The organism is Corynebacterium sp. 51B (genome assembly GCF_008930785.1).
Lineage (GTDB): Bacteria > Actinomycetota > Actinomycetes > Mycobacteriales > Mycobacteriaceae > Corynebacterium > Corynebacterium megadyptis.
In genome coordinates this window covers 1-55,405 of sequence record NZ_PQMK01000003.1, presented here as the reverse complement: position 1 = coordinate 55,405, position 55,405 = coordinate 1, and the positions used below count along the sequence as shown (strand labels likewise).

The following is a 55,405-nucleotide window of genomic DNA, read 5'->3' as shown; positions in this document are numbered from 1 at the left end:
CTCCCAGGCTGCGCAGCCACACCGGGGTGAGCTGCGCGGCATAGAGCGGGAAGAGATAGTGCCGGGCATCGTCCATGAGCCGGTGGATGGTCCACGCCCGCCAGCCGCCCACCGAGCGCACCGGCACCACCCCGGGTGTTAAGCCGAGCTGGAGGGCGCGCACCAGCACCCAGATCTCCACGGTCAGGACGCCAAAGGCCACGAGGGCGCCCAGCGGGGCGGCGGCGAGGGCCACCAGCACAGTGGAGACAGAGCTAGGCGCGAGCTGGGTGGTGGCTGCCACCACGGTCGCACCAGCGGCCAGGGCCAGGATGGGCACGAGCCCCAGCAGCAGGGAGGTGAGATAGTACACCGGCACCCAGCGGGCATTGCGCGGCGGCGGCGAATCCGGGAAGTCATCCTTCGGCTTGCCCACCTTGCGGGCCGGCGAGCCCGCCCAGCGGGACCACTTCTTCACCTTCTTATCCCCAGTCACGCACGAGCCCGGCTCCACCTGGGCGCCTTCGGCGATGCGGCTGCCCGGCAGCAGCACCGAGCGGGCCCCCACCCGGGCATAGGCGTCGATGCGCACTGGGCCCACGTGCAGGGTATCGCCATCGAGCCAATAGCCGGAGAGCTCCACCTCCGGCTCCACACAGCAAAAATCGCCGAGGCGCAGCAGCCCCGTGACGGGGGCGGGGGTGTGCAGGTTCACGCCCTTGCCCACGCGGGCGCCCAGCATGCGGGCGAAGCTCACCGTGAACGCCGCCGAGGAGATCGACCGGGCGCCACAGACATCCGCTACTCGTTCTGCCGCCCAGATGCGCAGGTGCACACTCCCGCCGCGCGGATAGTCCCCGGCCGTGATGCCGCGGGTGAGCAGCCGAATGATGCCGGCCGCCAGCGGCAGCCGCCCCAGCGGGGTGAGAAAGACCAGCGCGCACAGCAGCGATAGCTGCCAGGGCACCGGCACCGCCCAGTCCACCAGCGGCATCCCGCTCGGCAGGGAGAGAAGAGTATTGATAATGAAGAGCCAGCTCACCCACTGGGCGGCCCGCAGCGCCATCACCGGGATCTGAATGAGCTCCTGGGCTAGGCGGCTGCGGCGAGACACCGGGGCGCAGGCGCGCCGGGAGCTGGTGTCCTCCGGCACCGGGGTGCCGAGGCTGTCGAGATAATCGGCGAGCGCCCCGAGGCGCGGCCGGTCATAGAGATCCCGCACAGACATGGTGGGGATGCGTTCACGGATCCGACCCACCAGGGTGGCGGCGGCAAGCGAGGTGCCGCCGAGGGAGAAGAAGTCCGCCTGCGGGCCGTCCACGGCCACGCCGAGCACGTCTACCCACACGGTGGCGAGCCAGCGCTCGGTTTCGCTCATGCCCTCGCTACGCACGGTGGCGCTCGGCAGCGGCCAGGGCAGGGCGCGCTTGTCTACCTTGCCGGCGGTGGTGACGGGCAGCTCCTCCATCACATGCATTCTGGGCACCAGCGCGGCGGGCATGAGCTCGGCGAGCCGTTGCTGCGCCCGCGCCATATCGAATCCGGTGGCCGGGTCGTCGAGGGAGACATAGCCCACCAGCACGGAATCGCCGCCACCGGTTTTTTGCACCACCACCGTGGAGGAGCGCACATTCTCCACGCTGGATAGCCCCGCATCCACTTCGCCGAGTTCGATGCGGCGGCCGCCAATTTTTACCTGATCGTCTATGCGGCCCACGAAATAGAGGCCGTCTTCTTCTAGGCGCACGTGATCGCCGGAGGCATAGCCCCGCTCCCAGCCGAGGGCGGGCAGCGGGGCGTATTTTTCGGCGTCCTTGTCCGGGTCGAGATACCGGGCCAGCCCCACGCCGCCGATGATGAGCTCGCCCACCTCGCCCACAGCCACCGGCTCGCCCGCGCTATCGACCACCGCCAGATCCCAGCCATCCAGCGGCAGCCCGATACTCACGGGCCGGCCGGGCTGGAGCTGGGTGCCGCAGGCCACCACCGTCGCTTCGGTGGGGCCATAGGTATTCCACATTTCGCGCTGCGGGGTGGCGAGCCGCTCGATGAGCTCCTGGGAGCAGGCCTCGCCGCCGACGATGAGCAGGCGCACATTATCTAAAGCCTCATCCGGCCACAGCCCGGCGAGGGTCGGCACGGTGGAGACCACAGTGATACCGCGGCGAATCAGCCACGGCCCGAGGTCCATTCCGGAACGCACCAGCGAGCGCGGGGCCGGCACGAGGCACGCGCCGTGCCCGAAGGCCAGCCACATTTCCTCGCAGGAGGCGTCGAAGGCCACCGAGAGCCCGGCGAGCACGCGATCCTCGGGGCCGAGCGGGCCGCCTGGGGAGTCCACGAGGAACCAGCGCCCCTCGGCGTCCACGAAGGCGGCGGCGCTGCGATGCGTCACGGCCACCCCCTTCGGGGTGCCGGTGGAGCCGGAGGTAAAAATAATCCAGGCATCATCGTCCACGGTGGGCGGGCCGGGCGGATAGGCCTGTGGCAGCGGCGCGACGAGTCGCGGGCCGGCGGCGTCGATAAGCGCATCGATATGCGCCTCGCCAAAGACCAGCGCGGCGCGCTCGGCGGGATCATCGGCATCCACCGGCACATAGGCCGCGCCGGCCAGTAGCGTGCCCAGAATGGCCACATAGAGCTGGGCGCTTCCCGACGCTATCTGGATGCCCACCCTGGCGCCGCGGCCAATACCGAGAGCCTGTAGCTGCTCGGCGGTGGCGCGCACCTCGGTCATGAGCTCGGCATAGGTGAGCACGGTGCCGTCGTCGATAGCGGCGGCGTGCGGATGGGTGGCGGCGGTGGCGCTGAGGATATCAATAAGTGTGCGCGCCTCGGGGGCGCGCACACGGGCACTATATTGGGGCAGCAGCACGCCGATTAGTCCTCGTCGAAGGCCTCGGTGGCCATGATGGCCTTGGCCAGCTTGCGGAGGTGCTTGAGCTGCTTATTCGTGGATTCGTCCAAGGCATGATCCTCGGCCGCAGCCATAATCTCGGCGAGGTGATCGCGGGCCTTGGTGCCCTTCTTGGTGGTGGTGACGATCTGGCGGCGGCGATCCTGCTTATCGCGCTCGCGCTTCACCCACTTCTTTTCTTCGAGGGCGTCGATGAGCCGCACCATATCGGAGGCGTCCATGGAGAGGATGTCGCAGAGCTTGGACTGGCTGGAGGCGCTCGACGTGGCGAGACAGCACAATACCCAGTACTCCCGCAGGTTGGTGTTTTCTTCCTGCAGCGCGGCCTCGACCTCGTCGCGGATGCGTCTGCGGAGCCGTTCTAATTGAAAGGAGGGGGATTCAAGCAACATCTGGGGGAGATCAGGATGTATGGCCATAGCCACAAGTGTAGCCAACCGAACCTAAAAAAGAGCGCATAGCAGCAAAAAGGAGCCGGCCCACCCCCTTCGATCTCCACTTCGAAGGGAGGAACCGACTCCTCATACCTGATCCTAGACAGATCACATCTGTCATACAAGAATGCTCTACTTGCCGTAGCGCTCCACGGAGTCCTGCAGGATCTTCTCGGCCTCGGCCTTGGTGCCCCAGCCGGAGCCTTGAACTTCCTTATTGGGCTCGAGATCCTTGTAGTGCACGAAGAAGTGCTCGATCTCATCGCGCAGGGACTGCGGCACATCCTCGATATCTTGGATGTCGTCCCAGCGGACATCGTCGATCACGCAGAGCAGCTTGTCATCGCCGCCGGCCTCATCGGTCATCTTGAATACGCCGACGGGGCGGGCTTCTACGATCACGCCGGGGAATACGGGCTCGGGCAGGATCACTAGCGCGTCCATGGGGTCGCCATCCTCGCCCAGGGTGTGGTCAATGAACCCATAGTCCAAGGGGTAGGCCATCGGGGTGAACAGGTAGCGGTCCAGGTACACCTTGCCGGACTCGTGGTCCACCTCGTACTTATTGCGGGAGCCCTTGGGAATCTCGATGGTTACTTCAACAGACATGGTGTGAGCTGCAGCCCCTTTCGGCTGGGAAACGTTCGGGTTGTTCATACTGCGACCCTCTGGAGGGTCTGCTCCTATCGTAGCGTGGCCTATAATCGCTCGGGTACGTGCGGCGCAGAAGAGTTCGCATAGGAGTTAAAGGGAAGAGATGTCTGCGAAGGCGAAGAGTTCTAAGACGTGGTGGGTCACCTCTATCGTTGTGGCCGGTGCCGCGGTCGGCTCCATCGCTGGGGTGGGCATCGATGCCTATGTGACCGAGCGTGGTCTCAGCCACCCCGAGGTGGTGAGCGCCCACGCCGTGACCGGTAGCTTCAGCCCCGCCGAGCCGAGCGCCGAGGTAGACAATGGGCAGCTGGGCGCCCAGGTGGCCGAGCTGGCCAGCGATTCGCGCCTGGGTTCTTTCGCCGGGGTGCTCATCGATACCACCACGGGCGAGCAGGTGTGGTCGCTCAACCCCGATGAACAGATGCGCCCGGCCTCCGCCACCAAGCTGCTCACCGCCGCGGCCGCGCTCATCGCGCTGGGCGAGGACGATCGGCTCACCACCACCGTCCACGACGCCGACGAGGGCACCGTGGTGCTCAAGGCCGCGGGCGATGTGATGCTCAATGACGCCATGCTCGACCAACTCGCCGCGCAGCTCTCCGGGGTTCCGGTGGAGGCCGTGGCCATGGACATCTCCGTGTGGCCGGAGGAGGAGTTCAGTTCGAAGTGGAATAAGAGCGATATTGGCGGCGGCTATATCGCGCCCATGCAGCCGATGATGCTCAATGGCGCCCGCATGGGTGCCGACTCTGGCGATGTGCCGCGCTCCACCACCTCGGCGGAGGATGTGGCCCACGCCCTGGCGGAGAAGCTGGGAGTGGAGTTTATCGGCACCGCGGAGGCCACCGGCCCGACCTTGGCGAGCGTCACCTCCGAGCCGCTGACGGTGCGCCTGCACACCATGATGGTGCATTCGGACAATGTGATGGCCGAAGCCTTTGGCCGGGAGGTGGCGGTGCACACCGGCTATCCCGCTACCCAGGATGGCTCCCGAGACGCCACTCTGGCGGTGCTGGCGGAGCACGGTATCGACACCAGCGGCATGGACATGGTGGACAATTCCGGCTTGTCCCAGCAGAACGCCATCTCCACGGCCGCCTTCGCCCGGGTACTCAGCGCCGTGACCAGCGACCCCGTGCTGCGGCCATTGCTGGATACTTTGCCGGTGGCCGGCGGCGAGGGAAGTCTCAGTTCCCGTTTCAGCGGCAGCCCCGGCGAGGGCTGGGTGCGCGCCAAGACGGGCACGCTCACCGATACCGCGGCGCTCGCGGGGCTGATCCCCGCCGAGAATGGCCATAGCTATGCTTTCGCGTTCATCTGCAATGACGCCTCCATCCTGCCGGCGCGCGCCGCGATGGATGAGATTGCCTCCTCGATCCGTTCCTTCTAGCCCATGCCCACCCACATCGGCGAGATTCCCCTGCCGCGGCGCAGCCCGCACTTTCTTGCTTGTCGACGCCACGTCCGCGCCTTCACCACCCCCGTGGCGGCCATTGGTCTCTCGGGCGGGCCGGACTCGCTTGCCCTGGTGGCGGCCGCCATCGCCGAGGGGGTGCAGGTGCGTGCGATCTGCGTGGACCATCAGCTACAGCCCGGCTCCCGCGAGGTAGCGGAACGCGCCGCAGCCACCGCCCGCCGCATGGGCGCGAGTGCCGTGGTGGTACCCGTGACGGTGGATGCCCGTTCCGGTGGGATGGAGGCGGCGGCTCGGCGGGCCCGCTATGCCGCCCTGCAGCAGCACGCGGATTCCTGGCCGCTGTGGGTGGCCCACACCCTCGACGATCAGGCCGAGACGCTGCTGCTGTCTGCGCTGCGCGGCCGGGTGACGGGCATGGCGGCGCGGGATCGCCACGTACAGCGGCCTTTTCTTGGCCTGCGCCGCGCGGATACCGAGGGAGCCTGCGCGGAGCTGGGCTTATCCCCGTGGCAGGATCCGCAGAATGCGGATACGGGGCTGCGTCGAGTAGCGATCCGCTCTGCGGTCTTGCCGCTTTTGTCCGAGATCAGCGGCGCGGATGTGGCGCCTGCCCTCGCCCAGGCCGCCGCCACCGTGCGCGAGGATGCGGACTTTCTTTCCACCCAGGTGCCCGAGATCGACGCCGAGGGGGTGAGCGTGGCGCTGGCTGCCGAGCCGCGGCCGCTGCGGGTGCGGGCCATTATTGCATTCTTGCGCCAACACGACGCAGCCGTGTCAGCGGCGATCATTGACGCCGTCGATGCGCTCTTGGTGGATTGGCATGGCCAAGGTGGGGTAGCGGTGGGGAAAACATCGGAGGGGCTACGATTGGTCGTGCGCCGAAAAAGTGGCACACTCGTCATGGACGAATCCCCCTAATTAGCAGCTAGGAACCATCATGGAATCTGCCAAGGACATCGCCGTTCCCGCGGGCAAGTATCACGACGACATCGAAGACGTGATCATCGACGAAAACACCCTGCACGCACGCATCCGCGAGCTCGCCGACACGGTGAGCAAGGAGTATGCCGACATTGAGGATGACCTCGTGCTGGTGTGCGTGCTCAAGGGCGCGGTGTATTTCATCACCGATTTCTCCCGCGAGCTCTCCATTCCCGCGCAGATGGAGTTCATGGCGGTCTCCTCCTATGGCAACTCTGTGTCCTCCTCCGGCGTGGTGCGCATCCTCAAGGATCTGGACCGCGATATCGCCGGTAAGCACGTGCTCATCGTGGAGGACATCATCGACTCCGGTCTCACCCTCTCGTGGTTGATGAAGAACCTCAGCAACCGCCAGCCCGCCTCCCTCAAGGTGGTCACGCTCTTGCGCAAGCCGGAAGCTGTGTCCGCCAAGGTGGAGCTTCTCGACGTTGGCTTTGACATCATCAATGCGTTCGTTGTTGGCTATGGCCTCGACTATGCCGAGCGCTATCGCGATCTGCCGTATATCGGTTTGCTCAAAGAACGCGTGTATAAGGACTAAACTCAAAGACCTCATATGAAGAACAAAAAGATCCTCAATATCGGGCTCATCGCGGCTGTTGTGCTGGTGGGGCTGTTCCTCATCGTGCAGCTCACGGACGATACCCGCTCCTACCGCGAGGTAGACACCTCGGTGGCGCTCACCCAGCTCACTGACAAGAACGCCAAAGAGGTGCGTATCGATGACCGCGAACAGCGGGTACTCATCGAGCTGAAAGAACCCATCTCCGTGGACAAAACCGAGGGCGTGGAGAAGGTCCAAACCCAGTACCCGGCCCGCACCGCCCCGGAGATCTTCGACCGCGTCACCCAGGCCGATCCGGAGAAATTCACCACCAAGGTCACGCGGGATTCCTTCATCGGCTCGATGCTGACGATGATGCTGCCTCTGCTGCTCATCTTCGCCCTCATCATGTTCTTCTTCAGCCGCATGCAGGGTGGCGGCATGGGCCCCTTCGGTTTCGGTGGCTCCAAGGCCAAGGAACTCACCAAGGACATGCCCACCAACACCTTCGAGGATGTGGCCGGCGCGGATGAGGCTGTGGATGAGCTCCACGAAATCAAGGATTTTCTGCAGGATCCCAGTATCTACGAGAAGCTGGGGGCAAAGATTCCCCGCGGCGTGCTGCTGTACGGCCCTCCCGGTACCGGTAAAACCCTGCTGGCTCGCGCCGTCGCCGGCGAGGCTGGGGTTCCTTTCTACTCCATCTCGGGCTCCGACTTCGTGGAGATGTTCGTGGGCGTGGGCGCCTCGCGCGTTCGTGACCTGTTCAAGCAGGCCAAGGAGAATAGCCCCTGCATCATCTTCGTCGATGAGATCGACGCCGTCGGCCGCCAGCGCGGCGCCGGCATGGGCGGCGGCCACGATGAGCGTGAGCAGACCCTCAACCAGTTGTTGGTGGAGATGGACGGCTTCGGCGACCGCCAAGGCGTAATCCTCATGGCCGCCACCAACCGCCCCGATATCTTGGACCCGGCACTGCTGCGTCCGGGGCGCTTCGACCGCCAGATCCCGGTGACCAATCCAGACTTGAAGGGCCGCGAGAAGATTCTCGAGGTCCACGCCAAGGGCAAGCCCTTCGCCGCCGATGCCGATCTCAAGGCGCTGGCCAAGCGCACCGCCGGCATGTCCGGCGCGGACCTGGCCAATGTGCTCAACGAGGCCGCCCTACTCACCGCGCGTGTGGGCGGCAGCGTGATCACCGCCGATGCGCTCGAGGAGGCCACCGATCGCGTGATCGGCGGCCCGCGACGCTCCTCCAAGGTGATCTCCGAGCAGGAGAAGAAGGTCACCGCCTATCACGAGGGCGGCCACACTCTCTCCGCGTGGGCGCTGAAGGATATTGAGCGCGTGTACAAGGTGACCATCCTGGCTCGCGGCCGCACCGGCGGTCATGCCATGACGGCCCAAGAAGACGATAAGGGCATGTACAACCGCAAGGAGCTATTCGCCCGGCTCGTCTTTGCCATGGGTGGGCGCTCCGCCGAGGAACTCGTCTTTGGTGCCCCCACCACGGGCGCGTCCTCCGATATTGAGCAGGCCACCAAGATCGCCCGGGCCATGGTGACCGAGTACGGTATGTCCCCCGAGCTTGGCCTCGTGAAATACGGGGAGGAACAGGGCGATCCCTTCGCCGGCATGGGCCGCGGCGGCTCGATCGAATACTCCGAGAAGGTGGCCGCCACCATCGACGACGAGGTGCGCTATCTGCTGCGCAAGGCGCACGAGACGAGCTACCGCATTCTGCGCGAGCACCGCGATACCCTCGATGCCCTGGCCTATAAGCTGCTGCAGAAGGAAACCCTGCGCCGCCCCGATCTGGAGGCCTTGTTCACCGATATCGAGCCTCGCGGCGTGGAAGAGGTCTTCCCCTCCGAGGACATCGACTTCCCGGCTCAGCTCGACCGCGAACCGGTCAAGACCCCCGTGGAGGAGGCCATCGAGCGCGGTGAGGAACCGCCGCGGCCCTTCTCTCTGCTCGAGGCATCGAAGGCAGCGAGGGCGCGTCGTGAAGCGGAGATGGCCAAGCGCCAGCAGGAGCTGTCTCCCGTCGCCCCCGAACAGGGCCCGTGGACTCCGAAATCCGGCTCCACCCCCAACTACGGCACCCCGCCGCCGAAGGGCTGGACCGTGCCGGGCTGGCCGCAGCAACAGCAGCCGCAGCAGCAGCCGCAGCCAGAGCAGCAGCCGGACCCGCAGAAGCAGCACCCGGGCGTGGAAAACTACGGCGAGAACACCGAGGTTATCGGCTTCCGTCTGCCGGAGCGGGAGCGCCCCGACGAGGACGAGCACTATAACGGCAGCCACCGGGCGCAGGAGTAAGAAGCGATGAGCGAGCACGAGTTTGACGCCGACCGCATTGAGCGTGCGGTGCGCGAGATCCTGATCGCTATCGGTGAAGACCCAGACCGTGAGGGCCTCGCCGCCACCCCAGGCCGGGTGGCGCGCGCCTATGAGGAGATCTTCGCCGGGCTGCGCGAGGATCCCGCCGACGTGCTAAACACCACCTTCGATGAGGGGCACCGCGAGCTGGTGCTGGTGCGCGATATTCCTATCTATTCGGTGTGCGAGCATCACCTCGTGCCCTTCTATGGGCGCGCCCATATCGGCTATATCCCGGGCAGCAATGGCACCGTCACCGGCCTATCCAAGTTGGCTCGGCTGGTGGATCTTTATGCCAAGCGCCCGCAGGTGCAGGAGCGGCTGACCACCCAGGTGGCCGATGCCCTCGTGCAGAAGCTGGGCGCGCACTCGGTGATCGTGGTGATCGAGTGCGAGCACATGTGCATGGGGATGCGCGGTATCCGTAAGCCCGGTGCCATGACCACTACCTCGGCGGTGCGTGGTGGTTTCCAACGCTCCGCTGCCTCGCGTGCCGAAGTCCTCAGCCTGATCCGCGGATGCTAGGAATACTGTCATGACCACCCTCGCTTCCCTTCGTCATCCGCACCGTGCCACGGTGATGGGCATCGTGAACGTCACCGAGGATTCCTTCTCGGATGGCGGCAAGTATCTCGACCCCGAGGTGGCGGTGCAGCACGCCCGCCGGCTCGTGGCCGAGGGCGCGGACATCATCGACGTCGGCGGGGAATCCACCCGCCCCGGCGCCACGCGGGTGGATCCCGTGCTGGAACGTGAGCGGGTGGTGCCGGTGATCGCGGCCCTGCACGCTGCGGGGATTAAGATCTCCGTGGATACTATGCGCGCCAGCGTGGCCGCGGCCGCCGCAGCGGCAGGGGTGGATTTGATCAATGATGTCTCCGGCGGTCTCGCCGATCCGGAGATGCGCGCCGTGATGGCCGAGACGAACCTGCCGGTGTGCCTGATGCACTGGAAGGCCGCGACCTTCGGCAATGCCTCCGGCGCCGCGCATACCCCGGGCAGCGTGGTGGAGGATGTGCGCCGCGCGCTCGCCGAGCTCACCACCGCCGCCATCGACGCCGGGGTGCGGCCGGAGAATATCACCGTGGATCCGGGGCTGGGCTTCGCGAAAACCGCCTTGGATAACTGGCAGCTGTTGCACAACCTGGATGTGTTTACCTCCGGTGAGTTCCCGGTGCTGGTGGGGGCGTCCCGGAAGCGCTTCCTCACGGCTATTCGCGTGGGGCGCGGTCTCGATTCCGCGCCGGATCCGGCCACGGCCGCCGTCACAGCGATCGCCGCGCAGCAGGGCGCGTGGTGTATTCGCGTGCACGATGTGGCGGTATCCCGCGATGCCGTGGATGTGGCCCAGCTGTGGAATCACCCCGGCGATGTGGAGGAGAGCTAGTGGCTGATCGCATTGAACTTACCGGCTTGGAGGCCACCGGTTATCACGGGGTCTTCGACTTCGAGAAGCGCGAGGGCCAGCGCTTCATTGCGGATATCACGTGTTGGTTGAACTTTCCCCGCGAGGATAATCTCGCCGGCACCGTGCACTATGGCGAGCTCGCCGAGCTGGCCCACGCCGTGCTCACCGGCCCGCCCGCCGATCTCATCGAGACGGTGGCCTCCACTATTGCCGAGCGCGCCATGGAGACCTTCCCGCAGTTGCATGCCATCGAGGTGCGCATCCACAAACCCGAGGCCCCCATCGAGCTGCCCTTCCGCGATGTGGCCGTGGTGGCTCGTCGCTCCCGGAGGACGTAGGTGGCTATGCGCGCGGTGATATCGATCGGCTCTAACACGGGCGCTTCCCGACAGCATCTGGCCAGCGTCCTCCACGAGTTCGATGAGGAGCTGGTGGCCTGCTCCTCTCTCTACGCCACCCCGCCCTGGGGTGTGGAGGATCAGCCGGACTTCCTCAATGCCGTGCTCATCGTGGACACCGATTCCTCCCCGCGGGAGTTGCTCGCCCGTGGCCAGGCCCTTGAAACCCGCGCCGAGCGGGTGCGTCTGCGCCGGTGGGGCCCGCGCACCTTGGACGTAGACATCGTGGACATCGACGGCTTCAGCAGCACGGATCCCGTACTGACGGTCCCGCACCCTTATGCCCATCAGCGCGGCTTTGTGCTCATTCCATGGCACGAGATCGCTCCCGACGCCGTCCTCGGTGGTAGCTCCGTGAGCGCGCTTATCGACGCTCTCCCGGCCGCCGACCGCGCCGCCATTACTCCGATCGATAAGGTGATCGCATGAAACGCACCCGCATTTCTTTGCTGCTGGCTGCCGGCGGCTTCACCGCGCTCGCTGGGGCGATCCTGACTTGGGGCCGTTATGGCTCCTTGGTGACCGTCTCGGCGACGGCCTCGGTGACGCTCTGGGCGATGGCGCTGATCTGCGTGGTCTTGGGCAGAAGGGTGCGCGAGAACGTCGATCACAGCAATATCGGCATGGACCGCTCCCAGCTCAACCCCACCACCGCGGCGCTGTGGCTGGTGGTGGCGAAGGCCTCGGCGTGGACCGGCGCGATTGTGGGCGGCTGGTATGTGGGCATGGCCACGTTCGTGGTTCCCAAGGCCGCCACGCTCACCGCCGCCCAGAATGATCTGCCCGGGGTCGTGACCTCCGCCGCGGCGGGCGTGGCTTTGGCCGCCGCCGGAATATATCTCGAGCGTGGATGCAGCGTGCCGCCCTCAGCAGATGGAGAACCCGCCTGACGTGCCGCGCGGGCTCAGCCCACGAGAAGGTAGTTTTAGGTAGATTAAGGACTCATGAGCTCCCCCACCCCTCCTGAAGAACAGCAGCACGCCGAACAAAGTGACAAAGGCCAGATCGCGCTGATCGTGTTGGTGGTGCTGGCACTTGCCGCCAGTTTGCTCATGTTGTTCATGAACAATGACGCGATGATGAAGCTCGCCGTGCTCGCCGCCCTCTGGGCCGCGGTGCTGGGCTTTTTCCTTGTGTTCCGCTATCGCAACCAGGTTGAGGAGGCGACTGCGGCGCTGAACGTGCAGCGGGATCTTTATGAGGAGAAGTTGGAGCGCGAGCGCGCCGATCACCGCGCCGAGCAGCTGGAGATCGAACAGGATTATCTCGAGGCCCTCCGCGAGGAGCGCGAGGAGAACATCGCCATTATGCGGGAGCAGCTCGATATCGTGCGCGAGCAGCTGGAGCGGCTAACTGGTCAGGTCTACTACGAGCCGACCACGCTCAGCGCCGCCGCCGAGCGCATTCACGAGATCGAGGAGGCTTCCAGTATCCGCTGGGATCCGCAGCCGGAGCAGCCCCGCAGCTCTTCGCCCTTTGATGCGGAGACCACCGTGTTCGATCGCGTCGAGGAGACCCCGGAGCCCGAGCCTGCACCGGAACCGGAACCGGAACCGGAGCCGGAGCCCGAGCCGCTGTGGGAGCCCGAACCAGAACCGGAACCCAAACCTGAGCCCGCACCGGAGCCTGAGCCCGTGTGGGCCCCTGCCCCCGAGCCGGAGCCGGAGCCCTCGCACCATGGCCGCCGCCGCGCCGATGAGCGCAGCGGGTCGGTGTCTGTGGCTGATCTGCTGAAGAATTTCAAAAAATAATGGCTTTTGAACCTGGTGCAGCACGGGTGATCGATTCCCCCGAGATGCTGCGCACCTTCGCTTCCGCTATGCGTAAAACGGGCCGCCCCGTCGTGCTCGTGCCGCTGAGTGAGTCTTGGGCGCCACAGCATGTGGCCTTGGTGCGTGCCGCGCGCACGGTGCCGCGTGCCGTTGTGGTGGTAGTGGGGGACTGCCCCGAAGAGCATGCCCGCGAGCTGGGCGTGGATGCCCTCGCCGCCGAGCTGGCCCCGCCGGCGCTGAGCGTGCGCCTCGATGCCCCGAGTCTTGAGCCGCTGGAAGCCCGCCTGTCTGCGATGCTTCGCCTGCTGGTGCTGGTGAATCCGCATCAGGTGGTGCTCAGCGAACGCGATTTTGAGTTCATGCTGCTCACCCAACGCCTGATCTCCGAGTATGGTTTCGCCACCGCGGTGCGCGGGGTGCCGCCGACTCGTTCCGCTGCGGGTGTGGCTCTGCAGCCCGCCCTGGCCGAGCTGTCTGCGGAGCAGGTTGATCGGGCCACGGTGCTGTCTGCGGCCCTGCTGGCTGCCACGCACCGCGCCGAGGAGGGCGCCGCAGCGGTGCTCGCCACCGCCCGCGAGATTCTCTCGGGGATGGACGCGGAGTATGTGGAGCTGCGCGATGCCCGCACCTTCGGCCCAGCCCCCGAGCGCGGCGAGGCCCGCCTGCTCGTGGCCGCCACTATTGACGGGGTGCGGCTCATCGATAATGTCGGCGTGCCCGTCGGCATCGGGTTCAAGAACCTCAGCGAGGACTAAACACGGAAAAATCGGTGTAAAATATATAAGGGTATATTCACCTTCCTCTTTCTAGGAGTTACCCATGGATTCCTCCACCGTCGCCCTTGGCGTGCTGAGCGATCTTCCCATCGCCCGCGAAGCCACCACCTCCCGCGTCCTCGTCAATAACGAGCACCTGCGCACTGTCGTCTTCAGCTTCGACGCCGGCCAGGTCCTCACCGAGCACGCCTCTCCCCGCGCCGTCGTCGTGCAGCTTCTCGACGGCCGCCTGAGCTTCACCGTTGCCGGCGAGAAGCACGAGATGCACCCCGGCGACGTGATCTATCTCGCCCCCAATGAGCGCCACGCCCTCGAGGCCCTCGAACCCTCCCATATGAGCCTCGTGATGGTGGATGTCAATGCCGCGTAAAGGGCCCGCCGAAAAATACCTGCAAGGGCACTGGCTGCTGGCCAGCATGGGCAAGCGCGTGCTGCGCCCCGGAGGTATCGAGCTGACCACCCGCCTCATCGAGGCCGCGCAGCCCACCTCCTCTGACCGCATTGTGGAGCTCGGGCCCGGAGTGGGGCGCACCGCCGAGATACTGCTGGCGGCACATCCTCGCAGTTACCGCGGCGTGGACCCTAATCCCGAGGGCAGCGCCCAGCTGGCCGAGGTGCTGCGCGGCCACCCCGAGGCCGAGCAGGTGGTGGCAGATGCCCGCTCCCACGAGCTGCCCGATGGCTCCGCCGATCTGGTGGTGGGGGAGGCCATGCTCACCATGCTCAGCACCGAGGATAAAAAGGCAGTCATGGAGCGAACCTATCGTCTCCTTGCCCCCGGTGGCCGCTATGCGATCCACGAGCTCGCCGTCTCGGGCGACAATGCCACCGAGGTGTCGCGGGAGATTTCGCGCAGCATCAAGGTGGGTGCGCGCCCACTACCGGCTGAGGAATGGCAGCAGCTGCTGGAGGAGGCCGGCTTCGAGGTAGTTGCTACCGACACCAGCCCCATGCGGCTCTTGGAGCCCTCCCGCATCATCGCCGATGAAGGACTTGGTGGGGCGCTACGCTTCTTCTACCGCGTCCTCCGTAACCCCACTGCGCGGCGCCGTATTATGCAGATGCGCTCGGTATTTCGACGACACCGTGAGCAGCTCTCGGCGGTGGCTTTCGTGGCACGCAAAGGCTGCTAGGCTAAGCATTTGTGACGCAAGCGAATTCTCATCCTGTTGTGGTCGTCGATTTCGGCGCCCAGTATGCACAGTTAATCGCGCGCCGCGTGCGCGAGGCGAATATTTATTCCGAGGTGGTGCCCCACACAGCCACGGCTGAAGAGATCAAGGCCAAGAACCCGGCCGCATTGATTCTCTCCGGTGGGCCCTCCTCGGTGTACGCCGAAGGAGCACCGCGGCTCGATTCCGACATCTTTGAGCTCGGCCTGCCGATCTTCGGCATCTGCTATGGCTTCCAGTACATGACCGCCAGCCTGGGCGGCACCGTGGCAGCCACTGGCGCCCGCGAGTATGGCCGCACCGACCTCACCGCCACCGAGGGCGTGCTTCACGCCGGGCTCGAACCCACCCACAAGGTGTGGATGAGCCACGGCGATGCCGTGACCGAGGCCCCTGCGGGTTTCGCCGTCACCGCCACCACCGCCGGTGCGCCGGTTGCCGCATTTGAGAACGTCGACAAGCGCATGGCCGGCGTGCAATATCACCCCGAGGTGATGCACTCGCCGCATGGCCAGGAAGTGCTCGAACGCTTCCTCACGGAGATCGCCGGGCTGGAGCAGAACTGGACCGCCGAGAACATCGCCACCGAGCTCATCGACGCCGTCCGCGAGCAAGTGGGCGAGCAGGGCCGCGCGATTTGCGGCCTCTCCGGAGGCGTGGACTCCGCCGTCGCCGCCGCGCTCGTGCAGCGCGCCATTGGCGATCGCCTCACCTGCGTGTTCGTGGACCACGGGCTCTTGCGCGCTGGGGAGCGTGAGCAGGTGGAGCAGGACTTCGTGGCTGCTACCGGCGCCAAGCTGGTGACTGCGCACGAGGCCGATGCCTTCCTGGGCAAGCTCAAGGGGCTCACCGATCCGGAGGATAAGCGCAAGGCCATCGGCCACGAGTTCATCCGTTCTTTCGAGCGCGCCGTCGCCGGTGTGCTGGAGGATGCCCCCGAGGGCGCCAGCGTGGACTTCCTCGTGCAGGGCACCCTGTACCCGGATGTGGTGGAGTCTGGCGGAGGTTCCGGCACCGCCAATATTAAGAGCCACCACAACGTGGGCGGTTTGCCTGATGACGTGGAGTTCCAGCTCGTCGAGCCGCTGCGCCTGCTGTTCAAGGACGAGGTGCGCGCGGTGGGCCGCGAGCTGGGCCTGCCCGAGGAGATCGTGGGCCGCCAGCCCTTCCCCGGACCCGGCTTGGGCATCCGCATTATCGGTGAGGTCACCGAGGATCGCCTCGAGACTCTCCGCAAGGCGGATCTCATTGCCCGCACCGAGCTCACCGCAGCCGGTCTTGACGCTGAGATCTGGCAGTGCCCCGTGGTGCTGCTGGCCGATGTTCGCTCGGTGGGCGTGCAGGGCGATGGCCGCACCTATGGCCACCCGATCGTGTTGCGACCGGTCAGCTCCGAGGACGCTATGACCGCGGACTGGACCCGCCTGCCCTTTGATGTGCTGGAGAAGATCTCCACCCGCATCACCAACGAGGTGGAGGACGTCAACCGCGTGGTCTTGGACGTCACCTCCAAGCCCCCAGGAACTATCGAGTGGGAGTAACGGGCTCATCGTCCTTCGGGACGATCACGCCTGTGCTCAGCGCCACGAGCCGCTTCCTTCCGCAGTGAAGGGGGCGGTTTTCGTGTTCTCTATTCAGTTTTTAGGGTGTGTCAGGCATTAGAAGGGGGCGGGTTCGTTCCGGTCGAAGGGAACGGTGCCGGTGGCGGCCATGACGCGCTCATTCTTGTCGCGCTTGGCCTTTTTGCGATTCGTCATTCGGTCGTCCAGGCTGACGCGGCGCATCTTGGCGGAGACGCCCTCTGCGACGGAGCAGGAGATCTCGCCACTCTTGGAGCGCCAGGTGGTGGTGCCCTGCGGATCGACCGTGACGGTGTATTCGCCGAGGGTCTTCATGTTGTGGTGGCGCTTGCACAGCGGCTGCAGGTTCCATGTGGCCGTCATGTCACCCTCCTGCCATTCGGCGATGTGGTCGATCTCGCAGCGATTCGCGGGGACGGCACAGCCGGGGTGGTTGCAGCACCCATAGCGGGCGATGACTTCATGCCGCTGCGCCTCGGTGGGCTGGTAGCCGGGTTTCTCCGAATCGGAGAGCAGCTGGAGGTGTGTGATCCAGTTGAGGATCTCCTCCGTGGCGAGATCCCCCAGCCAGCCGGTGGTGGGGGTCCAGGCGCCCTTGTTGAACCAATCCCCGTAGACGTGCATGACCACGTCGAGGTCGATGGTGTTGAGGATGAGCCCGAGCAGCCCATCGGCGCGGGTGCGCCCCTGCGTCGCCGCCTTAGTGATGGCTTCGGCGACGAGGGTGCCGCGATGGGCATCCAGGTTGGCGGTGATGGTCACTGTGTTGCTCAGCGGGTTGTGGTTGATGTCTACCCACTCGCGCTCCTCTCGCTGGGGGTCAGGCTCATCTGTTTCTGCGGCCGGCGGGTCGATCATGCGCAGTATCTCCGCGATGCGCGAGCTCAGCCAGTAGGGGCCTTTGAGGGCCTGGTGGTCGACGCGGGGGAGTATCCGGTCCAGAAAGCGCACCTCGAATTCGGCGATGAACTCATCCTCTATGGCCTCGACTCCGTAGGTAAAGGCCCACAGATGGGCGTCGTTGAATACTGGCCGGGAGTTGAGAAAGGCGGCGACTAAGGGGAATCGTCTTAGCGTCCGCGCGAGGTCGAGGTGTTTGAGAATATAGCCGTCGGTGCAGCTAAAGCGTTTCGCCATGTGGGAGCAGAAGGCGTCGTAGTGCTCCTCATCGGCTTCGTACTGTCGCAGTAAATGCAGGGCTAAGCGGATGCGGCGAGCATTCTCGGCCAGGGGGTCGAACTCGCTCAGCCCCAGTTCGGTGCTCAGCGGGGAATCAGCCTCCCAGTGGCGTTCGTGGCAGAAGCGCCGGGACCCATCGGCCATCCGTTGTCTCACTGAGCTATAGCCAAAGATGCTTCGGTAGTGCTGATCGTCGGGGAGGGGAAACGCTGTGGGATCTATCATGTGCTGTCCTTGTGTCGGGTGGTGGTTTTGGTGGCCTTAGTATGTCATCCACACTGGACACTTCATTGCACTTATTCGAACACGCGTTCTAGTCAAAAAACGGAAAACAACGCCCTAAAACAGGGCGCACACAGCACAAACGCACACACCACCCTATTCGAACAGTAACCGCTATTGTGCACACTTTCCGTCGCTGCCCAACACCGGCCGCTGCGGCTCGAAAGGGGAGAGGAATTCCTGATCCGCGGCGTCGGGAAGCGGGTGTCACATCACGCTCAGATCCATTCCCACGGCAGTCGCGGCAGCAAGCTTGTCGACGCTACCCTGCACAATCTCATAGTGCAGGGCAGAAAAGCGGGTGGGAGGTGTAGCTGTCGCGCTGGGCGGCCGGCAGCTGCTGAATACTGAGGGCGGAGTCCACGAGGCTGGCGCGCGCTCCGATTAGCGCAGCACCTTACATACAGCCTCGACCTGGTCGGGAAGCCGTGCATGGTGCACCGCAGGTAGTTCGATCACGCGCCCGAGCCGCGAGGAATACTCCGGCACGGTTGTGTCACGAGTGCTGATTATGGACACCACCTCTACCCCAGAGGGGATCACGGGCGAGAAGGGCTGCATGATGTCCACGAAGCTGCGTCCGAGGAGGCGGGCGATGATGGCTTGGCTCCACCGCGGCTGCGGCGGCACTCCGCGCCAGCAGGCCCCGAGGCCAATGATTTGGCCAATGCGTCCCCGCAGCTCGGGGCAATCGGCGGCGAGGAGCCCCACCAGCCCGCCGAGGGAATGCCCGATGATGTCGAGCTGCGAGTGGGCGTCGATAAGCGTGCTGCGCACCTCGTCGACGCACTCCATGAGCGATGTGGTGCCACGGCGACCATACTCGGGGACGATCACGCGGCGGCCGCGGGCATCGAGCGCGGCGGCGAGGTCGGCGAAGTTGCCGGGCGAGCTGAGCGTGCCGTGCAGAAGCACCACGGGACGGCCCGTGCTGTGCAGCTCAGGGAGGCGCCCGCGCCGCGGAATCAGATGTCGAAGCATGCCTCAAGCATGTGCTCTCACCCCCGCTGCGGGCAAATGAAATGGGAATGTCCTGTGGAGGGGTTAAGCTGAGTGGGCCTAGAATCCACGCTTTATATAGGGAGCAAAAACTAATGGCTCGTGTAGTTGTGAACGTGATGCCCAAGACGGAAATTCTCGACCCCCAAGGACAGGCCGTGGTGCGCGCACTCGGGCGCCTCGGTGTTGAGGGAGTGAAGGATGTGCGTCAGGGCAAGCGCTTCGTGCTAGACGTTGAAGACACCGTGACCCCTGAAGATCTGGAAAAGGTGGCTGAAAAGCTGCTGGCCAACACCGTGATCGAGGACTTCGAGGTCCTCGGCGTTGAGGTGGTGTAAGTGAGCGCGAAGATTGGTGTCATTACTTTTCCTGGCACGCTCGATGATGTCGATGCGGCCCGCGCGGTGCGTCTTGCCGGCGCTGAGGCCGTGAGCCTGTGGCATAAGGATGCGGACCTGCGCGGCGTGGATGCCGTGGTTGTGCCCGGCGGATTTTCCTATGGCGACTATCTCCGCTCTGGGGCGATTTCCGCGCTGGCGCCGGTGATGGAATCCGTGATCGAGGCGGCCACAAAGGGCATGCCCGTGCTGGGAATCTGTAACGGTTTCCAGATTCTTACAGAAGCAGGTCTGCTTCCTGGTGCACTCACTAGGAACCAGGGCCTGCATTTTCATTGTGTCGATACCTACCTTGAGGTAGCGAACGCCGATACGGCCTGGACCTCCACGCTGCGCGAGGGGCAGAAGATCCTCATCCCCGCAAAGCACGGTGAGGGCCGCTTCCAGGCCAGCGCGGAAACCATCGCGCAGCTGGAAGATACCGGCCGCGTGGTGTTCCGCTACACCGATAATTTCAACGGATCCATGAACCGCATTGCGGGAGTGTGCTCGGAGAATGGTCGCGTGGTGGGCTTGATGCCGCACCCAGAGCACGCCGTGGAAGAACTCACCGGCCCCTCGCTCGACGGGCTGGAGCTGTTCCTTTCCGCTATCGGACGAGTCGCTGCCTAGGAATAAGGGGAAGTACTACTCATGACGTTCAATGACACAGTGGCCGCCGCCACCAAGGATCCCCACGCCCCGCAGCCTTATGCGGAACTTGGCCTGAAGGATGACGAGTACCAGCGCATCACCGAGATCTTGGGCCGCCGGCCCACCGACGCCGAGCTGGCGATGTACTCGGTGATGTGGTCCGAGCACTGCTCCTATAAGTCCTCCAAGGTGCATCTGCGCTACTTCGGCGAGACCACCACCGAGGATATGGCCTCCAAAATTCTCGCTGGTATCGGTGAGAACGCCGGCGTGGTGGACATCGGCGATGGCAATGCCGTGACCTTCCGCGTGGAATCCCACAACCACCCTTCCTATGTGGAGCCGCACCAGGGCGCCGCTACCGGCGTGGGCGGTATTGTCCGCGACATTATGGCCATGGGCGCCCGCCCGATCGCCGTGATGGATCAGCTTCGTTTCGGCCCCGCCGATGCTCCGGACACCCAGCGCGTCCTGCCCGGCGTGGTGGATGGTATCTCCCACTACGGCAACTGCTTGGGCCTGCCCAACATTGGCGGCGAGACCGTATTTGATCCCTCCTATGCTGGCAATCCCCTGGTGAATGCGCTGTGCGTGGGCACCCTCAAGGTGGATGACCTCAAGCTTGCCTTCGCCTCCGGCAAGGGCAATAAGGTGATGCTCTTCGGCTCCCGCACCGGCCTCGACGGCATCGGCGGCGTCTCCGTGCTGGCCTCCGACACCTTCGAAGAGGGCGCCGAGCGCAAGCTCCCTGCGGTGCAGGTGGGCGACCCCTTCGCAGAAAAGGTGCTCATCGAGTGCTGCCTCGATCTCTACAAGGCGGGCGTGGTCGTGGGCATCCAGGATCTCGGTGGCGCCGGCCTCGCCTGCGCGACCTCCGAACTGGCCGCCTCCGGCGACGGCGGCATGACCATCAACCTCGATGCCGTGCCGCTGCGCGCCGAGAACATGACGGCCGCGGAGATCCTGTCCTCCGAGTCGCAGGAGCGCATGTGCGCCGTGGTCCGCCCCGAGGACGTGGAGCGTTTCCGCGCCATCTGCGAGCACTGGGATGTCACCTGCGCCGAGATCGGCGAGGTCTCCGACGGCGAGCATCTCGTGATCGAGCACCGCGGCGAGGTCGAGGTGGACGCCCCGGCGCACACCATCGCCAATGAGGGGCCCGTGTACGAGCGCCCCTTCGCCCGCCCAGACTGGCAGGATGAGCTGCAGCAGCAGCGGGAGATTCCGCAGGCCGATAACGCCGCCGTGGCCCGCGAGGTGTGGCTGCGCATGGTCGGCTCCCCGGCGCTGTGCTCCCGCGCCTTCATCACCGAGCAATATGACCGCTATGTGCGCGGCAATACCGTCCAAGCCCGCAACGCCAACTCCGGTGTGCTGCGCATCGACGAGGAAACCGGCCGCGGCGTGGCCGTCTCCGCCGACGCCTCGGGTCGGTACACCAAGCTCGATCCGAATACCGGCGCTCGGCTGGCGCTCGCGGAGGCCTACCGCAACGTGGCGGTCACCGGCGCCCGGCCCATCGCCGTCACCAACTGCCTCAACTTCGGCTCCCCCGAGGATCCGGCTGTGATGTGGCAATTCCGCGAGGCCGTGCGCGGGCTTGCCGATGGCTCCCGCGAACTGGGCATTCCCGTCTCCGGCGGCAATGTCTCCTTCTACAACCAGACCGGCACTGAAGCCATTTTGCCCACCCCGGTGGTCGGTGTGCTGGGCGTGATCGACGATGTCGCCCAGTCCATCCCGGCGCACATCCCCGCCGACGCGGCCCCCGGCACCCGCCTGCTGCTGCTCGGCGAGACCAAGGAAGAGCTGGGCGGATCCATCTACCAGCAGGTCGTAGCCGAGGATCTCTCCGGCATGCCGCCGAGCGTTGATCTCGCCCGCGAGCAGGCCCTCGCCGAGTTCTTCCACGGCTCCACCGATATCCTCGCCGCCCACGATCTCTCCGAGGGCGGGCTTGCCCAGGCCATCGCGGAGCTGGCCATTCACTCGGGTCGCGGCATGCAGCTCTCGCTTGTCGACGTCGCCCCGCAGCCCACCACCGCACTCTTCTCGGAATCGGCCTCCCGAGCAGTGATCGCCGTGCGCGAGGAGGACTGCGCCGCCGTGACGGCCCGCGCCGCCGAGTGCGGAGTGCCGGTGACGGAACTCGGCGCCACGGCAGACACGGACACCGTGGACCTCGAGCTTCCCAGCGGAGAGCACCTCCAGGTAGCGGTGGCCGAGCTGGAGCAGGCGTGGACCTCCACGCTGCCCGATCTGTTCGGTCACGCCGCTGGCGCTAACTCCGTGGTTTAAGAGCGCCCCTTGAACCTGGTATCAACCATATGGTTGATACCAGGTTCATTCTTGTGCACGATGTGCGCTCACCTGCGTCGATGCTGAACTTGAGGGCATGGATGTCACTCGTAGTTTTCGCAGCGCCCGCAATAGCTGGATCAGCCTTGCCCTCATCGCGGGGCTGATCGGCGTGTTTTTTGCGGTATTCGGCGGCGCCGAGGCCTCGCATGCCCGGCAGGCCGCCCCCACCGATTCCGAATCCACCCAGGTGGCCCGGATCATGGAGACCTTCCCTGGGGCCGATGAGGACACCGTGCTGGCGGTGGTGCAGCAGCGGGATGGTTCCCCGCTCAGCGAGGCGGATCTGCTGGCCGCCGCGCGCGCCATCCCCGGCGCCGAGCAGGCCCACCCCCTGCTCAGCGATGATGCCCGCGCGGGGCTTATCACGCTGCCGGTGCCCGCCGCCGAGAGCGGCACGGAGATGAGCACCTATCTCGCTGGGCTGCGGGCCGAAATCGCTGCCGCGGCCCCGCAGCAGCTCGATATCGCCATCACCGGCGGTGCCGCCTTCGGCGCCGATGTGGCCGCCGCATTCCAAGGGGCGAATATCACCCTGTTGGCCGTGACCGTGGTCATCGTCGCCCTGCTTCTCATCCTCACCTATCGCAGCCCGGTGCTGTGGCTCATACCGCTGTCCGTGGTGGCCCTCGCCGATCGTGTGGCCGCGGTGCTTACGGCCTGGATCGGCGCGGAGTTCGGACTGGAATTCGATGCCGGTATCGTCTCGGTGCTGGTATTCGGCGCCGGTACGAACTACGCCCTGCTGCTCATCTCCCGGTATCGCGAGGAGCTGGTGCGCCACGAGGATCACCGCGCGGCGCTTGCCGCGGCGTGGACGCAGTCCTTCCCAGCGATCGCGGCCTCTAATCTCACCGTCGTGCTCTCCCTGCTCAGCCTCGGCCTGGCCGTCATTCCCGGCACCCGCGGGCTGGGGATTGTCGCCGCAGTGGGCATTCTTCTCGCTCTCGTGGCCGTGCTCCTCGTGCTGCCTCCGGCACTTTCGCTGGCCGGCCGAAAGGCACTGTGGCCGAGAATCCCGCAGCCGGGTGATCCCGCCGCCGAGCCTCGAATTTATCGCCGCGTGGCCACCGCCGTCATGCGCCGCCCCTTGGCGGTGCTGCTGAGCGGAGTGGTGCTGCTCGGCGGGCTCTCCGCCGGACTGGCGTCGATCACGGTGGGGCTGAATCAGATGGAGAAATTCCGCACGGAGACCGAGTCCGCCGCCGGTTTCGCCACCCTCGCGGAGCACTTCCCTGCAGGCGAGGCCCAGCCCAGCTCTGTGCTCACCCGCGTCTCCCACCAAGACGAGGTGCTGGCCACCATCAACCGCCTCGACGATGTCGTGCGCGCCATGCCGGCCGGTGTCTCCACCGACGGACAGTGGGCACGAATCATGGTGACCACCGACGCCGCCCCCGGCACCGCGGAGTCCCTAGATTTTGTGCGGTCGCTGCGCACGGCCGTGCACGCGGTACCCGGCGCTGAGGCGAAGGTCGGCGGCGAACAAGCCACCGAGGTGGATGCCCGCGCCGGCACCATCCGCGACCTGAGGCTGCTGGTGCCGGTGATCCTCGGCATCAACCTGCTGGTGCTCACCCTGCTGCTGCGCTCGTTGGCGGCGCCGATCTTCTTGGCCCTCAACGTGCTCAGCGCCGGCGCCGCGATCGCCGTGGGCAGCTGGATCTCCAGCCTCGTGTTCGGCGTCGGTGCCCTCGACCTCTCGGTGCCGCTGCTCTCCTTCCTCTTCCTCGTGGCCATGGGCATCGACTACACCATCTTCCTCGCCCATCGTGCCGCCACGGAGCGCGCCCTCTATGGCAGCCGCGAGGGCATGGTGGAAGCCATCAGCCACACCGGCGTGGTCATCACCTCTGCGGGTGTGGTGCTGGCGGGCGTATTCGCGGCCCTCGGGGTGCTGCCACTGGTGACCCTGGGCCAGCTGGGCATTATCGTGGGCTTCGGGGTGCTGCTGGATACTATTCTCACCCGCACCATCATCGTGCCGGCCGCGGTCGGTGTGTTGGGCGATGCCATCTGGTGGCCTCGCCGCGCCCCCGCAGCAGAGGAAGCAGCAGAGGAAGGAGACCCCGAGTATGTCTGTGCCGCTAGCGCCAGCTAAGCACCCCTTTGGGGCGCGGAGTTCCTCGCCCGCCGCCATTCTGGTGGTGGGGGAGACGATCACCGCCGGCATCTTGGTGATCGTCGGCGCCCTCGGGGCGCTGCGCGAGGTATCTCCGCTGCTCGTTCTTCCAGCCGTTATCGCCTTCTGCGCCGCCTTCGTGCTGCTGCACCGCCCCCGTCTGCGGCTGGGCGTGTTGCTGCTGCTCTGGGCGGGACTGGTGTGTCTCAGTTTCTCCTTTACCTGGGTCGCCTTCGTGCTCTTCCTGCTCGCCGGGCACTATCTGCGCTTTCCGCTGCTGCCGATCTATGCCCTGCTGGTGCTGGCCGGGGTGTGGGGCGCGACGTGGGCCGATAAGGATCAGGTGGGCGTGCCGCAGTTGCTCGGCCCGGCGATCGGGGCCGTGGTGGCCATTGGCATGAGCCGCGGCTATGTGGAATTGCTGCGCATCCTCAATGACCTCGAGCGCGCCCATAGCGAGATGGCCTATTTGCAAGATGAGCTGGCCGCCACGCAGCGCGAGGCCGGGGCCATGGATGAGCGCACCCGCATCTCCCAGGACATCCACGACACGATCGCCCAAGCTCTGAGCTCCATTCGGCTGCTGGCCCAGCCCTCTCATCCCACTCCGGACGCGGAGAAGCTGCGGCTCATCGAGGAGGTGGCCACGGAGAATCTGGCGGAGGTGCGCCGCATCGTCGCCGATCTGGCCCCGCATGGCTTGGAGAGCACCCCGCTGGCCGTGGCCCTGCAGACCATGGTGGATGGGCTGGCCGCCGGCAGTGGCATCGACGCCGAGCTCGAGGTGCACAGCGCCGCGCGCTTCAGCGACCCGATTGATATCGCGCTGCTGCGGGTGGCCCAATCCGCGCTGGCCAATGTGCGCCTCCACGCCGCCGCCTCCCGGGTGCGGGTCAGCCTCGATAGCGATCAGGAGCAGGTGCGCATGGACATTGTGGATGATGGCATCGGCTTCGATGTCGCCGCATGGGAGCGCAACCGCGCCACCACCAGCTTCGGTCTGAGTTTTATGCGCTCGCGCCTGCAGAAGCTGGGCGGCGGGCTGGATATCGAGTCCACCCTGGGCGAGGGCACGGCCATCTCCGCCTGGGTGCCGCTCTAAACTACACAGCATGACCATTGCCGTTGCGCTTATCGACGATCACCCCGTGGTGCGCTCAGGACTCACGGCGATTCTCAACGCCCAGCCGGAGATCCACGTCGCCGCCGCGGCCGGAAGCGTGGCCGCGGCGCTCGCCGCCATCGACGCCGCCCAGCCCGATGTGGTGCTCTGCGATCTCCGCCTCGGGGCCAGCGATAGCGATGGGGTGGAGGTGATCCGCGGCTGCACCCAGCCCGTGGTCATCCTGTCCACCTATGACCGCGAGCGCGATATTCGCGCCTGCCTCGACGCCGGCGCCGCAGGCTATCTGGTAAAAGACGCCCCCGTGGACACCATCGTGGAGGCCATTCGCGCGGTGGCCCGCGGCGAGGTGTACGTCCAAGCCTCCCTCGCCGGGGCGCTGCTGAAGGCCCCCGCCCCCGCCCAGCTCACCGAGCGGGAACGCGAAGTGCTGCAGCTGGTGGCCACCGGCGCGAGCAATAAGGAGATCTCCACGCGGCTCTTTATCTCCCAGGCCACCACCAAGACGCATCTGGTGCATATCTTCAACAAGCTGGGGGTGGATTCCCGCACCCGCGCCGTGCACGTGGCCACGGAGCGCGGCCTGCTCTAGGCGCTGCTAGTCCACAAAAGCGCGACCCTCGCGCAGCACCAGCGGATGCGGGCTGTACTTGGCGCGGAGCTCGCGCAGGGTGGTGGCGTGCTCGGCGAGTCGCACATCGTCCTCGGTGCGTGGCTCGAATTGCCGGGCGGGCAGCACATTATTGTCGAGGTCGCTGGCCACATAGGTGAAGGTGGCGTGAATGGCCTGCTGCAATTGTTCCCGGCCGCCGCGGGGGTCGCCGCTGCGCACGTGCACGGACATCTGCATGCTGCGGGTATCGGTGCGCATCAGCCGCGCATCCACCTCGATGAGATCACCGATCGAGATCGGCCGGTAGAAGCGAATCCCGCCGGCGTAGACGGCGATGGTGCGTCGCCCCGACCACTCCATGGTGCAGGCCGTGCCCGCTTCGTCGATCCATTCCATCGCGGTGCCGCCGTGCACATTGCCGCCCCAGTTCACGTCGGTGGGCTTGGCCAAGAAGCGGGTAATCACCCGCGGCGCATCGCTGGGGCCGTCATAGTTCTGTTTCTCCATCTCCGCCTCGATGGCGTGGCGCAGCTCGATGCGCGAGATGGCGGCCTGTTCCACCCGCTGCTCGTCCTCGGTGGCGGCATGGAACTTCGGCACCGGGGTGGCGGCGCCGGTCTTGGGGTCTTTGGCCACGAAGATCACCAGGCAATCGCAGGCCCGGGAGAAGTAGCCATCGCGCGGATCCGCGGAGAGCACCTCGTTCACAATGTGCATCGAGGAACGGCCCGTCATCGCGATCCGGGAGCGCACCTCCACCACGTGACCGGAGGGGATGGGGCGGTTGAAGTGAATATGGCCCACATAGGCGGTCACACAATAGGTGCCCGACCAGCCCACCGCGCAGGCGTAGGCGGCCTTATCGATCCACTCCAAGACACGGCCGCCGGAGACACCCCAGTTGCCGGCCATCACCACATCGCTGGGTGCGGCCATAAACCGTAGTGTGACCTCGGGCGAGGGGGCTCGATTGGCTGCGGATTGATCTCGTTCAGACATAGGTGTGTTCTCCGGGGGACGGGGCTGGTAGCTCACAGGCTACCAACAGTTAAGCTGGGTCACACTATGCCGAAAAAGATTGATCCCGCCGAGCTGCGCGCCGCCCTGCGCGAGTATGAACAGCGGATGGATAGCCCGAATGTCCCGCGCGCGCTGGTTGCCCGCGCCGTGCGGCTCAGCGCCCGCACCGTGGAGAACTGCGCCCCGGGACATAGCGTGGAACTGCGGGTGCCGCCCTTCGTCGCGGTGCAGTGTATCGAGGGGCCGCGCCATACCCGCGGCACCCCGCCCAATGTGGTGGAAATGCGCCCCGAGGTGTGGCTGCGTCTCGCGATCGGGCGCAGCACCTGGGAGCAGGAGCTGGCCGCGGGAAATCTCAGTGTCTCCGGCACCCGCGCCGGGGAATTGGCCCATTGGGTGCCGCTGATCTAGCGCCCGACCAACAGCCCTGAAACAAACATTGGGCGCGCGGGCCGGGTGCTGCTCTGCGCCCCCGCGTGGGGCTAAATATTCGCCATGCCGTCGGTGAAACAACTACGATTAACCCACGTGGCTATTAGAAACCAGCCCCTATCCGCTTTCGATGATCTCGGAGAACACGAGCCGCGCGAAGAGTGCGGTGTCTTCGGTGTTTTCGCTCCTGGGGAAGAAGTCGCCAAGCTCACCTACTACGGCCTGTACGCGCTGCAGCACCGTGGCCAAGAAGCCGCCGGCATCGCGGTGGGTGACGGCGATAACGTGGTGGTGTACAAGGACCTCGGGCTCGTTTCCCAGGTCTTTGACGAGGGCGCTCTCGACGCCCTGCGCGGCAATCTGGCCATCGGCCATACCCGCTATTCCACCGCCGGCGGCGCCTGCTGGGAGAACGCCCAGCCGATGTTCCGCGTCGCCCCGAATGGCACCGACGTGGCCCTCGGACACAATGGCAACTTGGTGAACTATCTCGAGTTGCTCGAAGAGGCCACCGAAAAGGGCTTGGTGGATCCTGCGACACAGCCCTCCGACTCGGACATCATGTGCGCCCTGCTCGCCGATGGCATCTCCGAAGAGGTGTCGCTTGTCGACGCAGCCCTCAATCTTCTGCCGCGCATCACCGGCGCCTACTGCCTGACATTTACGGACGGCCACAAGCTCTATGCCGCCCGCGACCCGCATGGTGTGCGACCGCTCTCGATCGGTCGCCTCGAGCGGGGCTGGGTGGTGGCCTCCGAAACCGCGGCCCTCGATATCGTCGGCGCGTCTTTTGTGCGCGAGGTCGAGCCGGGAGAGTTCATCTCCATCGACGATTCCGGTATCCGTTCCCATCAATTCGCGCCCACCAAGCACAAGGGCTGCGTCTTTGAATACGTGTATTTGGCCCGCCCGGATTCCCTGATCCGCGGCCAGTCGGTGAACGATACCCGCGTGGGTATCGGTGCCGCGCTGGCGACGGAGCACCCAGTGGACGGTGATCTGGTGATCCCGGTGCCGGAGTCCGGCACCCCGGCGGCGGTGGGCTATTCCTATGGTTCGGGCATTCCCTTCGCCCAAGGGCTGGTGAAAAATGCCTATGTGGGCCGCACCTTCATCCAACCCACCCAGACCATTCGCCAGCTTGGCATCCGGCTCAAGCTCAACCCCTTGAAGCATGTGCTGGCCGGCAAGCGGCTGGTGGTGGTGGATGATTCCATCGTTCGCGGTAATACCCAGCGCGCGCTCATCCGAATGCTGCGCGAGGCCGGCGCCGCCGAGGTGCATGTGCGGATCGCCTCGCCGCCGGTGAAGTGGCCGTGCTTCTACGGCATTGACTTCGCCTCCCCCGGCGAGTTGATCGCCAATGGCACCGGCGCCCGCACCATGGAGGAAGCCGTGGACGTGATCTGCACCGCGATTGGTGCGGATTCGCTCGGCTTCGTCTCTATCGATCACATGGTGGAGGCCTCGAAGCAGAAGCGCGAGGATCTCTGCTGTGCCTGCTTCGACGGCGAGTACCCGCTGGGTATGCCCGCCGGAAACCCGAACACCGCGCTCGTGGAGGACATGCAGCGCAATCTGAAGAAAGTGACCACGACATGACCGATCACGCTCCCTCTGATGGCGCATCCTATGCAGCAGCTGGGGTGGATATCGCCGCCGGCGACCGCGCGGTAGAACTTATTGCCCCCTTGGCCAAGAAGGCCACCCGCCCCGAGGTGCGCGGCGGCATCGGCGGTTTCGCCGGGCTCTTCGCTCTCGGTAAGTACGAGAAGCCGCTTCTTGCCGCCGGCTCCGACGGCGTGGGCACCAAGCTGGCCGTGGCCCAGGCCATGGACAAGCACGACACCATCGGCATCGATTTGGTGGCCATGTGCGTCGATGACCTGGTGGTCTGCGGCGCCGAGCCGCTCTTCCTCCAGGACTATATCTCCGTGGGCAAGGTTGTACCGGAGCATATCGCCGCCATCGTCAGCGGCATCGCCGAAGGCTGCGAGCAGGCCGGCTGCGCCCTGCTCGGCGGCGAAACCGCAGAGCACCCTGGGGTGATGGACGAAAAGGAATACGATGTGTCTGCCACCGCCATCGGCGTGGTGGAAGAGGAGGAGCTGCTCGGGCCGGAGCGGGTCCGCGATGGCGATGTGATCATCGGCATGGCCTCCTCGGGCCTGCACTCCAATGGCTACTCCCTGGCCCGCTATGTGCTGCTGGAATCCGCTGGGCTGCCGCTGGACCAGGAGATCGACGAGCTCGAGCGCACCCTCGGCGAGGAGCTGCTAGAGCCCACTCGGATCTACACCAAGGACTGCCTGGCGCTTGCCGCCGAGTGCGATGTGCGCACCTTCTGCCACGTCACCGGCGGCGGACTGGCCGGCAACCTAGTGCGGGTGCTGCCGGAGAACATGGTGGCAGAGATCTCCCGCTCGGCATGGAAGCCGCAGCCGATCTTCAAACTCATCTCCGAGCTGGGCAAGGTCAGCCGCGAGGAAATGGAGAAAACCTTCAACATGGGCGTCGGCATGGTGGCCGTGGTGTCTGCGGCGGACCGCGACCGCGCCCTCGCCATGCTCACCGCCCGCCACGTGGATGCCTGGGAAATCGGCACGGTGCGCAGCGCCGCCGCCGATACCGAGAAGCGGGTGCTGCTCAGCGGCGAACACCCCCAGTACTAGCCATGAAGAAACCTCCCTGCTCACTGAGCAAGGAGGTTTCTTGAAATAGTGTGCTACTTCTCGTATTCATCCTTGAAGTAGTCGGCCCACTCGGAGTAGGGATCGTCCTCCCGGACATCCTGCTCCGAACGGGAGCTATTGCTGGCGAGTTCACGCTGCAACTGCTCTAAGTCCATCTCAGGAGTTTGGTACTTCAGTTGACGAGCTACCTTAGCCTGCTTAGCCTTCGCGCGGCCGCGACCCATGGCTAGACCCCCTTGGAGTGTGCCTGAAGTGCCTCGGGCGTAGGGCACCCCATTATCGGTTTCTGCAATCTTGTATTCCTGTGAATCCACAATAGCTAATGTGACGAAAAAAGTCGCACCTGGGTCCGTGGCGTGCCGCAAAACCGATCGCGCCCGTACCCCTTTAGAGGGTACGAGAGCGGAAGCGCTGCACCGCCTCCCGGCCGGCCTTCGTGCCATTGTCCTGCGGAATTGTCTCCGGGTCCACGGCCACGGAGCAGTCGCCCACGCGCAGATCCTGGGACTGTAGCGCGGATCTTTTCACCACGGCCAGCGCGATCGGGCCGAAATCGCAGTCTTGCACCACAGTGCCCACCCGGCCCACGGCGCGCGGCCGAGTGCCCTTGGTGATGCTATCGCCGGGCACCGGCAGGCTGGGGGCGGAGCCATCGAGGTGCAGCCGCACCAGCACCCGCGGCGAGGATCCCAAATTCTCCACGCGAGCCACCGTCTCTTGGCCGCGGTAGCAGCCCTTGTGCAGATGCACCGCCGTGCCGCCCACCCAGTGCGCCACCTCGTGCGGGATCGACTTATCGTCCAGATCCACCTCCGGCAGCGGCAGGAGATGACGCACCCGCTCTGCGGTCCACGCCATCAGGCCTACACAGTGCACGCCGTTGCTCTCCAGCTCCGTGAGGGTGGCGTCGATAAGCGTCGTGGGAATATAGAGATCGGTGTGGGCGAGGGGAGTGCTGATGCTACGGCTAAGCCCGGTCGGCGCGCTCGTGCCGAGGAGGGTGAGCAGGCCGAGATCGGTGTGGGAGATCTCCACGGCGGACCAAAAGACCATGCGGCGCAGGAACTCCTCCAGGCTGGCGGCGCTGGGGCGGGGGATATCCAGCAGGAATCCCTCCTCGGTGCGCAGCACCCCCAGCGCGTGCAGGATATGGCCCTGGGCATCCAAATCCAAGGCCTCGGTGCCGGCGCCCACGGGAAGATCATCGAGCTTCTGCGAGAGCAGATTATTCAGAAACTCCGGGGCATCCGCGCCGCTGACCTGCAGTACCACCCGGTTGGAGCGGTCAATCACCACCGGTTGCTCGGCGATCGCCCGCTGCTCTCCTAAAGGATCGCCATAATGCCACGCCACGCCCTCATAGGCAGGGTGGGCGTCGGCGTCTTGCGCGGGGCAGGCGCCGGGACGCGACAGGCCAGGGGAACGATAGGATGTCTCACTCATCCCGCCCATCCTAGAGGAGCGCGGCGAGAGCCTGCGTGGAGGGGCACACGTACCAGCCGCCCGAGAGCGGCGTGGTGAACTCGGTGAGACGATCCGCCGGGCCGCCATCCACCCCGGCCATGCGGCGCAGCATCTCCTCCATGCGCCACTGATCGAAGCTGAAGCCCACGAACACGGTGCCGTGGGTAGACATGTCCCCATAAGAGACATTGCGGCGGAAGATCTCCAGCTCATCCTCGCCGACCTCCACCACGGTGCGGTTGACGTGGGAGGACTCTGGGTTGGCATCCTCGTCCAGCTCCACCGAATCGGTTTTGGTGCGGCCGATGATCTGCTCCTGGATATGGGCCTGCAGCGCCTCCCACTCCACGGCCTTGTGTTCCCACAGCTGGTAGAGCAGCACCGAGCTGCCCGCGCCGGGGCGCCCTTCCGGCACCGCCACCACGCTCGGGGCCTCTAAGGCAGGCGGGTTTTCGGTACCGTCCTCAAAGCCGGTGAGATCGCGATTGTGCTGGTAGACCCAGCCGGTGGTTTCCTCCACGAGGGTGGCGCTGTCGCGCACCGTGCTTGCGATCGTGCGGGAAATGTCGAATACCTGGGACCGGGAAGATCCCGCCACCCATACCCATGCATCGTGCTGGGTAGCGGGCATGGACATCGTCGAGCCGCTAATCGGCTCGGAAAAGTCGTGCACCTCGGCCGGCACATGTTCTGCGTCGGCTACCTCGGTCCACAGGCTGGGGCGTACGCCCAGCACCACGTTGACGCCGTGCGTGGTGGGCAGATTGATGGCCTCGGCCAGGTGGCGCAGCATCGCGCATCCATCCGCGCCCGGGGCAAGATCGAACTCGAGAAAAATATGGTCGGTAGTGCCTAGACCAGTGATTCCGCTTTGATGACTCATACTTTGATTCTGCACCAAAGTTCGGTCCGACGTGAATAATGAGAGGCATGAATCCTCGCCCCATTATCGTTCGCCTCGACATAGGCAGCGGAGAGATCGTCGATCACGACCCCGATACGCCTCTGGTTTACTGGGATGATTATGCCGTGACCCGAGGGGACGGGGTGTTTGAGACGGTGCTCGTGCGCGAGGGGCACGCCTGTAACCTGCAGCGACACGTGGAGCGATTCCGTAGCTCGGCCGAGCTTTTACATTTGCCGTCGCCGCAGCAGCAGCTGTGGGACGCCGCCATCCGCCGCGCCGCCGACCGCTGGGAGCAGGAGAATCACTGCGATGGCGCCATGGTGTGGACCTACACCCGCGGCCGGGCCAGTACCGGGCAGCCCTCGGCGTGGATTAGCGTCAAGGCGGTGAGCGCCGAGCAGCTCGCCCAGCGCCAGCACGGGGTGGCAGTGCTGACCCTGCCGCGCTGCGCAGATGATTCCAGTTCCCGCGCCGCAAAGACACTCAGCTATGCCCCGGCCATGGCGGCGCTACGCCAGGCCGCCGCACAGGGCATGGACGATGTGATCTACGTGGCGGGGGAGCGGGTACTCGAGGGTGCGACTTCCACGGTGGTGGCGGTAACGGGATCGACGATCCGCACCCCCGAGGCCAAGGGCGATATCTTGCCCGGCACCACCCAGGCCGCGCTGTTTAGCTACGCCGCCGCCCAAGGCTATACCTGCGAGGCTGGGGATATCACGGTGAGCGAGCTAGAGGCAGCCGACTCGGTGTGGCTCGTCAGCTCGGTGCGTATCGCCGCCCGCGTCACCAGCATCGATGGCCGGCCCACCCGTGGCCACGGAACAGCAGACGCCGCCGCAATCCAGACAATGATCACGGCGGCGTTGGGGTAGATAAGGTTTAGCCCGCGTAGCGCTGCAGCTGCGCGGAGCGGCGGGGCTTGAGTTCTTGGTCAACCAGACGCTCGTCCACCCAGCCGAGATCGCCATTGGGCAGCAGGCCGTAGAGGCGCTTGCCGGGGCCGAGCGTGGTGAGTCCCGAGGCGGTGGCCATGGTGGAGGCAGAGCTCAGCTCCCAGGCGCGCTCGTTGAGGGGCTCGCCGTACATGATCTCCACCGCGCCGCCGGAATGACAGAGAATGAACTCGATTTCGTCCTTGTCATTGATGCGCAAGAATCCGGTCTCGCGGGACTCGAGGGACTCCGGGGCATCCTTCTTCCAGCACTTGGACTCCACGTTGATGTAATTGCCGCCATCGTGGGAGAAGATCAGCTGGTTGCCGAAGGTGAACTCGCCGTCCTCGGGAGTATCGGCTTGGCCCTCGCCGCGCCAGACACCCACCAGCGGCAGCAGCGCCAACAACCCATCGTGCAGGCTGGGGCCCTCGCGCAGGTTCGCGGTATCGGCGGGAATCGGCAGCTCGCCGAGGCTGGGAATATTCCGGCCGCCGGTGGTCTTAGCTACCTCCGCGGCGCGATTGACGGCCTCGTTGCCATCGAGGCGCGGGCTCAGGTTTTCGGGATGGTTCGTCGATGAATCAGTCACACCGTCCCATAGTAACGAAGCTAGGAACCAAGCTCGGCGATCTCCGCCTCATTACGGCGCTTCCCCTCGGAGGTAATCTCCTGAACCTGGGGCCCAAGCGGCGATAGATCCCGGATATCCAGGCGCACATTGCGCTGCTCAGACTCGAAAACTACCGAACCGCCGCGCACAAACACCTGCGAGGCCTGCGAGGGCAAGGGCAGCTCGCGCGAATCAATCTGGAAGAAGAACTGCTGCTTAATCTCTTCTTGGCGGGCCGGATCCTCCGGGCCATCGCGCAGCTCGGTGGGGGTCATGGTGATGGTGGTGCCGCTAATGCGCAGCCGCGCCAGCACCGTCACCGGCTCCTCGAGCCCAGCCGGGGTGCCGGTGAGCAGCACTTCAGCCGCAGTGCCGCCGGAGGGGGAGATGTCATAGGGGTGACTGATCTGCAGATCCGTCATCTGCAGATGCTCACCCAAGGCCACTCCATCGAGGCTCACCGAGCGGGAGATTACCCGCGCCACCACACCATCGAGATCTCCCGAGAGCACCTGCTCGCGGGTCATGGTGAGGTTAAACACAACGGTGGTGGCGTTGACCACGCCGAAATTGGGCACGTCTACATCCATCACGTTTGTGGAGATCTTCGGCACATTGCCGCTGAGCAGTGCGGCAGTATAGGGGGCGCCGCCCACATAGACCCGCGGCGGCACCGGCAGGTGGGTGGCGTCCTCCACCGAGCGGGAGATCGTGCGCTCCACATTGATGGCCACGGCGGCATCGGCGAGCCAACCGCTCACCCCGAGCGCTGCCACAACGGCGGCGGTACGCAGTAGTCTCCGCTTGCCTTTCACGATCACTACCCTAGTGGATATGCGTTATGAGAAGTTACATCTGCCCACCCACGCCGCGTTAGGTTCCGCCACACTGAGCATGCTCGATGCCGTGCAGCGCGAGGACCGAGTGGCAGCCCTGTCGGAGCAGTTCCTGCGGGGCATTGACGACGCCTCCCTCGCCCACACCCACTGGCTGGCCCTCGACGAGGACGCGGTGGCGGGGGTACTGGCCGTAGCCCAAGACTCGGCAGAGCTCGCGGTGCACCCTGCTTATCGACGCCGCTATGTGGCCACCCAACTCCTCGATCAGGCAGCGGTCACGGACGTGTGGGCGCATGGCGATCTACCGGCGGCACAAGCGCTAGCGCAGCGTCGTCACGCGCGCATTACCCGCGAGCTGCTGGTGATGGGCATCGACGGCGATGCCCTGAGAGAGTATGTGCGCCGCAGCGCCACCACCCCGCCCGATCCGGAGCTGGAGCTGGTGGACTATGCCTCTGCCTGCACCCGCTGGGGTGAGGAGCAGGTTCAGCGCGCCTGGCTGGAAGCCAATAACTCGGCTTTTTCCTGGCACCCAGAGCAGGGCGGCTGGGATCTGGCGCAGCTGCGTTCGGGTATGGATACCGACTGGTTCGACCCAGCGGGAGTGCTGTTATATATGCACCGTGAGAGCGGCCAGGTGGCGGGATTCCACTGGACCAAATCCCACGATCCCGAGCAAGGCGAGATCTATGTGGTGGGGGTGGCCGATGCGTTTCGAGGCCGTGGTCTCGGCGCCCCGCTCATTGCCGCTGGAGTGGCGCACCTCGTGGAGCAGGGGCACAGCTCCGTCATCCTGTACGTCGAGGCGGACAACACTCCGGCAGTCAAGGCCTATGAGCAGGCAGGATTCAGCACCATCGAAAGGCATGTGGTGTATTCCAGCAGGCGCTAAGGACAGTTCGAGCAACTTTTGCTGTCTTTTCACCTTCCGTTAACCGCACTGCGGCGTGGTGGCCATATCGCTGCCTTAAGTTGTCTCCTTGGGCACAGACGGCCCACCCCATCACCCACATGGAAGGACACCCACTGTGACTTATACCTTCAAACGTTCAGCCGCCCTCCTCGGTCTTGTCGCCAGCAGCTCCCTAGTGCTTGCCGCTTGCTCCGAAACCGGAAACAGCAGCTCGGAGGGGGCCGAGTCCCCAGACAACCTTTCTGGTGCCTCCGGCCAGCTGGTAGCAGAGGGCGCCTCCTCGCAGCAGAAGGCCATGGACCTCTTCGGCATCAAGTTCAATGAGTCCACGGGAAATAACCTTTCCTACACCGCCACCGGTTCCGGCTCCGGCCAGAAGCAGTTCATCGCCGGCCAGGTGGCCTTTGGTGGCTCCGACTCCCCGCTGGATGAGGAGCAGGTAGCCGCGGCCGCCAAGCGCTGTGAGGGCAATGACGCCTGGCACCTGCCGATGGTGATCGGTCCAGTGGCCGTTGCCTACAACCTCGACGGTGTCGATGGTCTGAACCTCTCCGTGGAGAACGTCGCCAAGATCTTCAAGGGCGAAATCACCAAGTGGAATGATGAGGCCATCGCCGCCGAGAATGAGGGCGTGGACCTGCCCGACTCCGAGATCGAGGTGGTGTATCGCTCCGAGGAGTCCGGCACCTCCGATAACTTCCAAAAGTTCCTCAAGGCCGCTGTTCCGGATCTGTGGGACACCACCGGCAAGTCCTTCCCCTCCACCACCGGCGCTGGCGCTAATGGCTCCACCGGTGTGGTGGGACAGGTCTCCGCCACCCCGGGTGCAATCACCTATGTGGAGGCAGGCTTCGCCACCGAGGCCGGCTTGGGCGTCGCTAATATCGACTTCGGCCACGGCCCCGTGGAATTGAATAACGAGACCGTGGGCAAGGCTCTGGACAATCTCGAGTACGCCGGCGAGGGGCACGACATGGTGGTGGACGCCAACAAGCTCTTCTCCATGGACGTTGAGGGCGCCTACCCGGTGGTGCTCACCACCTACGAGATCGTCTGCTCCGCTGGCTATGACGAGAACACCGCCGGCTTGGTGAAGGACTTCCTCAAGGTTGTCCTTGCCAACCAAGACCAGGATCTCGAGGCACAGGGCTACATCCCCGTGTCCGGAGAGTTCAAGAAGAAGCTGGAAGACGCCGTCGACGCACTCCAGTAATAGCCCCTTCTCAGTCAAAGGACGTTTCCTCTCATGTCCAGTACCTCCGTAGTGACTACGCGCGAGCCGGATGTGCGTACTGCACCGCCGAGCGCGCCCGAGCCGGCAGCTAAGCCGGTCTCCCGCCCCGGCGACCGCATTTTCAAGACGCTCTCCACGGCCTCGGCGGCCCTGATCACCGTGCTTATCGCGGCCATCGGTCTCTTCCTGCTATGGCGCGCGGGGCCCGCACTGCTCAACAACGCCGAGGGAATCTCGGGATTCTTCACCTACGCGGGCGATTGGAACACCGCAGACACCTCCGCGATGTACTTCGGTATTCCCAATCTCTTTGCGGTCACCGTGACCGTCTCCCTCGTGGCGCTCCTGCTGGCTATGCCGGTGGCGCTGGGCATTGCGATCTTCCTCTCCAACTATGCGCCGACGCGATGGGTGAAGCCGCTGGGATTCCTGGTGGACTTGCTGGCCGCAGTGCCCTCCATCGTCTACGGCCTGTGGGGTGTGAAAGTCCTCGGGCCGCTGCTCAGCGGAGTCTTTGAATGGGTCAATAGCTGGGCGGGAGGCTTCTTCCTCTTCGCGCACTACGACAATTCGCCGTCCTTTGCCACCTCCCGCATGATCCTCACCGGTGGCATCGTATTGGCAATCATGATCTTGCCGATCATCGCTGCCACTGCGCGCGAGGTGTTCGTCCAAACCCCCAAGGGGCACATCGAGGCCGCCCTAGCGCTCGGCGCCACCCGCTGGGAAGTCGTCCGGATGACGGTGCTGCCATTCGGCATGTCCGGCTATATCTCTGGGGCCATGCTCGGATTGGGCCGCGCCCTGGGTGAGACCATGGCGCTCTACCTGGTGATCTCGCCCTCCTCGGCCTTCCGCGCCTCGCTTTTCGACGGCGGCACGACTTTCGCCACCGCGATCGCCAACGCGGCTCCCGAGTTCAACAATGACCTCAAGGCTGGCGCCTATATCGCCGCCGGCCTCGTGCTGTTCTTCCTTACCTTCGTGGTGAATGCGGCAGCACGTGGCGTCGTGAAGCGAAAGAAGTAGCATGACACAGATTCAGACATCCAGTTCTTTCCAGCACATCTCCTCCTCCCGCCGCACGAAAAATAGCATCGCCACGGTGGTGATCTATAGCGCCATGGTGCTTGCAATGGTGCCGCTGGTGTGGGTGCTGTGGGAGGTTGTGTCCCGCGGTATCGGTGCGGTGCTACAGCCGGAGTGGTGGACCGCCTCGCAGATAGGCATCCTCTACAACGTCGAGGGTGGTGGTGCACTGCACGCCATCGTCGGCACCCTGGTACAGGTGGGGATCGCCTCTATCCTGTCCATCCCCATCGGCATCTTCACCGCTATCTACTTGGTGGAGTACAACAACGGCGGGCGGCTCGCGAAGGTCACCACCTTCATGGTGGATATCCTCACCGGTGTGCCCTCGATCGTGGCGGCGCTGTTTATCTACTCGGTGTGGGTGGTGCTGTTCGGCTTCGAGCGCTCCGGTATGGCGGTGGCGCTGTCGCTGGTGCTGCTCATGATCCCAGTGGTCGTGCGCAATACCGAGGAGATGCTCCGGGTAGTGCCGCACGATCTGCGTGAGGCCTCCTATGCACTTGGCGTGCCCAAGTGGAAGACCATCGCCAGGATTGTGTTGCCCACCGCGCTGTCGGGCATCGTCACTGGCATCATGCTGGCCATTGCGCGCGTGATGGGCGAATCCGCCCCCGTGCTCATCTTGGTGGGCTCCTTCCAAGGCATCAACTGGGACCCCGCGAGCGGCCCACAGTCCTCGCTGCCGCTGATGATGCTCGACATGTACAAGGCCGGCTCCTCCGATGCGGTGCTGGCCAAGATGTGGGGTGCGGCCCTGACCCTCGTGCTCCTCATCGCCCTGCTCAATATCGCGGCACGGATCGTTTCCGCGAAATTCTCTGTGAAAAACTAGCCCCACCGCTCAGGAGAACTCACTCACATGGCCAAGCGTCTCGACCTTAACGACGTCAATATTTACTATGGCGATTTCCACGCCGTGCAGAATGTGAACCTGCACGTGCCGCCGGAATCTGTCACCGCCTTCATCGGCCCCTCTGGCTGCGGTAAATCCACCGTGCTGCGCACCCTCAACCGAATGCACGAAGTGATTCCGGGGGCGCGCGTAGAAGGCAGCATCACACTCGATGGTGAGGACATCTACGGCCCCAAGGTGGACCCCGTATCCGTCCGCAACACCATCGGCATGGTGTTCCAAAAAGCTAATCCTTTCCCCACCATGTCCATCGCCGACAATGTGACGGCGGGGCTGCGGCTGTCCGGTATGAAGGACAAGAAGAAGCTCGCAGAAGTCTGCGAGAAGTCGCTGCGCAGCGCCAACCTGTGGGAGGAAGTCAAGGACCGCCTGGATAAGCCGGGTGGTGGACTCTCCGGTGGCCAGCAGCAGCGTCTGTGTATCGCCCGCGCGATTGCGGTGGAGCCAGGCGTGTTGCTCATGGATGAGCCCTGCTCCGCGCTTGATCCGATCTCCACCCTCGCTGTGGAGGATCTGATTCACGAGCTGAAAAAGGACTTCACCATCGTGATCGTCACCCACAACATGCAGCAGGCCGCCCGTGTATCGGATCAGACGGCATTCTTCTCCCTCGAAGCCACCGGCAAGCCCGGGCGACTGGTTGAGGTGGGGCCCACTAAGAAGATCTTCGAAAACCCCGACGAGAAGGAAACCGAAGACTACATCTCGGGCCGCTTCGGCTAAACAACCCGCTACCCTTCCCGCCTAGCCGCGGGAAAAGCGCCGCTCCAGATCTGCGATGCGGCGCGCAAAATCTTCTTCGCTGCGCTCGTCTTCCAGCTTCAGGCGGTACTCCTCCGGTTGCATTCCGGAGGTGAGGTACACAATGCGCGCAGCGACATCCACCGTGTGGTCGGCGAAACGCTCATAGTAGCGGGACAACAGAGTGACGTCCACGGCCTCCAGGGTGGAATATTTCCATTCACGCTGGGTGAGCACGTGCATGATATGGGCGTGCAGATCATCCATAGCGTCATCATCATCACTGAGTACCAGCGCTACATCCGCATCCGGATTGAGAAGAAGCTCGTGAATCTTGTCCGACATCTGCAAAGCGATGCGCGACATTTCCTCGAAATAGCCCACTAAAATGGCTGGCACGGCATTATTCGGATGGCGGCGCCGCGCGACCCGAGCGATATGCATGCCCAGTGCGCCCATGCGATCAAAATGCTCCACAATATAGATGGAAGAAATGATCTGGCGCAGATCCCGCGCCATGGGTCCTTCCAAGAGCAGCAGAGCAATGGCACGCTCCTCGCAGCGCTGTCGCGTCTCCTCCATGGCGGTAGCAGCTGAGAGCGCCTCCTCGGCAGGAGTGAGCTCATTATTAATCAACGCCTTGCTAGCTAATCTCATCGTCTCGCGGACGTGATCACTTAAGACCAGAAGATCGTAGGAAAAGCCGTCTAGGTGCTCGCGAAAGGCAGTGCGCATACGCTGCACTATAGCTGTTTCTATGCAGCTCTGCTGAGTGTGAAGGGCGCCTAGCCGCCAGAATGCATGATTTCGGCTCCCTCGGGAACGCTGGCGTCCTCAGGGTCGTCCAGCCACCCATCCGGCAGCAGCACCTTAGCCGGCGAGCCTTGGCGGCCGCGCGGCCCCTCGGCATCTGCGGCTAGGTCGTTGCTCTCGGCATAGGGGGCGAGCAGCTCATCCAGATGCGCCAGGGATGTCACCCGTGAAAGCTGGCTTCGAGCTTCGCCGCCCACGGGGAAACCACGCAGATACCAGCCCATGTGTTTACGCAAGTCACGGCAGCCCTTCTCCTCGCCTTCGTGGCGCGCCATCAACTCGGCGTGGCGCCGGATGATCCGAGTGACCTCGCCCAAGGTCGGCTGCGGCGGTAGCGGCTGGCCCCGCAGCACCGCCGCCAGCTCCGCGAAGAGCCACGGCCGACCGAGACAGCCGCGGCCAATCACCACGCCATCGCAGCCGGTGCGCTGCATCATGGTCACCGCATCCTGGGCGGCAAAGATATCGCCATTGCCCAGGACAGGAATATCGGCGAACCCAGAGTCCACCATGTGCTGCTTTAATGCCGCGATCTCCTCCAGCCGGGCCGTGCCGGAATAGCGCTGGGCGGCGGTGCGGGCGTGGCAGGCCACCGCGGCCGCCCCATGCTCCGCCGCGATCCGGCCTGCATCGAGGTGGGTGTGGTGCTCATCATCAATCCCGACGCGGAACTTCACCGTCACCGGAATACCGGTGCTCTCAGTCGCGCGCACCGCGGCGTCCACGATATTGCCAAAGAGCCGGCGCTTATAGGGCAATGCCGAGCCGCCGCCGCGCCGGGTGACCTTTGGCACCGGGCAGCCGAAGTTCATATCAATATGATCGGCCAAGTCGTTATCCACGATCATCCGCGCCGCCTCATAGGTATAGTGCGGATCTACCGTGTAGAGCTGCATGCTCCGCGGATTCTCTTCTTCATCGAAGGCGATCATGTGCATCGTCTTCTCATTGCGTTCCACGAGAGCGCGGGCGGTGATCATCTCACACACATAGAGCCCCGAGACGCTCCCCATCTTCTCCAACTCTTGTTCGCGGCATAGTGTGCGAAACGCGACATTGGTTACCCCCGCCATAGGGGCGAGTACGACGGGTGATTCGAGGGTGAGCGAACCGATCCGCAGCGGCTGATGATTGCGCAATGTAGTCACCCGCCTAGTGTCGCCTATCCGCAGTGTTCACCGCAATTTCACGGTGTCGTTCCCAGCTCTTCGCGGCGAGCGCCAGCAGTCGATCCCCGGCGAGGTCGGGGGGTAGTGGAAAAGAACCTGAGACACGAACCCAAAGTTCGTCTATTGTGGGGTTCGTAACCTAGTTCACAGCGGGTGCGCTGACGCGTGCAAGATCGCACGGTGTTATCAGCCGGCACATTCAACCGCGGGGCTAGGGCAAGTACCGCACTCACGGCCTGCGGTGGTGACCCAATAAGGAGTCCGCCCCGCACCCGGAATGCACACAGAAATAAGGAGAACTAAGAGTTCATGTCGGATCGTATTGCCAACGCCAAGCTTCGCGGAAAAGTTATGTCTGCGGAGGAAGCTGCCCAGTTTGTTAACCACGGTGACAAGGTAGGTGTATCGGGCTTCACCGGCGCCGGTTACCCGAAGGTGCTTCCCACCGCTATCGCGGAGCGCGCCAAGGAGGCTCATGCCAAGGGTGAGGAGTACATGATTGACCTCTTCACCGGCGCCTCCACCGCTCCCGAGTGTGACGGTGTACTCGCCGAGGCGGATGCCCTCCGCTTCCGTACCCCGTACCAGTCGGATCCGATCCTGCGTGGCAAGATCAACGACGGCACCACCTACTACGCCGACTACCACCTGTCCGAATCGGGTATGTACGTCTCCCAAGGCTTCTTCGGCAACATGAACGTTGCCATCGTCGAGGTCACCCGCATCACCGAGGAAGGCCACCTTGTGCCCTCCTCCTCCGTGGGTAACAACGTGGAGTACTTGGACGCCGCCGACAAGATCATCATCGAGGTCAATGAGTGGCAGTCCCTGAACCTCGAGGGCATGGCCGATATTTACCGCATCGAGCCGCTGCCGAACCGTCAGCCCATCCCGATCACCAAGCCCGGCGATCGTATCGGTACCACCTACATCGACATCGATGTGGACAAGGTGGTGGCTGTGGTCGAGACTAACAACGAGGACCGCAACGCCCCCTTCAAGCCGCTGGACGAGACCTCCAAGCAGATCGCCGGTAACTTCCTCGACTTCCTCGAGGGCGAGGTGGCCGCTGGTCGCCTGACCTATGACGGCTACATCATGCAATCCGGCGTGGGTAACGTGCCGAATGCCGTGATGTCCGGTTTGCTGGACTCCAAGTTCGAGAACATTAAGGCCTACACCGAGGTCATCCAGGACGGCATGGTGGACCTCATCGATGCCGGCAAGATGACCATGGCATCCGCCACCTCCTTCTCGCTCTCCCCCGAGTACGCCGAGAAGATGAACGCCGAGGCCGACCGCTACGCCAAGTCCATCGTGCTGCGCCCGCAGCAGATCTCCAACCACCCCGAGGTCGTGCGCCGCCTCGGCCTGATCGCCACCAATGGTCTGATCGAGGCCGACATCTACGGCAACGTGAACTCCACCAACGTCACCGGCTCCCGGATGATGAACGGTGTGGGTGGCTCCGCGGACTTCACCCGTAACGGCTTCATCAGCTCCTTCATCACCCCCTCCGAGGCGAAGAACGGCGATATCTCCGCCATCGTGCCCTTCGTCTCTCACGTGGACCACACCGAGCAGGACGTCAAGGTCCTCATCACCGAGTACGGCTACGCCGATCTCCGTGGCCTGGCACCGCGCCAGCGTGTGGAGAAGATCATCGCCATCGCGCACCCGGATTACCGTCCGGTGCTGGAGGAGTACTACTCCCGCGCACTCGAGGCAGCCAAGAAGAACAAGACCCTCCAGACCCCGCACGATCTGGAGACCGCACTGTCCTTCCACCAGCGCTTCGTCACTCACGGCTCCATGAAGCCGCAGAGCTAAGAGCTCAGTGAATCTCGCTGCCACCTCGCCCGCACACGCGGGCGGGGTGGTCTTTTTTCCAAACACCGCACCGCATTGATAAACTACATTTCTCGTACGGGCCTTTAGCTCAGTTGGTAGAGCTACGGACTTTTAATCCGCAGGTCGTGGGTTCGAGCCCCACAGGGCCCACTACAGCAGCACTCCCCAGCCATATGGTTGGGGAGTGCTGCTTTTATTCTTGGGGGTAGCGCTGCTGTGCCGGCCACCAGATCCGGTTGCCCGCCCAGAGGGTGAAGGCGGGGACGAGGAAGGAGCGGATGAGGAGGGCGTCGATAAGCACTCCGAGGGCCACAATCACCGCCAGCTGTACGAGGAACTGGATGGGGATCACGGCCAGGGCGGAGAAGGTGGCGGCCAGCACGACGCCGGCGCTAGTAATTACCCCGCCGGTGGTGATCAAGCCGCGGCGTACGCCGCGGTGGGTGCCGTGCTCGAGTGCTTCCTCGCGGACTCGCGTCATGAGGAAGATGTTGTAGTCGATACCGAGGGCCACGAGGAAAACGAAGCCGTAGAGCGGCACGGTGGGATCAGCGCCGCTGAAGCCCAAGAGGTGGAAGATGAGCGCGGCCACGCCGAGGGCGGTGCCGAAGGAGAGAATCGTGGTGGCCAGGAGCATGACGGGCGCCAGCAGGGAGCGCAGCAATACCGCCAGCATGACGGTGATCACCAGCAGCACCACGGGGATGATCACCTGGCGGTCGCGGATGGAGGTGTCATTGGTGTCGATGTCCACGGCCGTCGTGCCGCCCACGGCCGCATCGGGAAGCGCGGCGCGCAGCTGGCGCACGGTGTCTTTCGCCGCGGCGGAATCGGCGGGGGCGTCGAGGGTGGCCTGGATCATCACTCGGCCATCCACCACGGTGGCGGCGCCGCGCCCCGGAATCGGGGACTCGAGCGATAGTGCGGCGGGCTGCTCCACCCCAGGGGTCTTAGTGATGGTGGCGATGGTGGTATCTGCAGCGGACTCGTCGGCGAGTACGTACACCGGAGAGCCGGAGCCGCCAGGGAAGTGACGATCCAATACCTCCTGGCCATCGCGGGCATCGCTCTGGCCGAGCACGAAATCGGATTGGGGAACGCCATCGGCGTCGAAGCCGATCAGCCCGAACCAGCCGCAGGCCAAGAGCGCGGACATGCCGAGGGCAAGGGCGCGAGGATGGCGCTCCGTCGCATCAGCCACCCGCGTCCACGTGGGCGATTCCTGGCTTTCCTGGCTGGGGCGGGGGCGACGCGGCCAGAAGGCCACGCGGCCGAGAAGCAGCAGCAGGGCGGGGAGGAAGGTGAGGGAGGAGGCCACCGCGGCGGCGATGCCGATCGAGGCCACCGGCCCGAGCGCGGTCGTTGACGCCAGATCGGAGAGCATGAGGCAGAGCAGGCCCGCCACGACGGTGCCAGCCGAGGCCGCAATCGGCTCCCAGGTGCCCGTGATCGCCCGAAGAGTGGCCGTCCAAGGCTGGGTATGCTTCGTGAGTTCCTCGCGATAGCGGGCGGTATAGAGCAGCCCATAGTCGGTGGCGGCGCCGATCACCAAGATGAAGAGGATGCCTTGGACCTGGCCGTTGATGGTGACGATGCCGGCCCGCGCCAGGGCCACGTTGATCGCTACGGCCAGACACAGCGCGGTGAGCGCGGAGAGCAGCACCAGCAGCGGCAAGATGGGGGAGCGGTAGACCACAACCAAAACCAGTAGCACGGCGATGACGGTGACGAGCAGGAGCTGGGAGTCGATACCGGCGAAGGCGGCGGAGAGATCGGCAGTAAAGCCGGCGGGGCCGGTAATCCACATCTCATCCGCGGCAGGGAGGCGTTGCTCGATCGCGCTGTCGAGCTCGGCCACCACCTCGGTGATGGCGGCGTCGCTGGGAATGGCAGCCACCAGCTGCACCGCCTCGCCGTCTTCGGAAGGCAGGAGGGGGCTGAAGCTGAGTTCGGGGAACTCAGGCGCGAGTTCCTCGGGGAGCGAGCCGAGGGCCTCCGGGGTGGCAGAGTCGCCGCTGATCACCACGACGGCGGGGATGGAGTCGCCGTTGCGGAAATCGCTGAGCGCTTTCTGCACGGTCGTGGACTCCGCGGTTTCGGGGAGGAAGGAGGCGGGGTCAGTGGAGGAGACCTCGCTGATGGCGCCAAACTGGGGGCCGCCGAGGCCCATAATGGCGATCCACAGTGCCACCAGTACTAAGGGCAGTCCTGTGCGCAACCAACGGGAAGGAGCAGAGGTGGTCATGGGAAATGAGTGTAGTCTGAAGCCCTGCTAAGAAAGGGCGTAGGAGCTGAGGTTTTGTGCGATCTCATGGTTCATGTATGATTCATCTCAGTCCGCACGCGGACTACGCCCCCATCGTCTAGCGGCCTAGGACACCGCCCTTTCACGGCGGCGGCACGGGTTCGAATCCCGTTGGGGGTACTTTCCACTCATTGTGGAAAGGCACAACAAAATATGGCCCTGTGGCGCAGTTGGTTAGCGCGCCGCCCTGTCACGGCGGAGGTCGCGGGTTCGAGTCCCGTCAGGGTCGCCATGGATAGGCGGTTATCGATGCTTCTGGGAAGCACTCGGTAGCCGCTTTTTCTGTGCCTCAGTACAACCCCGTAAAATGGGCTGTGAACAGCAGATTTGCGGGTATGTAAGGGTGTTATGTAGAGTATCCACTCGTGCACAGCGCACTGGTTAGCCAGTAGCTGGTACACAATAAAATATGGCCCTGTGGCGCAGTTGGTTAGCGCGCCGCCCTGTCACGGCGGAGGTCGCGGGTTCGAGTCCCGTCAGGGTCGCAGATCGTTGCTTAGGCAAAGATCGTGGCCAGATAGCTCAGTCGGTAGAGCGTCCGCCTGAAAAGTGGAAGGTCAGCAGTTCGATCCTGCTTCTGGCCACAACATGAAAAGCAGTCTCCTCGCAATAGCGAGGGGGCTGCTTTTCGCATCTGCGCTATCCTCGGCTCCACAGAGATACATATCCCTATGAAGAAAGGACGTCACCGCCCATGAGCGCTGCACAGCACGTACACCTCGACGAGGGATCGCAGACCTACGTGATTGAGGTCGATGGCCAGATGGCCGGCTACGCCGAGTTTCAGGCGGTGGATGAGACGGTGCGCGACTTCAACCACACCGTGGTGCTCAACGAGTATCGCGGCCAGGGCCTATCCTCGCCGCTGATTCGCTACGCTCTCGATGATTCGATCCGAGAGGGCATGAAGATTGTGCCCAGCTGCTCTGCGGTGGAGCACTTCATCTCCAGGAATCTCGAGTATCGGGAGCACCTCGCCCGCTAGCCACAGCGCGAGCCAGCTGGGGCACGCGCCGCAGCCGAGGCACAGAAAAACTCCCAACGGGTAGCACCGTTGGGAGTGTGTGCGCCTTTAAATCGTGTAATCGTTGCCCGGCACGTAGCGGTCGGGGTCCACCAGCTTCACGCACTCGGAGGACTCGCGGGGCCGCATCTTCGCGGGCACGCCCACGGCGATGTGCTCGCAGGGCACATCCTTGGTGACCACCGCGTTGGCGCCGATCGCCGAGCCCTTGCCGATGGTAATTGGGCCCAGAACCTTCGCCCCGGCGCCCACCACCACATCGTCTTCGAGGGTGGGGTGGCGCTTGGTTTGGGTGAGCACCTGCCCGCCCAGGGTGACGCCGTGATAGAGCATGACGCCATCGCCGATCTCCGCGGTTTCGCCGATGACGATGCCCATGCCGTGATCGATGAAGAAACGACGGCCAATGGTGGCGCCTGGGTGAATCTCCACCCCGGTAAGGAAGCGGGCGCATTGCGCGAGCACGCGGGCGGGACCGCGATAATTACGCACCCACAGGGCGTGCGCGACGCGGTGCGCCCAGATGGCGTGGAGCCCCGAATAGACGATGGCGTTTTCCACGTCCCCGCGGGCAGCGGGGTCGTGCTCGCGGGCATTGCGGAGATCTTCGCGCATGCGGGAGATGGCGGTGGAGATGACAGCGATCATGAGGGTCGATCCTACCTCAGAGTGTGCTAGTTGAACTCTGCGCGCACATCCTCGAAGAGGACGGTGGAGGCGTAGCGCTCGCCGTAGTCGCACACGACGGTGACGATGGTCTTGCCCTTGTTTTCCGGCTTCTTGGCCTCGCGCAGTGCGGCGAAGACATTGGCGCCGGAGGAGATGCCGCCGAGGATGCCCTCCTGCTCGGCCAGGGCGCGGGCGGTGGCGATGGCATCCTCGTTGGTGACGGTGACGATCTCATCGATCACCTTGCGATCCAGCACCTCGGGGATGAAGTTCGCACCCAGACCCTGAATCTTGTGGGAGGAGGCCTTGCCCTCGGTGAGCAGCGGGGAATCAGCGGGCTCCATGCCGATGATCTCCACCTCCGGCTTGCGCTCCTTGAGTACGGTGCCCACGCCGGTGATGGTGCCGCCGGTACCGAAGCCAGCGAGGAAGATGTCTACCTCGCCATCGGTGTCGTTCCAGATCTCTTCCGCGGTGGTCTCGCGGTGGATCTTCGGGTTGGCGGCATTGGAGAACTGGCGCGCCAGGATAGCTCCCTCGCGCTGCTCCACTACCTCGTGCGCCTTATCGACGGCGCCCTGCATGCCGGCAGAACCCGGGGTCAGCACAATTTCCGCGCCATAGGCACGCAACATGATGCGGCGCTCCATGGACATTGTCTCGGGCATGGTGAGCACCACGTTATAGCCGCGGGCGGCGCCGATCAGGGCCAGGGCGATACCGGTGTTGCCGGAGGTGGCCTCCACGATGGTGCCGCCTGCCTGGAGCTCACCGGACTGCTCGGCGGCGTCGATAATGGCCTTACCAATGCGGTCCTTAACGCTATTGGCCGGGTTATAGAACTCGAGCTTGACCAGTACCTCGACGTCGAGGCCCTCGGTGAGGCGATTGAGGCGAACCAGCGGGGTGCCGCCGACGAGCTCGGTGACGTTGTTGTAGATGCGCGACATGAGTCATGCACTCCTTTGAAAGTCGATAATGAGTTACCGCGCTCCATCATAATGCCCCGCCCGCACAATTACCAGACAGGATAGTATGACACAGCTAGACTAAGTAGTCTATAGGTTCACCCCTATATGGGGAGTAAAACCCCGCGTTGCAGCGTACGGCGTTATGGTGAGTACGTCGCGGAGAACGGGAATGCGGTTCAGCATCGTGCCACGCCGCAGCGGACCTCGCCACTGTAGGGCTCGCCTCAGCACTTAATGAGACGCAGGCCCTCGGAGAACACTCGCCGGAGACATACCCCGGCCCACCACTGCAGCAGCCGCTGCGGGAAGGTGCATCCGAGATGCCTAGAGCCAAGCCAGGAGACCGGCCGCGACACGATAGCCGAACACATATCGTCAGCCCAGTTCGGCGCAAACCGGTTCTGGTGCGAGGACTCACCCGGACATGAGTCAAAGAAACGAGCGTTTCTTCCACCATGCATATTGCAGAAGGATTCCTGCCTATTGAGCAGGCCGTGGGATGGGGTGTGGCTGCCGCGCCCTTCGTGATCCACGGAGCTATCCGCGTCAACAAGCAACTCAAAGAACGGCCCGAAACCGGGCTTCTTCTCGGCGCCGCCGGCGCCTTCACCTTCGTGCTCTCAGCGCTGAAGATCCCCTCCGTGACCGGCTCCTCCTCCCATGCCACCGGCACCGGGCTCGGAGCGGTCCTTTTCAAACCTCCCGTCATGGCGTTTTTGGGCAGTATCGTGCTGCTCTTCCAAGCGCTCCTGCTCGCCCATGGCGGCATCACCACCCTGGGCGCCAATATCTTCTCCATGGCCATCGTCGGCCCGTGGATCGGCTATGGCGCGTGGGTAGCAGTCCGCAAGGCCGGCGGTAGTGCCACCATCGGCATCGCCCTGGCCGCGTTCTTCGCCGATCTCTCCACCTATGTGGTCACCGCCTTCCAACTGGCCGGCGCCCACCACGCCAATGGCTTCTTCAACTCGGCCATGACCTTCCTCGCGCTATACGCGCCCACGCAGCTGCCGCTCGCAGTCGTGGAATCCATCATCACGGTGCTGATCTTCCGTTCGCTGCGCACCATCGCGGCCCGCGAGCTCTCCCTGCTGGGAGTGCTGGGCGGCCGCGAGGAGGCCAGTGTGCAGCAGGAGAGCGTCGATAAGCCAAAGGCAGGGCAGAAGGCATGAAAAAGAACAACACCGGCGTCACCATTGCGCTGATCCTCGCGGCCATTTTTATCGCCGCATTTCCCATGTTCTTCAACCTCGGCGACAAGGACGCGGAGGAGCATTTCGTTGGCACCGACTCCAGCGCAGAAACCATCGTGGAGGAAGTCGATCCCGGCTATGAGCCGTGGTTCGAGCCGCTCGTCGGCGAGCTGCCCGGCGAGGTGGAGTCCGGACTCTTCGCCCTCCAAGCTGCCCTCGGCGCCGGCCTACTCGGCTATGTGATCGGGTTGTACCGTGGACGCACGAAGTGGGCGCAGGAGCAGGCGCAGAGTTCCACGCCACGATGAATCCACTCGACATCGCTGCCGCCCGCTCTCCCTGGGCACAGCACAGCGTGTCAGAAAAGGTGCTTGCCTTCGGCGGCGCACTAGTCTTAGCCCTCGCGCTGCCGCCGCTTCCCGTATTGCCAGTGCTACTGGTGATCGTTCTGCTCGCGGCGGCGCGTGCGCAAGTGAACTGGCGGCTCTATATCGGGCTCGTACTCGCCCCCTTCGGGTTTATCGTGCTCGGTATCTGGCCGCTAATGATCAACCTGACCCCCAGCGGTCTCGTGCTGGTCGAGGGCGGCGTCGCCCACGCCGCGGTTGTCGCAGGCCGCAGCTTGGTGGGCATGAGTATCACCATGCTTTATGCCCTCAGCACCCCCATTGCCGCCCAGCTCACTTGGGCGCGGCGGATCGGGATCCCCGAGGCTCTCGTCGTGGTGAGCATGCACATCTACCGCTTTTCCTCGCTCCTCTACACCCAGTCGCAGGCGATGTGGCACGCGCAGGCACAGCGGTTGGGGCATAGCTCCTGGCGGCGCTTTCTGCGTTCGGTCGCCGATCAGGCAGCCAATCTTTTCCTGGCGGCCTTCCAGCGGGCCCAGCGCCTGCAGGAGGGCCTCGAGCTGCGCGCCGATAACGCCGCGGCAGCCGTCTACGGCACCTTTACTCCCGCCCGGCCCGCGCGCCTGGCGATCATCCTTGTCTGCTTGGCCGCGGTCTGTGCCGTGGGCCTAATCCCCGTTGTGTGGTGAGACCTTTGACAACCCCCCATCCTCTCCTCGGCCTCGACGCCGTCAGCTTCGCCTACCCGCACGGGCCCGCGGTGCTGCATGATGTGCAGCTGCGTATCGAGCGCGGCGACGCCGTGGCCCTGCTCGGGGCCAATGGTTCCGGAAAATCCACGCTGATGAAGCTCATGGCGGGGGCATTGCAGCCGCAGCGTGGGCAGGTGCTTATCGACGCCGCCCCCGCGGCCTATGATCGCGCCGGCCGCAACCGCGCCCGTTCGGTGATTCAGCTGGTGCTCCAAGAGCCGGATGATCAGATCTTCGGCGTCTCCGTGCGTGCCGATGTCTCCTATGGCCCCACCAACCAGGGGCTCTCCGAGGAGGAGATCGCGGCGCGCGTGGAATGGGCCATGGAGCGCGCCGAGATCACCGACCTTGCTGAGCGCGTGCCGCAGCAATTGTCCTATGGGCAGCGCAAGCGGGTGAGCCTGGCCGGCGCTTTGGCCATGCGGCCGCGGGTGCTCCTGCTGGACGAGCCCACCGCGGGGCTCGATCCGGCCGGCTCTGCCCAGCTGCTGCGCACCCTCGCGCTGCTGCGGGAGGAGGGTACCGCCATTGTGCTCTCGACCCATGACGTGAACCTCGCCTATGCCTTCGCCGATACTGCGGCGGTGCTCACGGGCGGGGTGGTGCGCAGCGGGGCCTGCGCGGAGATCATGACGGATACCGAGCTCATCGAGCAGGCGCGCCTGGAGCTTCCGTGGGCGCCGCTGGTCTCGCGGGCACTGGGTCGTGACGTACTTACGGCCGCCGATGTCCTCGCTCAGCCCGATCGTTAAGAGTGATATATGTCACTCTAAACGGCGCTAAACCCACGTGCGTGTTTGGTCTGACTTGTTTCGCAATTGGGTGCTCTTAGCCCCCTGATCTCACTGCGCGGGACGCACTAGCGGATCTGCTGCAGTGGGGTAGAGAGGGTGTACTGACGGGGGTATATGACCTGTCTGAGTTTCCAGAAGGGCTTTTACCTGCAGGTTTAGCGGCGGGGAGGGGGTGCGAGATTTGTGGCGTAAAGCTGAGAGGGGGATAAATATTTACCGAGAAAAAGGTGCAGCGGGGGAGGCGGGATGACTAATAGCGGGGGCACCTATAAAGGGGGATAAAGGGGGAGAATGTGAACTTTTCATCTCAGGCGATGCGGAAAACGTCCCCTAAGTACTTATGACTACCCCCGTTTCTTGTTTATAATCCTGTCCTACGAGCAACCTAAGCGAGGCGGGTGTGAACAGGGGCACCCACTACCTCCCCGTAGCTACATGCCATGGGAGGTGCCGATCCCCCGGATCGGCATTAGGTGAACAACGCAGGAAGAAGAGTATGGATCCGCAGCGTCTCAAGGATGACGAAGAAGCGATTCGCGCAGCACTCACCACACTGAAGACCGCCACCGGTATTCCGGTCACCATGTATGCCACGGTGCTACCCGATAGCAGGCTCCAAATCAGTGCTTGGGTAGGGCTGCGCACCCCGGCTCTGCAGAATCTCGTGATTGAGCCCGGTGCCGGCGTCGGCGGCCGCGTTGTCTCCTCCCGCCGACCGGTGGGTGTCTCTGACTACACCCGTGCTTCCATCATTTCTCATGAGCACGACAAGCCCATCCAGGACGAGGGCCTGCACTCCATCGTGGCTGTGCCCGTGATCGTGCAACGCGATGTGCGCGGCGTGCTCTACGTGGGCGTGCACTCTCCCGTGCGTCTGGGCGACAAGGTGATCGAGGAAGTCACCATGACCGCCCGCACTCTCGAACAAGACCTGGCCGTCAATAGCGCGCTCCGCCGCGGCGATGCCGGCGGCAGCGGGGTCAAACCCGGGCGCGTGATGAACGGCGCCGAATGGGAGCAGGTGCGCTCCACTCACTCCAAGCTGCGCATGCTGGCCAATCGCGTGGGGGATGAAGACCTCCGCAAGGAGATCGAAAGCCTCTGTGACCAGCTGGTCTCCCCGGTGCGCGTGAAGCAGACCACCAAGCTCTCCGCCCGCGAGCTCGACGTGCTGGCCTGCGTGGCCCTCGGCCACACCAATGTCGAGGCCGCCGAGGAAATGGGCATCGGCGCCGAAACCGTGAAAAGCTACCTGCGCTCGGTCATGCGCAAGCTCGGCGCTCACACCCGGTATGAGGCCGTCAACGCCGCTCGCCGCATCGGCGCGCTGCCCTAAAGCCGCGCGCTGCTTTTAGCGCTCGCCGCCAGGAACCCAGCGCACATCCTGGCCCTGGTTTTCCATCCGGCCCAAAATGAAGAGCGCGTCACTGAGGCGATTGAGATATTTCGCCGGCAGTACCGACATCGATTCGCCGTGCTCGGCGATGGCCGCCCACGCGGCCCGCTCGGCGCGGCGAGCCTTTACCCGCGCGGTGTGCAACAGCGCCGAGGCGGGCGTGCCGCCGGGAAGAATGAAGGAATCGAGAGTCGGCAGCTCCTTATTGAAACGATCGCAGTCCTGCTCGAGGCGCTCAATATAATCCGGCTCCACGCGCAGCGGGGGATACTTCGGATTCTCCACGACGGGGGTGGCGAGGTCCGCGCCGCAATCGAAGAGCTCATTTTGTATCCGGCGCAGCACCGCACTCACCTCCTCGCTCGGGGAGGCCAGCGCCAGCACCTCGCCGATGGCGCAATTGGTTTCCTCGCAGTCGGCATAGGCCTGGAGACGAGAATCATTTTTGGGTACGCGGGAAAAATCCGACAGACCCGTGGTGCCGTCGTCTCCGGTGCGGGTATAGATCTTGGTCAAATGAACACTCATAGTTCTCGAGTCTAGGGAAAAGTCGCCACCAAGCAGGTAGCGCACAACCGCCCCCAAGGCACTAGGCTGGTGCACTGTGAAAGAACATTTCTTGGTAGAAGGTGGCGCCCGGCTGCAGGGCGCTGTGAAAGTCCACGGCGCGAAGAACAGCGTGCTCAAGCTCATGGCCGCCGCATTGCTGGCAGAGGGCACGACGACGCTCACCAACTGTCCCGAGATCCTCGACGTCCCGCTCATGCGCGATGTTCTAGAAGGCCTGGGCTGCACCGTGGAGATTGATGGACCCACCGTGCGTATTAGCACCCCGGCGCAGCCGCAAAGCAATGCCGACTTCGAGGCCGTGCGCCAATTCCGTGCCTCCGTGTGTGTGCTCGGCCCACTCACTGCGCGCTGCGGCCATGCCGTGGTGGCACTACCCGGTGGCGATGCCATTGGTTCACGCCCGCTCGATATGCACCAATCCGGGCTGGAGAAGCTCGGGGCGCGCACCTATATCAAGCACGGCTGTGTGGTTACCGAAGCCGAGTCGCTGCGCGGCTCCTATGTGCAGCTGGACTTCCCCTCGGTGGGGGCCACCGAAAATATCCTCACCGCTTCAGTGCTGGCTGAGGGCCGCACCGTCCTAGACAATGCGGCGCGGGAGCCGGAGATCGTCGATCTCTGCGTGCTGCTCAAGGAGATGGGTGCCCAGATCACTGGCGAAGGTACCTCTACTATCACCATCGATGGCGTGGATAAGCTGCATCCCGCCGAGCACGAAGTGATCGGCGATCGCATCGTCGCCGGCACCTGGGCCTATGCGGCTGCGATGACGCGCGGCGATATTACTGTCGGCGGTATTAACCCGCAGGCGCTGCACATCGCGCTGGAAAAGCTCAAGATCGTTGGTGCCGAAGTGGAAACCTATGACACCGGTTTCCGCGTCCGCATGGATTCTCGCCCCTCGGCCGTGGATTACCAGACCCTGCCTTTCCCAGGATTCCCCACCGACCTGCAGCCGATGTCGATCGGGCTTGCCGCGGTGTCGGAAGGCATGAGCGTGATTACAGAGAACGTCTTTGAATCCCGCTTCCGCTTCGTGGACGAGATGCAGCGCCTCGGCGCGGACACCTCCGTGGATGGGCATCACGTGGTGGTCCGCGGGGTCGAGCAGCTCAGCTCCACCCCGGTGTGGTCCTCCGATATCCGCGCGGGCGCCGGGCTGGTGCTCGCGGCCCTGTGTGCCGATGGGGTGACGGAAGTGCATGACGTCTTCCATATCGATCGCGGCTATCCGCAGTTCGTGGAGACTCTCAACCAGCTGGGCGCTCGGATCACTCGCGTCTCGGCATCGCGCCACGGCAAGGATTAAGACGGTTATAGATCCTCAAAAATCCCCTCCTAGCAGGGGATTTGCGTGTATCTAGCGATCTATGTAGATTTATCTCCTGTCAGCGCGACCGACAGCGCCCCACGTTGCGAGAGAGCAACGAAGAGTGGCGGAAAGAAAACAGCGTTGATACCAAGCCTTCCGAAACAGTCAGGATTCTGACTCGATTGGTTGTGCCTGTGTTGTTTGAGAACTCGATAGTGTGCCAGCTTTGTTTTGTTGATGTGTGCTGCTTTTGTTGTGGTGTGCGTGTTTGGTTGTGTGTGGATCGGGTGCCCTTGTGATTGGGGTTTGTTTGGTCGCATGT

At 64.4% G+C, this 55,405-nt stretch carries 55 protein-coding genes, 5 tRNA genes and 1 riboswitch (1 of these 61 cut by a window edge); of the genes, 42 read left to right on the top strand and 18 right to left on the bottom strand.

Features of this window, described 5'->3' with window-relative positions; all coding sequences use genetic code 11:
- From GBB14_RS04670 to GBB14_RS04660, 3 genes are all read right to left on the bottom strand, one after another.
- Positions 1 to 2,854, bottom strand: the 5' portion of a protein-coding gene (locus tag GBB14_RS04670) for a Pls/PosA family non-ribosomal peptide synthetase (protein WP_151530190.1). 1,034 nt of this gene lie to the left of the window's left edge; 2,854 of the gene's 3,888 nt are visible here — the first part of the coding sequence; it begins with the start codon at positions 2,852 to 2,854; its stop codon lies beyond the left edge, outside the window.
- A gap of 5 nt (positions 2,855 to 2,859) precedes the next feature.
- Positions 2,860 to 3,315 (bottom strand): MarR family winged helix-turn-helix transcriptional regulator, encoded by a 456-nt coding sequence (locus GBB14_RS04665; RefSeq protein WP_151530191.1) that lies wholly within the window; start codon positions 3,313 to 3,315, stop codon positions 2,860 to 2,862.
- 147 nt (positions 3,316 to 3,462) lie between these two features.
- On the bottom strand, positions 3,463 to 3,939 hold the full coding sequence (locus GBB14_RS04660; protein ID WP_151530192.1) for an inorganic diphosphatase: 477 nt from the start codon (positions 3,937 to 3,939) through the stop codon (positions 3,463 to 3,465).
- Between the two features lie 148 nt (positions 3,940 to 4,087).
- Here GBB14_RS04660 and dacB point away from each other — a divergent pair, with 148 nt between their 5' ends.
- The 14 genes from dacB (at position 4,088) to guaA (ending at position 16,372) form a co-directional block, all read left to right on the top strand.
- Positions 4,088 to 5,374, top strand: a complete 1,287-nt coding sequence (gene dacB, locus GBB14_RS04655) for a D-alanyl-D-alanine carboxypeptidase/D-alanyl-D-alanine-endopeptidase (protein WP_151530193.1) — start codon at positions 4,088 to 4,090, stop codon at positions 5,372 to 5,374.
- A gap of 3 nt (positions 5,375 to 5,377) precedes the next feature.
- Complete coding sequence (gene tilS / locus GBB14_RS04650) at positions 5,378 to 6,319, top strand: tRNA lysidine(34) synthetase TilS (RefSeq protein WP_151530194.1); 942 nt, start codon at positions 5,378 to 5,380, stop codon at positions 6,317 to 6,319.
- A gap of 19 nt (positions 6,320 to 6,338) precedes the next feature.
- Positions 6,339 to 6,923 (top strand): hypoxanthine phosphoribosyltransferase, encoded by a 585-nt coding sequence (gene hpt, locus GBB14_RS04645; protein ID WP_151530195.1) that lies wholly within the window; start codon positions 6,339 to 6,341, stop codon positions 6,921 to 6,923.
- 15 nt (positions 6,924 to 6,938) lie between these two features.
- Positions 6,939 to 9,245: an ATP-dependent zinc metalloprotease FtsH gene (gene ftsH / locus GBB14_RS04640; RefSeq protein WP_151530196.1), complete on the top strand. Its 2,307-nt coding sequence runs from the start codon at positions 6,939 to 6,941 to the stop codon at positions 9,243 to 9,245.
- A gap of 6 nt (positions 9,246 to 9,251) precedes the next feature.
- Positions 9,252 to 9,830, top strand: a complete 579-nt coding sequence (gene folE / locus GBB14_RS04635) for a GTP cyclohydrolase I FolE (RefSeq protein WP_151530197.1) — start codon at positions 9,252 to 9,254, stop codon at positions 9,828 to 9,830.
- A 10-nt stretch (positions 9,831 to 9,840) separates the two neighbouring features.
- Positions 9,841 to 10,692 (top strand): dihydropteroate synthase, encoded by an 852-nt coding sequence (gene folP, locus GBB14_RS04630; RefSeq protein WP_151530198.1) that lies wholly within the window; start codon positions 9,841 to 9,843, stop codon positions 10,690 to 10,692.
- On the top strand, positions 10,692 to 11,051 hold the full coding sequence (folB, locus tag GBB14_RS04625) for a dihydroneopterin aldolase (RefSeq protein ID WP_151530199.1): 360 nt from the start codon (positions 10,692 to 10,694) through the stop codon (positions 11,049 to 11,051). The genes folP and folB overlap by 1 nt, the downstream gene beginning before the upstream one ends.
- Positions 11,052 to 11,057: 6 nt before the next feature.
- Positions 11,058 to 11,540: a 2-amino-4-hydroxy-6-hydroxymethyldihydropteridine diphosphokinase gene (folK, locus tag GBB14_RS04620; RefSeq protein ID WP_151530200.1), complete on the top strand. Its 483-nt coding sequence runs from the start codon at positions 11,058 to 11,060 to the stop codon at positions 11,538 to 11,540.
- Positions 11,537 to 12,001 (top strand): DUF3180 domain-containing protein, encoded by a 465-nt coding sequence (locus GBB14_RS04615; RefSeq protein ID WP_151530201.1) that lies wholly within the window; start codon positions 11,537 to 11,539, stop codon positions 11,999 to 12,001. The genes folK and GBB14_RS04615 overlap by 4 nt, the downstream gene beginning before the upstream one ends.
- A 54-nt stretch (positions 12,002 to 12,055) precedes the next feature.
- Entirely contained in the window at positions 12,056 to 12,862 is an 807-nt protein-coding gene (locus tag GBB14_RS10600) for a DUF6779 domain-containing protein (protein WP_192796216.1), read from the top strand.
- A complete protein-coding gene (locus tag GBB14_RS04605; RefSeq protein ID WP_151530202.1) occupies positions 12,862 to 13,638 on the top strand; it encodes a pantoate--beta-alanine ligase in 777 nt (258 codons plus the stop codon). Before GBB14_RS10600 ends, GBB14_RS04605 begins: the two co-directional genes overlap by 1 nt.
- Before the next feature lie 64 nt (positions 13,639 to 13,702).
- On the top strand, positions 13,703 to 14,029 hold the full coding sequence (locus GBB14_RS04600) for a cupin domain-containing protein (protein WP_151530203.1): 327 nt from the start codon (positions 13,703 to 13,705) through the stop codon (positions 14,027 to 14,029).
- Positions 14,013 to 14,792: a class I SAM-dependent methyltransferase gene (locus GBB14_RS04595; RefSeq protein ID WP_151530204.1), complete on the top strand. Its 780-nt coding sequence runs from the start codon at positions 14,013 to 14,015 to the stop codon at positions 14,790 to 14,792. The genes GBB14_RS04600 and GBB14_RS04595 overlap by 17 nt, the downstream gene beginning before the upstream one ends.
- Positions 14,793 to 14,803: 11 nt before the next feature.
- Positions 14,804 to 16,372 (top strand): glutamine-hydrolyzing GMP synthase, encoded by a 1,569-nt coding sequence (gene guaA, locus GBB14_RS04590; protein ID WP_151530205.1) that lies wholly within the window; start codon positions 14,804 to 14,806, stop codon positions 16,370 to 16,372.
- Positions 16,373 to 16,489: 117 nt separating this feature from the next.
- Here guaA and GBB14_RS04585 read toward each other — a convergent pair whose 3' ends face one another.
- Both GBB14_RS04585 and GBB14_RS04580 read right to left on the bottom strand, forming a co-directional pair.
- Entirely contained in the window at positions 16,490 to 17,734 is a 1,245-nt protein-coding gene (locus tag GBB14_RS04585; RefSeq protein WP_151530206.1) for an HNH endonuclease signature motif containing protein, read from the bottom strand.
- A gap of 522 nt (positions 17,735 to 18,256) precedes the next feature.
- Positions 18,257 to 18,853: a triacylglycerol lipase gene (locus tag GBB14_RS04580; RefSeq protein WP_151530207.1), complete on the bottom strand. Its 597-nt coding sequence runs from the start codon at positions 18,851 to 18,853 to the stop codon at positions 18,257 to 18,259.
- Positions 18,854 to 18,966: 113 nt separating this feature from the next.
- Here GBB14_RS04580 and purS point away from each other — a divergent pair, with 113 nt between their 5' ends.
- The 6 genes from purS to GBB14_RS04550 all read left to right on the top strand — a co-directional run bounded on the left by purS (position 18,967) and on the right by GBB14_RS04550 (position 26,097).
- Positions 18,967 to 19,209, top strand: a complete 243-nt coding sequence (gene purS, locus GBB14_RS04575) for a phosphoribosylformylglycinamidine synthase subunit PurS (RefSeq protein ID WP_151530208.1) — start codon at positions 18,967 to 18,969, stop codon at positions 19,207 to 19,209.
- The gene (gene purQ, locus GBB14_RS04570; protein WP_151530209.1) at positions 19,210 to 19,881 is read left to right on the top strand and encodes a phosphoribosylformylglycinamidine synthase subunit PurQ; all 672 of its coding nucleotides are present in this window, start codon (positions 19,210 to 19,212) and stop codon (positions 19,879 to 19,881) included. It begins immediately after the preceding gene.
- Between the two features lie 21 nt (positions 19,882 to 19,902).
- Positions 19,903 to 22,200, top strand: a complete 2,298-nt coding sequence (purL, locus tag GBB14_RS04565) for a phosphoribosylformylglycinamidine synthase subunit PurL (protein ID WP_151530210.1) — start codon at positions 19,903 to 19,905, stop codon at positions 22,198 to 22,200.
- Between the two features lie 97 nt (positions 22,201 to 22,297).
- The gene (locus GBB14_RS04560) at positions 22,298 to 24,361 is read left to right on the top strand and encodes an MMPL family transporter (RefSeq protein WP_151530211.1); all 2,064 of its coding nucleotides are present in this window, start codon (positions 22,298 to 22,300) and stop codon (positions 24,359 to 24,361) included.
- Positions 24,336 to 25,484 (top strand): sensor histidine kinase, encoded by a 1,149-nt coding sequence (locus GBB14_RS04555; protein WP_192796215.1) that lies wholly within the window; start codon positions 24,336 to 24,338, stop codon positions 25,482 to 25,484. The genes GBB14_RS04560 and GBB14_RS04555 overlap by 26 nt, the downstream gene beginning before the upstream one ends.
- A 10-nt stretch (positions 25,485 to 25,494) precedes the next feature.
- Complete coding sequence (locus GBB14_RS04550; protein ID WP_151530213.1) at positions 25,495 to 26,097, top strand: response regulator transcription factor; 603 nt, start codon at positions 25,495 to 25,497, stop codon at positions 26,095 to 26,097.
- 6 nt (positions 26,098 to 26,103) lie between these two features.
- Here GBB14_RS04550 and GBB14_RS04545 read toward each other — a convergent pair whose 3' ends face one another.
- Positions 26,104 to 27,117: an acyl-CoA thioesterase gene (locus GBB14_RS04545; RefSeq protein WP_151530214.1), complete on the bottom strand. Its 1,014-nt coding sequence runs from the start codon at positions 27,115 to 27,117 to the stop codon at positions 26,104 to 26,106.
- A gap of 66 nt (positions 27,118 to 27,183) precedes the next feature.
- Between GBB14_RS04545 and GBB14_RS04540 the strand changes: the two genes are divergently transcribed.
- The 3 genes from GBB14_RS04540 (at position 27,184) to purM (ending at position 30,242) form a co-directional block, all read left to right on the top strand.
- A complete protein-coding gene (locus GBB14_RS04540; protein WP_151530215.1) occupies positions 27,184 to 27,549 on the top strand; it encodes a sterol carrier family protein in 366 nt (121 codons plus the stop codon).
- An 84-nt stretch (positions 27,550 to 27,633) separates the two neighbouring features.
- The gene (purF, locus tag GBB14_RS04535) at positions 27,634 to 29,172 is read left to right on the top strand and encodes an amidophosphoribosyltransferase (protein WP_370451591.1); all 1,539 of its coding nucleotides are present in this window, start codon (positions 27,634 to 27,636) and stop codon (positions 29,170 to 29,172) included.
- Positions 29,169 to 30,242, top strand: a complete 1,074-nt coding sequence (purM, locus tag GBB14_RS04530; protein ID WP_151530216.1) for a phosphoribosylformylglycinamidine cyclo-ligase — start codon at positions 29,169 to 29,171, stop codon at positions 30,240 to 30,242. Before purF ends, purM begins: the two co-directional genes overlap by 4 nt.
- 53 nt (positions 30,243 to 30,295) lie before the next feature.
- Here purM and GBB14_RS04525 read toward each other — a convergent pair whose 3' ends face one another.
- The 3 genes from GBB14_RS04525 to GBB14_RS04515 all read right to left on the bottom strand — a co-directional run bounded on the left by GBB14_RS04525 (position 30,296) and on the right by GBB14_RS04515 (position 32,610).
- Complete coding sequence (locus tag GBB14_RS04525; protein ID WP_151530217.1) at positions 30,296 to 30,487, bottom strand: DUF3073 domain-containing protein; 192 nt, start codon at positions 30,485 to 30,487, stop codon at positions 30,296 to 30,298.
- Between the two features lie 163 nt (positions 30,488 to 30,650).
- Complete coding sequence (locus GBB14_RS04520) at positions 30,651 to 31,706, bottom strand: folate-binding protein YgfZ (protein ID WP_151530218.1); 1,056 nt, start codon at positions 31,704 to 31,706, stop codon at positions 30,651 to 30,653.
- Positions 31,707 to 31,716: 10 nt separating this feature from the next.
- On the bottom strand, positions 31,717 to 32,610 hold the full coding sequence (locus GBB14_RS04515) for a Dyp-type peroxidase (RefSeq protein ID WP_151530219.1): 894 nt from the start codon (positions 32,608 to 32,610) through the stop codon (positions 31,717 to 31,719).
- Positions 32,611 to 32,657: 47 nt separating this feature from the next.
- On the opposite strand from GBB14_RS04515, the gene GBB14_RS04510 reads away from it, so the two are divergent.
- The gene (locus GBB14_RS04510) at positions 32,658 to 33,509 is read left to right on the top strand and encodes an aminodeoxychorismate lyase (protein WP_151530220.1); all 852 of its coding nucleotides are present in this window, start codon (positions 32,658 to 32,660) and stop codon (positions 33,507 to 33,509) included.
- Between the two features lie 7 nt (positions 33,510 to 33,516).
- Here GBB14_RS04510 and GBB14_RS04505 read toward each other — a convergent pair whose 3' ends face one another.
- Both GBB14_RS04505 and GBB14_RS04500 read right to left on the bottom strand, forming a co-directional pair.
- A complete protein-coding gene (locus GBB14_RS04505; RefSeq protein ID WP_151530221.1) occupies positions 33,517 to 34,161 on the bottom strand; it encodes an FABP family protein in 645 nt (214 codons plus the stop codon).
- A gap of 20 nt (positions 34,162 to 34,181) precedes the next feature.
- Positions 34,182 to 34,997 (bottom strand): DUF2993 domain-containing protein, encoded by an 816-nt coding sequence (locus GBB14_RS04500; RefSeq protein WP_225976589.1) that lies wholly within the window; start codon positions 34,995 to 34,997, stop codon positions 34,182 to 34,184.
- 19 nt (positions 34,998 to 35,016) lie between these two features.
- Between GBB14_RS04500 and mshD the strand changes: the two genes are divergently transcribed.
- From mshD to pstB, 5 genes are all read left to right on the top strand, one after another.
- Positions 35,017 to 35,913 carry a mycothiol synthase gene (gene mshD, locus GBB14_RS04495; RefSeq protein WP_151530223.1) on the top strand — a complete coding sequence of 299 codons (897 nt, stop codon included), beginning with the start codon at positions 35,017 to 35,019 and terminating at the stop codon, positions 35,911 to 35,913.
- 136 nt (positions 35,914 to 36,049) lie between these two features.
- Positions 36,050 to 37,147 carry a phosphate ABC transporter substrate-binding protein PstS gene (gene pstS, locus GBB14_RS04490; RefSeq protein WP_151530224.1) on the top strand — a complete coding sequence of 366 codons (1,098 nt, stop codon included), beginning with the start codon at positions 36,050 to 36,052 and terminating at the stop codon, positions 37,145 to 37,147.
- A 33-nt stretch (positions 37,148 to 37,180) separates the two neighbouring features.
- Positions 37,181 to 38,197, top strand: a complete 1,017-nt coding sequence (gene pstC, locus GBB14_RS04485) for a phosphate ABC transporter permease subunit PstC (protein WP_151530225.1) — start codon at positions 37,181 to 37,183, stop codon at positions 38,195 to 38,197.
- Position 38,198: 1 nt separating this feature from the next.
- Positions 38,199 to 39,092, top strand: coding sequence for a phosphate ABC transporter permease PstA (pstA, locus tag GBB14_RS10595; protein WP_151530226.1), 894 nt, complete (start codon positions 38,199 to 38,201; stop codon positions 39,090 to 39,092).
- Positions 39,093 to 39,119: 27 nt separating this feature from the next.
- Positions 39,120 to 39,896 carry a phosphate ABC transporter ATP-binding protein PstB gene (gene pstB / locus GBB14_RS10590; protein ID WP_151530227.1) on the top strand — a complete coding sequence of 259 codons (777 nt, stop codon included), beginning with the start codon at positions 39,120 to 39,122 and terminating at the stop codon, positions 39,894 to 39,896.
- Positions 39,897 to 39,917: 21 nt separating this feature from the next.
- Here the strand turns inward: pstB and GBB14_RS04475 are convergent, their stop codons facing one another.
- Both GBB14_RS04475 and dusB read right to left on the bottom strand, forming a co-directional pair.
- Positions 39,918 to 40,649: a PhoU domain-containing protein gene (locus GBB14_RS04475; protein ID WP_151530228.1), complete on the bottom strand. Its 732-nt coding sequence runs from the start codon at positions 40,647 to 40,649 to the stop codon at positions 39,918 to 39,920.
- A gap of 50 nt (positions 40,650 to 40,699) precedes the next feature.
- Complete coding sequence (dusB, locus tag GBB14_RS04470) at positions 40,700 to 41,875, bottom strand: tRNA dihydrouridine synthase DusB (protein ID WP_225976588.1); 1,176 nt, start codon at positions 41,873 to 41,875, stop codon at positions 40,700 to 40,702.
- A gap of 330 nt (positions 41,876 to 42,205) precedes the next feature.
- Between dusB and GBB14_RS04465 the strand changes: the two genes are divergently transcribed.
- A complete protein-coding gene (locus tag GBB14_RS04465) occupies positions 42,206 to 43,726 on the top strand; it encodes an acetyl-CoA hydrolase/transferase family protein (RefSeq protein WP_151530229.1) in 1,521 nt (506 codons plus the stop codon).
- Between the two features lie 98 nt (positions 43,727 to 43,824).
- Positions 43,825 to 43,897, top strand: a tRNA-Lys gene (locus GBB14_RS04460).
- A gap of 43 nt (positions 43,898 to 43,940) precedes the next feature.
- Here GBB14_RS04460 and GBB14_RS04455 read toward each other — a convergent pair.
- A complete protein-coding gene (locus tag GBB14_RS04455; protein ID WP_151530230.1) occupies positions 43,941 to 45,992 on the bottom strand; it encodes an MMPL family transporter in 2,052 nt (683 codons plus the stop codon).
- A 107-nt stretch (positions 45,993 to 46,099) separates the two neighbouring features.
- On the opposite strand from GBB14_RS04455, the gene GBB14_RS04450 reads away from it, so the two are divergent.
- The 5 genes from GBB14_RS04450 to GBB14_RS04430 all read left to right on the top strand — a co-directional run bounded on the left by GBB14_RS04450 (position 46,100) and on the right by GBB14_RS04430 (position 47,037).
- Positions 46,100 to 46,172: transfer RNA gene (locus GBB14_RS04450), tRNA-Glu, on the top strand.
- Positions 46,173 to 46,207: 35 nt separating this feature from the next.
- Positions 46,208 to 46,284, top strand: a tRNA-Asp gene (locus GBB14_RS04445).
- A gap of 179 nt (positions 46,285 to 46,463) precedes the next feature.
- Positions 46,464 to 46,537 (top strand) — tRNA-Asp (locus GBB14_RS04440).
- Between the two features lie 26 nt (positions 46,538 to 46,563).
- Positions 46,564 to 46,636, top strand: a tRNA-Phe gene (locus GBB14_RS04435).
- A gap of 50 nt (positions 46,637 to 46,686) precedes the next feature.
- The gene (locus tag GBB14_RS04430) at positions 46,687 to 47,037 is read left to right on the top strand and encodes a GNAT family N-acetyltransferase (protein WP_225976598.1); all 351 of its coding nucleotides are present in this window, start codon (positions 46,687 to 46,689) and stop codon (positions 47,035 to 47,037) included.
- 87 nt (positions 47,038 to 47,124) lie between these two features.
- On the opposite strand, the gene epsC is transcribed toward GBB14_RS04430, so the two are convergent.
- Complete coding sequence (gene epsC / locus GBB14_RS04425) at positions 47,125 to 47,724, bottom strand: serine O-acetyltransferase EpsC (RefSeq protein ID WP_151530232.1); 600 nt, start codon at positions 47,722 to 47,724, stop codon at positions 47,125 to 47,127.
- 26 nt (positions 47,725 to 47,750) lie between these two features.
- Positions 47,751 to 48,695, bottom strand: a complete 945-nt coding sequence (gene cysK / locus GBB14_RS04420) for a cysteine synthase A (protein ID WP_151530233.1) — start codon at positions 48,693 to 48,695, stop codon at positions 47,751 to 47,753.
- A 147-nt stretch (positions 48,696 to 48,842) separates the two neighbouring features.
- Positions 48,843 to 49,083: riboswitch (cobalamin riboswitch) on the top strand.
- Between the two features lie 88 nt (positions 49,084 to 49,171).
- Between cysK and GBB14_RS04415 the strand changes: the two genes are divergently transcribed.
- The 5 genes from GBB14_RS04415 (at position 49,172) to ramA (ending at position 53,141) form a co-directional block, all read left to right on the top strand.
- On the top strand, positions 49,172 to 49,888 hold the full coding sequence (locus GBB14_RS04415; RefSeq protein ID WP_151530234.1) for an energy-coupling factor ABC transporter permease: 717 nt from the start codon (positions 49,172 to 49,174) through the stop codon (positions 49,886 to 49,888).
- The gene (locus GBB14_RS04410; protein WP_151530235.1) at positions 49,885 to 50,217 is read left to right on the top strand and encodes an energy-coupling factor ABC transporter substrate-binding protein; all 333 of its coding nucleotides are present in this window, start codon (positions 49,885 to 49,887) and stop codon (positions 50,215 to 50,217) included. The genes GBB14_RS04415 and GBB14_RS04410 overlap by 4 nt, the downstream gene beginning before the upstream one ends.
- On the top strand, positions 50,214 to 50,948 hold the full coding sequence (locus GBB14_RS04405) for a CbiQ family ECF transporter T component (protein ID WP_151530236.1): 735 nt from the start codon (positions 50,214 to 50,216) through the stop codon (positions 50,946 to 50,948). The genes GBB14_RS04410 and GBB14_RS04405 overlap by 4 nt, the downstream gene beginning before the upstream one ends.
- Before the next feature lie 5 nt (positions 50,949 to 50,953).
- Complete coding sequence (locus tag GBB14_RS04400; RefSeq protein WP_151530237.1) at positions 50,954 to 51,763, top strand: energy-coupling factor ABC transporter ATP-binding protein; 810 nt, start codon at positions 50,954 to 50,956, stop codon at positions 51,761 to 51,763.
- 538 nt (positions 51,764 to 52,301) lie between these two features.
- On the top strand, positions 52,302 to 53,141 hold the full coding sequence (gene ramA, locus GBB14_RS04395) for an acetate metabolism transcriptional regulator RamA (protein WP_151530238.1): 840 nt from the start codon (positions 52,302 to 52,304) through the stop codon (positions 53,139 to 53,141).
- A 15-nt stretch (positions 53,142 to 53,156) separates the two neighbouring features.
- Here the strand turns inward: ramA and GBB14_RS04390 are convergent, their stop codons facing one another.
- Positions 53,157 to 53,729: a cob(I)yrinic acid a,c-diamide adenosyltransferase gene (locus GBB14_RS04390; protein WP_151530239.1), complete on the bottom strand. Its 573-nt coding sequence runs from the start codon at positions 53,727 to 53,729 to the stop codon at positions 53,157 to 53,159.
- A 76-nt stretch (positions 53,730 to 53,805) separates the two neighbouring features.
- On the opposite strand from GBB14_RS04390, the gene murA reads away from it, so the two are divergent.
- Positions 53,806 to 55,080, top strand: coding sequence for a UDP-N-acetylglucosamine 1-carboxyvinyltransferase (gene murA / locus GBB14_RS04385; protein WP_151530240.1), 1,275 nt, complete (start codon positions 53,806 to 53,808; stop codon positions 55,078 to 55,080).
- 59 nt (positions 55,081 to 55,139) lie between these two features.
- Here the strand turns inward: murA and GBB14_RS10675 are convergent.
- A partial coding sequence (locus tag GBB14_RS10675; protein ID WP_225976695.1) for a hypothetical protein occupies positions 55,140 to 55,405 on the bottom strand: 266 nt, incomplete at its 5' end.

Excerpts from the sequence above, each read along its gene's own strand:
- folP (WP_151530198.1), top strand. The coding sequence starts at position 9,841 with ATGACCACCCTCGCTTCCCTTCGTCATCCGCACCGTGCCACGGTGATG.
- GBB14_RS04405 (WP_151530236.1), top strand. The coding sequence starts at position 50,214 with ATGAATCCACTCGACATCGCTGCCGCCCGCTCTCCCTGGGCACAGCAC.
- pstC (WP_151530225.1), top strand. The coding sequence starts at position 37,181 with ATGTCCAGTACCTCCGTAGTGACTACGCGCGAGCCGGATGTGCGTACT.
- hpt (WP_151530195.1), top strand. The coding sequence starts at position 6,339 with ATGGAATCTGCCAAGGACATCGCCGTTCCCGCGGGCAAGTATCACGAC.
- GBB14_RS04595 (WP_151530204.1), top strand. The coding sequence starts at position 14,013 with ATGTCAATGCCGCGTAAAGGGCCCGCCGAAAAATACCTGCAAGGGCAC.
- GBB14_RS04665 (WP_151530191.1), bottom strand. The coding sequence starts at position 3,315 with ATGGCCATACATCCTGATCTCCCCCAGATGTTGCTTGAATCCCCCTCC.
- GBB14_RS04390 (WP_151530239.1), bottom strand. The coding sequence starts at position 53,729 with ATGAGTGTTCATTTGACCAAGATCTATACCCGCACCGGAGACGACGGC.
- GBB14_RS04540 (WP_151530215.1), top strand. The coding sequence starts at position 27,184 with ATGCCGAAAAAGATTGATCCCGCCGAGCTGCGCGCCGCCCTGCGCGAG.
- purF (WP_370451591.1), top strand. The coding sequence starts at position 27,634 with ATGCCGTCGGTGAAACAACTACGATTAACCCACGTGGCTATTAGAAAC.
- GBB14_RS04455 (WP_151530230.1), bottom strand. The coding sequence starts at position 45,992 with ATGACCACCTCTGCTCCTTCCCGTTGGTTGCGCACAGGACTGCCCTTA.
- GBB14_RS04410 (WP_151530235.1), top strand. The coding sequence starts at position 49,885 with ATGAAAAAGAACAACACCGGCGTCACCATTGCGCTGATCCTCGCGGCC.
- GBB14_RS04415 (WP_151530234.1), top strand. The coding sequence starts at position 49,172 with ATGCATATTGCAGAAGGATTCCTGCCTATTGAGCAGGCCGTGGGATGG.
- GBB14_RS04605 (WP_151530202.1), top strand. The coding sequence starts at position 12,862 with ATGGCTTTTGAACCTGGTGCAGCACGGGTGATCGATTCCCCCGAGATG.
- GBB14_RS04600 (WP_151530203.1), top strand. The coding sequence starts at position 13,703 with ATGGATTCCTCCACCGTCGCCCTTGGCGTGCTGAGCGATCTTCCCATC.
- GBB14_RS04475 (WP_151530228.1), bottom strand. The coding sequence starts at position 40,649 with ATGCGCACTGCCTTTCGCGAGCACCTAGACGGCTTTTCCTACGATCTT.
- GBB14_RS04585 (WP_151530206.1), bottom strand. The coding sequence starts at position 17,734 with ATGGCCGATGGGTCCCGGCGCTTCTGCCACGAACGCCACTGGGAGGCT.
- ramA (WP_151530238.1), top strand. The coding sequence starts at position 52,302 with ATGGATCCGCAGCGTCTCAAGGATGACGAAGAAGCGATTCGCGCAGCA.
- folK (WP_151530200.1), top strand. The coding sequence starts at position 11,058 with ATGCGCGCGGTGATATCGATCGGCTCTAACACGGGCGCTTCCCGACAG.
- dacB (WP_151530193.1), top strand. The coding sequence starts at position 4,088 with ATGTCTGCGAAGGCGAAGAGTTCTAAGACGTGGTGGGTCACCTCTATC.
- GBB14_RS04555 (WP_192796215.1), top strand. The coding sequence starts at position 24,336 with ATGTCTGTGCCGCTAGCGCCAGCTAAGCACCCCTTTGGGGCGCGGAGT.
- purS (WP_151530208.1), top strand. The coding sequence starts at position 18,967 with ATGGCTCGTGTAGTTGTGAACGTGATGCCCAAGACGGAAATTCTCGAC.
- tilS (WP_151530194.1), top strand. The coding sequence starts at position 5,378 with ATGCCCACCCACATCGGCGAGATTCCCCTGCCGCGGCGCAGCCCGCAC.
- GBB14_RS04520 (WP_151530218.1), bottom strand. The coding sequence starts at position 31,706 with ATGAGTGAGACATCCTATCGTTCCCCTGGCCTGTCGCGTCCCGGCGCC.
- GBB14_RS04580 (WP_151530207.1), bottom strand. The coding sequence starts at position 18,853 with ATGCTTCGACATCTGATTCCGCGGCGCGGGCGCCTCCCTGAGCTGCAC.
- GBB14_RS04615 (WP_151530201.1), top strand. The coding sequence starts at position 11,537 with ATGAAACGCACCCGCATTTCTTTGCTGCTGGCTGCCGGCGGCTTCACC.
- purL (WP_151530210.1), top strand. The coding sequence starts at position 19,903 with ATGACGTTCAATGACACAGTGGCCGCCGCCACCAAGGATCCCCACGCC.
- GBB14_RS04465 (WP_151530229.1), top strand. The coding sequence starts at position 42,206 with ATGTCGGATCGTATTGCCAACGCCAAGCTTCGCGGAAAAGTTATGTCT.
- GBB14_RS10600 (WP_192796216.1), top strand. The coding sequence starts at position 12,056 with ATGAGCTCCCCCACCCCTCCTGAAGAACAGCAGCACGCCGAACAAAGT.
- GBB14_RS04515 (WP_151530219.1), bottom strand. The coding sequence starts at position 32,610 with ATGAGTCATCAAAGCGGAATCACTGGTCTAGGCACTACCGACCATATT.
- ftsH (WP_151530196.1), top strand. The coding sequence starts at position 6,939 with ATGAAGAACAAAAAGATCCTCAATATCGGGCTCATCGCGGCTGTTGTG.
- GBB14_RS04550 (WP_151530213.1), top strand. The coding sequence starts at position 25,495 with ATGACCATTGCCGTTGCGCTTATCGACGATCACCCCGTGGTGCGCTCA.
- pstB (WP_151530227.1), top strand. The coding sequence starts at position 39,120 with ATGGCCAAGCGTCTCGACCTTAACGACGTCAATATTTACTATGGCGAT.
- GBB14_RS04510 (WP_151530220.1), top strand. The coding sequence starts at position 32,658 with ATGAATCCTCGCCCCATTATCGTTCGCCTCGACATAGGCAGCGGAGAG.
- epsC (WP_151530232.1), bottom strand. The coding sequence starts at position 47,724 with ATGATCGCTGTCATCTCCACCGCCATCTCCCGCATGCGCGAAGATCTC.
- folE (WP_151530197.1), top strand. The coding sequence starts at position 9,252 with ATGAGCGAGCACGAGTTTGACGCCGACCGCATTGAGCGTGCGGTGCGC.
- pstA (WP_151530226.1), top strand. The coding sequence starts at position 38,199 with ATGACACAGATTCAGACATCCAGTTCTTTCCAGCACATCTCCTCCTCC.
- GBB14_RS04560 (WP_151530211.1), top strand. The coding sequence starts at position 22,298 with ATGGATGTCACTCGTAGTTTTCGCAGCGCCCGCAATAGCTGGATCAGC.
- purM (WP_151530216.1), top strand. The coding sequence starts at position 29,169 with ATGACCGATCACGCTCCCTCTGATGGCGCATCCTATGCAGCAGCTGGG.
- GBB14_RS04545 (WP_151530214.1), bottom strand. The coding sequence starts at position 27,117 with ATGTCTGAACGAGATCAATCCGCAGCCAATCGAGCCCCCTCGCCCGAG.
- GBB14_RS04525 (WP_151530217.1), bottom strand. The coding sequence starts at position 30,487 with ATGGGTCGCGGCCGCGCGAAGGCTAAGCAGGCTAAGGTAGCTCGTCAA.
- cysK (WP_151530233.1), bottom strand. The coding sequence starts at position 48,695 with ATGTCGCGCATCTACAACAACGTCACCGAGCTCGTCGGCGGCACCCCG.
- mshD (WP_151530223.1), top strand. The coding sequence starts at position 35,017 with ATGCGTTATGAGAAGTTACATCTGCCCACCCACGCCGCGTTAGGTTCC.
- GBB14_RS04660 (WP_151530192.1), bottom strand. The coding sequence starts at position 3,939 with ATGTCTGTTGAAGTAACCATCGAGATTCCCAAGGGCTCCCGCAATAAG.